Below are 41,795 nucleotides of genomic sequence, written 5' to 3' on the forward strand. Positions count from 1 at the left end.
GCGCCGCCCCGCCCGCGATCGCCACCTTCGCGCCGGCGCCGGCCGCGGCGAGGTAGCCCGCGGTGCCGGAGCCGAGCACCAGCGGAGCGATCACACGCATGGCGCCGCTGACGTCGGCCAGCTCCTTGGCCAGCGCCCGGCACCGTGCGCACTCGTCCAGATGCGCCTCGACCTGGGCCTTCTCCCGCTTGGCCAGCCCGTGCCTCGTCCACGCACCCAGCCGGTCGGTGGTGGCCCGGCACCGCCGGTCGGTGGTGTCGGCCAGGTAGACCTGCAGGTAGGCCTGCTTGAGGCCCTCGCGGGCGCGGTAGGCCAGCGCGGACACGCCGTTGGGGGTCAGGCCGAGGATCGGCGCCACCTCGGCCGGCGACTGGCCCTCGATCTCGGTGTGCCACAGCACGGCCTGCCACCGCTCCGGCAGCCGGGCGAACGCCCTGGCGGCCAGCGAGCGCTCCAGCCCGGCCACCGCCGGGTCGACGAACGGCACGCTGATCTCCTCGGCGCCGACCCCGCTGCCGGTGCTGATCTCGCCGACGTCGCCGTGCAGCTCGATCCTGCGGTCCCGGCGGGTCTTGTCGTATGCGGTGTGCCGCAGCGCGGTCAGCAGGTAGGCGCGGAACGCCGAGTCCGGCCCCCGCCCGGCGCGCAGCGTCGCCAGCACCTTCTCGAACGCCTCGGAGACCAGGTCGTCCTGCTCGGCCTGGGACCGGGCCAGCTGGCGGGCGAGGTTGTAGGCGGAGGCGGAGTGCCGCTCGTACAGCTGGCCGTACGCGGACACGTCGCCGTTACGCACCGCATTGATCAGTTCGGCGTCGCTGGGCCCCTGCACCTCAGCCGGAACTGCAGCCACGGTCCTCCTCAAACTCGCAGCGCCTGCCCGGTAGCCGGCCCCCCGGACCACCGGATCGGCGCCCTCCCGGGGCACAGTCTGGCCGATGCGTAGCGTGACCGCACCACTCGTCACCGGAACGGCCCAGCGGTGCCGCGCGCGACCGGCGAGCCGTATCGTTTGCACCTGCCCAACGAGTTGGACCGAGTTGCGTCACGCACCGGCGCTCGGGACGTTCCAACCGCGGGAGTGGCCTGGGCGGAGGGATGATCGGTAGTGGCAGTACGTGACGCTGGGCCGCTTTCGCCCCGTGGCGACGCCGATGCCGAGGGCGCCCTGCGGATCCTGCGGGCCCGGTGGCGCACGGCGAGCCTGGCCAGCGGCTGGCGGTTCCCGAGCGACTGGCCGCTCCCCGAGGTCGATCTCGTGTGCGCGTCCGTGCTCGGCCGCGTCGACGTCTGCGACGCCCTGGCCAGCCTCGCCAGGGCCCGCGCCCAGGCCGGCGCCGGCCTCGAGGAGACCCTCGTCGACCTCGCCGCCCTGCACGCCGTGCTCACCAACCCGGACAGCCACGACGGCCTGCTGTGCGCCGATCCCGACGCCACGCCGAGCCGGCTCCTCCGCATCATGGCGACGGCCTGGGCGGACGAGTCCTGCGCGGAGCTGATCCAGGCGCGCGCCACCAACGGGCTGACCGGCCTCGGCACCGAGGCCTACCTGTGCGCCCGGCTCGGCGAGATCTACCGCAGGGCCGCCCGGCACGGCACCCGCGTCCGTGACACCCACGTGCTGCTGGTCGTCACGCTCGACCTGTCCGACGTCGTCGGCTGGTCCCGGATGATGGCCATGCTCGTGGTGGGCGACATGCTCCGGGAGGTGTTCAACGGCGGGGAAAGCACGGCGGTGCTCGGCCCCTCGGTCGCCGCCGTGCTGGCCGAGCGGGAGCCCGCCTTCAACGAGCGCGCCCTCACCGCCGCCTGGGTGATGAACGAACGCCTGCACGTCGACCCGGACCTGCGCTCGGCGCCCCGCCCCGAGCTGCGGGTCATCAGCCTGCCCGACTCCGCGGACGTCGCGGTCAAGGTCGTCAGGCACCTCGGCCGGGCCTGACCGCCGCTCACACTTCGGCGGTCAATGCCCCGATGGCGTGCCTCATGGCACATGGTTTCCTGTTCCCGTGACCCTTCCGGCCCTGCGCACCCGCGTCGACCCGTGGCTGTTCGCCGTGCCGGCGGGAGTGCTGCTGGCCGGGATCGTGAGCTGGCTGATCGACTGGCGGCTGGGCGTGGACAGCGCGGTGTACCGGTCCGGCGCGTTGGCGCTGCTGCACGGCGAGCCGCTCTACGACGCCATGTCGCTGTCCGCGGAGCCGCCGTGGGCCCGGCTGCCGTTCACCTACCCGCCGACCGCGGCGCTGCTGTTCGTGCCGCTGACGCTGTTCCCCACCCAGGTGTCCTGGGGGCTGCTCGGCGCGGCCTCGGTGCTGGGGATGGCTCTGGTGATCTGGATCTGCGTCCGGGCGCTGCCGCGGCGCCCGTCGTGGTTGACGCCTGGCAAGGCCACGCTGGTGCTCTCCGTGCTGCTGCTGGGGATCGAGCCGGTGTGGCGCACGCTGTTCCTCGGGCAGATCAACCTGATCCTGCTGGCGCTGGTCGTGGTCGACGTGCTGATGCTGCGGGGTTCCCGGTACTCCGGCGTGCTGACCGGGGTCGCGGCCGCCGTGAAGCTCACCCCGTTGATCTTCATCCCGCACCTGTGGCTGACCGGCCGGCGCGCCGACGCGGTCCGGGCGCTCGGCACCTTCCTCGTCCTGCAGGGCCTGGTCTTTCTCCTGATCCCACACGACTTCACCCGCTTCTGGGGCCATGCGGTGACCGACCCGGCGCGCACCGGGCCGATCTACTGGGCCGGCAACCAGTCGCTGAACGGGCTGGTGCTGCGGCTGACCGACCTGGCGCCGTGGTCGCTGACCGTGGCGCTGGCGATCGGCGCGCTGCTGGCGGTTCCGGTCGCGCTGGTGGTGCGGCGGTTCCACCTGCGTGGCGACGCGGTGGCCGCGCTGCTGGTCACGGCGTTCTACGGGCTGCTGATCAGCCCGGTGTCCTGGTCGCACCACTGGGTGTGGGTGGTGCCGCTGATCGTCTACCTGCTTTCCCGGCTGCCGGAGCCACTGCCCGAGGGCGCCGCCAGGCTGCGCGCCCTGGCCGGGCTCGGCGCCGTGGTCGCGGTGTTCGCCAGCTGCATCCTGTTGATCATGCGCAACGGCAAGGGGCTCGAGCTGCGCTGGACGCCGGTGGAGTTCGTCATCGGGAGCGCCTACCTGCTCGTGCCCGCCGTGGCGGCGGGGTTTGTCCTGGTACGTATGGGTAAGCTGCGCTGATCGTGGACTCGAGGACCGGTTTTCCCGTGGTGGGCATGGTCGGCGGCGGGCAGCTGGCCCGGATGACGCACCAGGCCGCCATCGCGCTCGGCCAGTCGCTGCACGTCCTTGCGGTGTCGCCGGCCGATCCGGCGGCGCTGGTCGCCCCGTCGGTGACCATCGGGCACCACACGGATCTCGCCGCGCTGCGCGACTTCGCGGCGCGGTGCGACGTGCTGACGTTCGACCACGAGCACGTGCCGACCGAGCACCTGCGCACCCTGGTCGCCGAGGGCGTGACCGTCCACCCCGGACCGGACGCGCTGGTGCATGCCCAGGACAAGCTGGTGATGCGCACCAGGCTGGCCGCGCTCGGCGTGCCGGTGCCGGAGTTCGCCGCGGTGTCCGATGTGGCCGATGCGGTGAAGTTCGGCGACGAGCACGGCTGGCCGTGCGTGCTCAAGGCCTGCCGGGGCGGCTACGACGGGCGTGGCGTGTGGATGCTGGCGGACGCGGACGCGGCCCGGCAGCGCGTGCCGGCGCTGCTCGAGGCCGGCACCCCGCTGCTGGTCGAGCGCCGGGTGGCGATGCGCCGCGAGCTGGCCGCGCTGGTGGCCCGGTCGCCGTGGGGACAGGGGGCGAGCTGGCCGCTGGTGGAAACCGTGCAGGACAACGGGATCTGCGTCGAGGTGCTCGCGCCGGCGCCGGACCTGCCGCCCGAGGTCGCCGAGGCGGCGCAGGAGATGGCCCTGCGGGTGGCCGCGGAGCTGGGCGTGGTCGGCGTGCTCGCCGTCGAGTTGTTCGACACGCCAACGGGTTTCCTGGTCAACGAGCTGGCCATGCGGCCGCACAACTCGGGCCACTGGACCATCGAGGGCGCCCGCACCTCGCAGTTCGAGCAGCACCTGCGGGCGGTGCTGGACTACCCGCTCGGCGCGACCGACGCGCTCGCTCCGGCGGTGGTCATGGCCAACGTGCTCGGCGGCTCTCCGACGCTCGGGGCCGACGAGCGGCTGCACCACCTGTTCGCCCGGTTCCGCGACGCGCACGTGCACTACTACGGCAAGCAGGAGCGGCCGGGTCGCAAGATCGGCCACGTGACGATGCTCGGCGCGGCCATGGCCGACGTGCGCTCCCGGGCGCGGCTGGCCGCCCACTGGCTCTCCCACGGCGAATGGCTGGACGGATATGACATCCACTGACGGGGCCCTGGTCGGCGTGATCATGGGCAGCGACTCGGACTGGCCGGTCATGCGGCTCGCGGCCGAGGCGCTGGCGGAGTTCGAGGTGCCGTACGAGGTGAGCGTGGTGTCCGCGCACCGCACCCCGGGGCGGATGCTCGACTACGCCCGGTCCGCCGCCGACCGCGGGCTGCGGGCGATCATCGCGGGCGCGGGGGGCGCCGCCCACCTGCCCGGGATGGTGGCCTCGGCGACCGTGCTGCCGGTGATCGGTGTGCCGGTGCCGCTGAAGTACCTCGACGGCCTCGACTCCCTGCTGTCGATCGTGCAGATGCCGGCCGGTGTCCCGGTGGCGACGGTCTCGGTCGGCGGCGCGCGCAACGCCGGCCTGCTGGCCGTGCGCATCCTTGCCGCGTCGGACGCCGGGCTGCGCGCCAGGATGGGCGAGTTCCAGGCCGGGCTCGAGCGGTTGGTGCTCGACAAGGACGCCGCGCTGCGAGCCGAGCTCGAGCCGTAGGTGCGCGAGAACACAGCCGGACCCGAGGATGCCGAAGTAAACGGTCGCTAACATCGGGTGCATGTACCGGCTCAGCGAGGAACACGAGGCGCTCCGCGAGACCGTGCGGGCGCTCGCCGACAAGGAGATCGCGCCGTACGCGGCCGACGTCGACGAGCGGGCCCGGTTCCCGATCGAGGCGCGGAACGCGCTGTCCCGGGCCGGGTTCAGCGCACCGCACATCCCGGAGGAGTACGACGGCCAGGGCGCCGACGCCGTGGCCGCGAACATTGTGGTCGAGGAGGTGGCAAGGGTCTGTGCGTCGTCGTCGCTGATCCCCGCGGCCAACAAGCTCGGCACGATGAACCTCATCCTGGGCGGCTCGGAGTCACTGAAGAAGGACGTGCTCCCCGGCATCGCGCGCGGCGAGCTGGCCTCGTACGCACTGTCCGAACGGGAGGCCGGCTCCGACCCGGCCGCCATGCGCACCCGTGCCCGGTTGGACGGTGACCACTGGGTGCTCGACGGCGCCAAGTGCTGGATCACCAATGCCGGAGAGTCCACGTGGTACACCGTGATGGCGGTGACCGACCCCGGGGCGGCCAAACCGGCCGACGGCATCTCGGCGTTCATGGTGCACGCCGCCGACCCGGGTTTCACCGTCGGCCCCAAGGAACGCAAGCTCGGCATCAAGGGCTCCCCGACCCGCGAGATCTACTTCGAGAACTGCGCCATCCCCGCCGACCGGATCATCGGCGAGCCCGGCCGCGGCCTGCGCCTGGCGTTCGCCACCCTCGACCACACCCGCCACACCATCGGCGCCCAGGCCCTCGGCATCGCCCAGGGCGCGCTGGACGCCGCCGTCGCCTACGTCAAGGACCGCAAGCAGTTCGGCCGCGCCATCGCGGAGTTCCAAGGCATCCAGTTCATGCTCGCCGACATGGCGATGACGATCGAGGCCGCCCGCCACCTCGTTTACACCGCCGCCTCCGCGGTCGAACGCGGCACCCCCGACGCGTCCTTCCTGTCCAGCGCCGCCAAGACCTTCGCCTCCGACACCGCCATGTCCGTCACCACCGACGCCGTCCAACTCTTCGGCGGCGCCGGCTACACCTCCGACTTCCCCGTCGAACGCATGATGCGCGACGCGAAAATCACCCAGATCTATGAGGGGACGAACCAGATTCAGCGGGTTGTGCTGGCCAGATACCTTCTCCGGTGATCATGGTTTGGGCTCCTGTTCCGTCTATGTTCCGTCGGCCACGGCGCGCGGCCGGAACATGCGTTCGTCGATGACCTTCCGGGCCCGTTCGTGCGAGTCCGGGAGCATGTGGGCGTAGATCCGCAGGGTGAACCCGGGGTCGGCGTGTCCGAGGTACTCGGACAGCTCCTTGATGTTCACCCCGCCGGCGAGCATCACGCTCGCGTAGTGGTGGCGCAGCTGGTGCGTGCCCTCGCGCCGGGTTGTGACGTACCGGCGCCGGCCGCGCTTGTCCTTGGTGGGCTCGGGGATGATCTTCGCGGCGACCAGGGCTGGCTTCCACACCGTCTCGCTGTACGCGCGCGGCTTCATGTGCCCACCATCGATCCAGCGGAACAGGACGTTGTGGGTGCGCGGCTTGCCGTCCGGCTTCTCCCACGGCAACGTCAGCGGGACCGGCTTGTACTTGGCGACGTATACCCGGATGCTCTCCGCGGTCCAGGCGGGCAGGGGCACGACCCGCTCCCGGTCGTTCTTCGGCAGCGCGTACACGGTGTGCCGGCCGAGCTTCTTCAGCTGGCGGCGGACGTGGATCACCTGCTCGTCAAAGTCGATGTCCTCCCACGCGAGCCCGAACAGCTCGCCCTCGCGCAGGCCTGCCGTCGCGCCGATCGTCGGCAGCAGCCGCAGCGACTCCGGGTGGCCGTCAATCAGCTTGAACACCCGCTCCGAGCTCCACGCCTGGATCTTCTCGCCGTCGTCCACGCTGACCGTGTCGACCACTCTCGACCGGGCCGGGTTCTTCTTGATCAGCTGGTCCTCGACCGCCAGGTCCAGGATCCCGAGCAGCACCAGCCGCGCCGCGGCGACCGTCGACGGCCCGAGTCGCTCGCCGAGCTCGGCCTGGAACATCTGCACGTCGCTCGCCCGGATCCGCTTCACCGCGCCGCCGAACACCGGCTTGACGTGCAGCCGGTACACCGACTCGTACCGGATCTTGCTGGACGGATCGACCACACGCGACTTCAGCCACCGCTGCGCGATCCCGTCGAAGTCCGCCCGTCCGGCCTTCGGGTCGTGGTACTCGCCGCGGTCCCGGTCGGTCTCCATCTTCTGCCAGTGCTTGTCCGCCGGCCTCTTGGTGGTGAAGGCCTGCGACCGCTCGCGCCCGTCCGGGTCCAACCAGCACGCCAGGTACCGCTTGCCCTTGCCCCATCGGGAGTTCGGGACGCGCTTCACCTTGCCGTCCGGCTGCTCCTCCGGCCGCGTCCAAAGATCCTTGGTATAACCCATGCCTAAATGCCAATCCGACGCAAATTGTCGAGGTCTACACGCATTTTCTCGATCTGGCTTTCAATGCTCAGAACGTCTTCTCTCCTGGCGTTTCGCAGATCGCGAAGCTCATCGCGCTTAGCTTCATCCCGCTCGTCCTTAATCATTGCGTCAAGCATGTCTATCTCGCTCACGGCGGCGTTCCGTCTCGCCGTCAAGTTCTCAGACTCAACCTCAAGGATCTCGCGCTGTGTAACAACTCTAGCCATCGACTGCAGTCTCATCAGCTCGCCGGTGATCTTGGCGATAGTGGCATCCGCCATATCGCGCATCCCCACAGCTTCCTTCAGACGACTCTCCGCCTCAGCTATCTTCTGATCCAGGCTTGGCTTATCGGCGGTCATGGCAGCGATAGAAGACCCGAGTTCTTCCGCAATTAGGAAGGCCTCGTCTAGGCGTATCGGCCGTTCGCCACTCTCGATCCGCTGGATCGTCTGCTGATGGAATCGCAGGCCATGTCGCTGCAGCGCCTTCGCCAGGTCGGTCTGCGTCATCCGACGCGCCTCGCGCAGCCGCTGCATATCGGCCACGAAATTCCGCTCCCAGACTACGGAGGGTGGCGAGTCAGTCACATCATCAGCTTCGGCGGCGCGGTGCCGAACAGCTCGCCCATGCATGTCAGGAGGCACGAAACCAGACTTTACAACGGTTTGTAGACGTTGGCCAACGTGGTGATTGCACGGCGGGGGTGTGGAATGGTAGACAACATCCTGTAGGTGGTTACATCAGGAGGTTGTATGAGCAGGCTGCTCACCCTGGCCGAGGTCGCGCACCTGACCGGCATCCCTGAGGGGACATGGCGGTACTGGAGGCACCTGGGGCAAGGACCCACGTTCCAGCGGATCGGCAGACGGCTTCGTATCCGCGAGGAGGACCTCGACGCCTGGCTGGCGGACCAGCTCGGCGTCGCCGAGAAGGCCTAGGTCGCCATGACCGCTAACTCCCCCATGAAGAAGGGGCCGACCGGCTGCTTGCACGCGATCCGGACGACCCCGGTTGAACAACGAGGTGACCCGATGTCCATGCCGAAGATACACCCGGATCCGCCCAGCGACCCCGCGCTGGCCGAGTATGTGCCGCCCAAGAGAACCGTGCCCACATCCCTGGCGTACGCCCTTGAAGGTGTTCGCCGACTGGTGCTCACGTCGCGGCTCGTCGTCGCAGCCCGGGACCGGTTGCCGGTCTCCCGGCGTTGGGCCGAGAAGCAGCTCGCCGAGCACACCCAGATGCTGATGCTGGTGCTCGACCTCCGGACGGCCCAGCGGGACGATCTGCCGGCACCCCGGCCCACGCTGCGGGTGATCCAGGGCGGTGCCTGATGAAGCTCGAGATCAGGATCATGTCGCGCTGGTGGCGAGAGCTGGAGAAGCTGCGCGCCGAGATGCAGCAGCTGCGTGTCCGGCTGATGACCATGGAGGCCGAACGGGAGATCGAGCGGGAGATCGACGCGGCGTTCCGCGACGGTGCCCATGGAGGCCGCCAATGACCAGGCTGACGAAGAACCACATCGATGCCGAGGTCACCGAGTGCGTGATGCTCACCCGGCAGGGCGAGCCGTGTGGCAAGCCCGGCGAGGCCGGCCTGCCCGCGGGGATCTGTGCCGAGCACGCCGTCGCGGTGTTCCGCGCGGTGTCCAAGCTGGTCGAGCTGCAGGGCGGCGCATCGTGACCAATCCCGACAACCCGGTGTACCTGGTCACCGACGAGCACGGCGAGCCGCTTGGCACGTTCGACCCCGACCTGATCACCACCGAGGGCACACGGTTCGCGTTCGACCTCGCGGCCGTGTGCGATGACCCCGCCGCCATGCAGCACGTCCAGCGGGAGACGCTCGCCCGGGTCGGCTCGGCCACCTTCGGCTACGTGGCCGCGAGCGCGCTGGGCGTGATGGCCGAGCACATCCTCGCGCCGACGTTCGAGGTGTGCCGGGTCTACGGAACCGACCTGCAGGTGGCCATGGCCGCCATCGCCCGAGGGGAGACTCCAGCATGACCATGCCGGAGCCGCCGCTGGGCTGGACGGTGGAGATCCTGAGTGGTCCGCATGCAGGCGAGAAGTACCTGCACCGTCCAGACGGGACGGCCGGTGACGTTGACACGTGGGCGGAGTTGCTGGAGTTGGCCGGTGGCCCGGAGTGCGTGCGGGTGATCGATCCGTTGGAGTTGGTCGACTTCACCGGTATGACCGACGAGTACGCGGCGTGGCTGGGTGAGGCTGACCAGGACGGTGTGCGGCCGATCGACCGGTTCGCCGCGCTGGCCGCGATGGATTGGGGCGACGAGGCCGGCGGGGATGCCGACGACGGCCTGTAGCGAGCGGCAGATGGCTGGCGCGGGAGCGATCTTGCTTCCGCGCCGTGCCGTGCTGGGCGGTGGCCCGTGACGTACTCATTGACACCGGACGGTTGGTGGCGGGACGCGCGCTGGATGGCGCTGGCTGAGATCCGCGGGGGCCGCACCGAGGCCGCGCGCCGGCGCGACGCGGCGCTGCTGCGCGACGCGCTGCACGGGATGATGTGCGAGACCGCAGCTGGGTTGAACGACGGCTACGTGACTCGGCAGCAGGCCCTGGACTGCTGTCTGGGCGAGGCGTGGAAGCTCGAACTGCTGACGAGGCCCGTGCTGGGTAAGCCGCCATGGCTGCACCAGCCGGGCCAGAAGTGCGCCGAGCGCAACTGCATCGACGCGTCGCCGCCCTGGGTGGATGGGTTCGGCTACCGGATCTGCGCCTACTTGAAGCGCAACCCGTCCCGGGCCGAGAAGCGGCTGCAGGACGCGAAGAAGCGCGACAGCAAGGATCCGCGGCTGCGCACCATGGTGTACAAGCGGGACGGTGGGTGCTGCCGGTACTGCCGGTCGGGGCCGTTGAAGCGGCTGGGGATGTTCAACGCGACGGACAAGCGTCGCGTCCCGCAGTGGGATCACCCGGACCCTGACCGCCACGCCGAGGACGGCGACAACTACGTGCTGGCGTGTGCTCGGTGCAACCGGGAGAAGTCGGCCAACGACATCGCCCGGACTCCGGATGAGGCGGGCATGGTGCTGCTGCCCGAGCCCACCGAGGAGTTGAAGGCGTGGTGGGCCGAGCGCGGCGAGCAGCTGTTCGACCGGCCTGAGGCGGGTGAGTTGAGCCCGGCCGATGAGCTGCCGTACTCGTGGGCCGATGCCGAGCCGGACACTGCCGCGGACACCGACCCAGACACCCCCTTGGACACTCACCCAGACACTGAATCGGACACTGAACGGGCAGTGTCGCCAACAGTGTCCGGAGCTGTGTCCGATGACGGTGTCGTGCGCCCTGAATCCCCTGGTGACGGACACGATCACCCCTCGTCGGTGCGGTCGATGAGGTCCGGCTCGGGTCGGGTCGGGCGCCCCGCTGGGAGTGAGAGTTCGGCGCCGGAAACCCTCCCCCCTCCCGGCCAGTTCGACCGGCCGCCGGCCCGGGCCCCGGACGCCCCGGACATCTACACCCATCGGTCCCGGGGTGACCCGGAGCCGGTCCCGCGGACGAGGTGGTGACCGGTGAGCAAGGCGTGGGCGAAGGGAAGCACCCGACGCTGGCGGAAGATCCGCGCCCGCGTGCTGGCCCGTGACCGCTACCGCTGCCAGCTCCGCCGGCCGGACTGCGCCGGCCGGGCCGACCAGGTCCACCACACCCTCGGCCGCGCGGTGACCGGCGATGACGAGCGCTACCTGGTCGCCGCGTGCGGTCCGTGCAACCGCGGTGTGGGCGACCCGGCACGCCGGGATCCGCAGCCTGCGCCGAGGACCCGATGGTGATCACCGGTTTTCCCATGGCCCCCCGACCCGGACACCCGCTTGCCAGTGTTCTCTCTCTCCCCGGACACTGGCGTCCGATAATCGAACGAACCGGGGCTCGGGAGGGGGTGGCCATGGCCGGGGACGAGACGTCGATGTCCGAGGCGCTGGATGTGGCGTTCGAGTCGGTGCAGACGCGGCCGGAGGACGGCGCGGCGGTGGCGCTGGCCCGGCAGTACGCCGGGCAGATTGACGCGGACGGCGAGGCGCTGCCGAAGGTGGGGCCGCTGCTGCTGGCGGTGTTGGTCGAGCTCGGGATGACGCCGCGGGCCCGGGCGGCGGTGGTCGGGAAGGGAGGTGCGCCACGTGACGGGAAGCGGTCACGGCTTGATGAGCTGCGGGACGACCACCGTGCTCGGGTCGACGGAGCCGCGGCTGTGGACACCGCCGCTTCGTGAGCTGACCCCGGCCACGTCGTACGGGTTCGCCGCGTGCGACTTCGCCTGCGACGTGGTGGAGCGGCCGTTCGACCCGTGGCAGGAGTGGCTGGTCATCCATGCTGGGGAGCTGCTGCCGGACGGGCGGCCGCGGTTCCGGATCGTGCTGGTGCTGGTGGCCCGGCAAAACGGCAAGACCGAGGTGTTGGTCGTGCTGTCGCTGTACTGGCTGTTCGTCGAGTTCCGCAAGCTCATCCTCGGCACCAGCACGAACCTGGACTACGCCAAGGAGTCGTGGGAGAAGGCGCTGGCGCTCGCCGAGGAGACCGACGACCTGGCCGACGAGATCGCCCCGCGGGGCATCCGGCGCACGAACGGCGAGCAGACGCTGACCACAGTGGACCGATGCCGATACAAGATCGCCGCGAGCAACCGGCGCGGCGGCCGGTCGCTGACCGTGCACCGGCTCATCGGTGACGAGCTGCGCGAGCATCACGACTGGTCGGCCTACAACGCCGCGGTGCCGGCGATGAACGCCGTCCCGGACGCGCAGGCCTTCCTGATCTCCAATCAGGGCGACGAACGGTCGGTGGTGCTCAAGTCGCTGCGCAAGGCCGCGCTGACCTACATCGAGACCGGCAAGGGCGATCCCCGGCTGGGACTGTTCGAGTGGTCGGCGCCCGACGGCTCGGACCCGACCGACCTGCGCGCGCTCGCCGCGGCCAACCCGAACCTCCGCCGGCGCATCGACCCGGACAACCTGCTCGGTGCCGCGCACCGCGCCAAGGAGGCCGGCGGCGAGGAGCTGGCCGGGTTCAAGACCGAGGTCATGTGCATGGACGTGCCCATGCTCGACCCGGCCATCGACCCCGAGGCCTGGACGGAATGCCTCGACACCGGCGACCTGACCGGGCTGCGCCCTGGGGTGGCGCTGTGCGTGGACCTGGCGCTCGACGGCCAGCACGCCACGCTGGCCGCCGCGGCGCAGTTGCCGGACGGCCGGGTGCGCATCGAGGTAGTCGCCGCCTGGTCGGGTCCGGGCTGCACCCGGGAGCTGCGCCGGGATCTGCCCGGACACCTCGCGCGGGTTCGACCGCGCAAGCTCGGCTGGTTCCCGGCCGGGCCGGCCGCCGCGGTGGCCGCGGATCTGGCCGACCGCAAGAAGCGCGGCGCCGGGGTGGCATGGCCGCCGGCCGGGGTGGCGATCGAGGAGATCCGCCAGGAGACCACCGCGGTCTGCATGGGGTTCGCCGAGCAGGTGACCGCCAGGCAGATCGCGCACTCCGACGATCCGCTGTTCAACGCGCACGCGCTGGCCGCCGAGAAGCTGCACCAGGGCGACGCGTGGCGTTTCACCCGGCGCGGCGCGGGACACGTCGATGCCACGTACGCCGCGGCCGGCGCGACGCACTTGGCGCGCACCCTGCCGCCGCCCCCGCCGAAGCCGAGGCTGATCACCTCGAAACGTCACAGGTCCGATTAGCGGGCGCATCCGTCCGATTATCGGACACTCGTGTCATACTGCGGGGCGTGTGGCAGTGGTGGCGGGATGTGCGGAACTGGCGCGCCGCGCCGGTGCCCCCTGCCGTCCCCGCCCGGGAGCGGGCGCCGAAGTGGACGCGGCCGGTGGCGTCGTCGCTGACGTTCTCCTCGATCAACGTGCCGCCGGAAATGCTCGGTCTGGTCGGCGAGGGCGCGCCGGTCCCGCGGGTGTCCCGCGATCAGGCGGTGAGCGTGCCGGCGGTGAAGCGGGTGCGGGACCTGATCGCCGGGACGTTGGGCACGTTGCCCATCCGCGAGTACGACATGCGCCGGCGCACCGTCCCGAACGAGCTGCTCGACCAGCCTGAGGAGGACGTCGCCCGGTCGGTGACGATGACCCGCACGGTCGAGGACATGCTGTTCGAGGGCCGCAGCTGGTGGCGCATCACCGAGTTCAACGGCAACGGCTTCCCGTCCAAGGTGGTCCGGTTGGAGCCGCGGTCGGTGACCGTCCGCGAGGAAGGCCGCGTCTACACGTCCTCGACCCACGGCGCAGCGCAGGGCCAGGTGTGGCGGTTCGTGCCCGACGCCGAGCTGATCCGCATCGACTCGCCGAACGACCCGTTACTGGTGGCCGGGGCCCGCGCGATCCGCGATTGCATGGCGCTGGCCCGCGCGGTGACCCGCAATGTGGACAACCCGGTGCCGCTGGGCTACTTCTCCCCAGCCACCGATGTGGACCCCGGCGACGACAAGGAGATCGAGGAGATCCTCGACGACTGGGAGGACGCGGTTGCTCGCCGGGCGTGGCCCTACCTGAACGGCTCGCTGAAGGCCAACACCCTGGCGTGGAACCCCGAGCAACTGCAGCTGGGCCAGGCCCGCGACGCGGCCATCCTGGAGATCGCCCGACTCGGCGGCGTTGACCCCGAGGAACTCGGCGTCTCCACAACCTCGCGCACCTACGCCAACGCCGAGCAACGGCGCCTGGACCTGCTGGACTTCACCCTGCTGGCCTATGTGACCGCGATCGAGACCCGACTGTCCATGTCGGACGTCACGATGCCCGGTCACTACTGCCGCTACCAGTACGCCGGATTCCTGCGCTCGGACACGACCACGCGGCTGCAGAACTACAAGATCGGCCGCGAGGTCGGGGTCTACAACGACGAGCGCATCGCCGAGCTGGAGGACATCCCCAGCGCCAAGCCGGCCACTTCGGACGGTGCCGGCATGAGCGATGGCATGGACCCGCGGGCGCTGGTCGAAATGGTGCAGAAGGTCTACCTGGGCGTCGGGAAGGTGCTCACGGTCGACGAGGCCCGACAGCTGCTCAACCGCGCCGGTGCCGGCTTGACGATCCCCGGCCCGCCCATGACTCCCGCCCCGCCGTCGACCCCGACCCCGGCCGGGCGGACGACCCAACCGGAGGAGAGCCCCGTGACCCAGTCCACCGCGCATTCGCCGGCTCTCACGTTCTCGGCATCCGGCGAGCCGCTGACGATCGGGTTCGCCCTGACCGATATGGATGCGGAGTTCCGGGTGAACCCGGAGAAGCGCACCATCTCGGGCTTGGCCGTGCCATGGAACGTTGTGGCCCGATCACAGGGCTCCAAGTGGATGTTCGCGCCGGGCAGCCTGCACTGGGCCGACGCCGGCCGGGTGAAGATGGACCGCGACCACGAGTACGGCACCGAGATCGGCCGGGCGGTGCGGCTGCAGAACAACAGCCGCGGCCTGGACTCCAGGTTCAAGATCGCCCGGGGTGCGGAGGGGGACCGGATCCTCGAGCTGGCCGAGGATGGCGTCTACGACGGACTGTCCATTCAGGCCGACTTCACCGCCGAGGGCGACGGGTGGACCGCGCACCCCGACGACGACTCGATCCGCCTGGTCCACTCGGCCACTTTGCGCAAGGTGGCGATCACCGCGATGCCCGCCTTCGACGACGCGAGAGTCGCGTCTGTCGCCGCTACGAGGGAAGGAAACCCCGCCATGACCGCACCGGCCGCTACGCCGCCTGCTGCGCCCGCTCCGGCCGCTCCCGCGGCCTCGCCGGTGCCCCCGTTCGACGTTGCCACGTTCACCGCCGGCCTGTCCGATGCCATCGTCAAGGGTCTCGGCGAGGTGCTCGACAAGCTGCCCATGCCGCAGGAGCGCAAGGTGATCCCGGCCGGCCGGGTGCAGGTGACCCGCGAGGCGCCGGTGTACACGATGAATGGCAACGGTCCGTCGATGGTCCGCGACGCCTGGCGGGTGCGCACCGAGGGCGACGTCGAGGCGCGCGAGCGGCTGGCGAAGTTCAAGGCGCAGACCGAGGAGACCGCCCGGGAGGCCGAGCTGCAGTTCGCCCAGTTCGCGGTGAACACCGGCAACGCCTCGGCCGTCGTGCCGCCCGGCTACCGGCCCGAGCTGTACGTCACCCAGCTGATGCGTGGCCGGCCGCTGGTCAACTCCGTGTCGCGGGGCACGCTGACCGACGCCACCCCGTTCACCCTGCCCAGCTTCACCAGCTCGAGCAACGCGGCGGCGGACCACGTCGAGGGTGTCAACCCCACGGCGGGGTCGCTGGACATCGACCCGATCACCGTGACGCCGCAGGGCGTGTCCGGTCTGTTCGAGCTGACCCGCGAGATCGTCGACTCGGCCAACCCGGCGATCGACGCCATCGCCATGCAGGCCATGCAGGAGGCCTACTCGCAGCAGACCGAGGCCAAGGTCTACGCCGAGCTCAACGGTACCAACGGGCAGGGCGGGACGATCACCTCCGGGTTCGTTCCCTCCGGGGCGCAGGCGGCGACCACCACCGGGCAGGGTGACGAGCTGGTGCTCGGGATCCGCTCGGCGCTGGCGCTGTACCCGTTCCGCCGGTTCGCCGCGCCGAACCGGGGCCACCTGTCCCAGGAGGCCACCTCGGCGCTGGCCACCGCGGTGGGCACCGACGGCCGGCCGCTGCTGCCGAGCGTGGGCGCCCAGAACGCCGCCGGGCTGGGCAACGCCGTCGAGCAGGGCTGGTTCGTCGACGGGCTGGCGCTGCAGCCGACCTGGTCCCTGACCGGCAACGCCGCCGGCGACGGCGACGTGCTCATCTTCAACAGCAACGACATCTGGGCGTGGGAGTCCGGACTGCTGACGTTCCGGTTCGAGGAGCGCGGCGGGCCGGCCCGGATCGACCTGGCGCTGTTCGGCTACTTCGCCACCCGGCTGCTGCGCCCGGTCGGCCTGTCCTCGATCCGGCACACGGCGGCCTGATCATGCCCGGCCAGAGGAAGGCACGCACGGACGGCGGGGATGCGGCCACCGCGCAGCCCTCGCCGCCGGCGGTGCCGCTGCGCCGGGTCCGCATCCGCCACGAGCCGGCCGAGCGGGCCGGCGGCTACGTGCTCACCCAGCGCGGCTGGGTTTCCCAGACCCCACAACGAGAGGGATAGATCATGGCTGCGATCACTGTTCAGGACGTGCCCGAGGGTGGGCTGGCCACCGTCACGTTCGCCGCGTGCAACGGTGGCGGGGACACCGTGGCCGGCAAGGTCAAGCGCGCCGGCGGGTGGGACATCGAGGGCGTGTACCTGATCTTCCGCAACACCAACGCGGCCACCCGGGACATCACCGTCGGCAGCCTGGCGCCGGTCACCATCGCGGCCACCACGGGCGTGTCGGTGATCCCGGTGCCCGACGAGGGAATCGGCGACGCGTCGGTGGCGATCAGCTACTCGGCGGTGACCAACCTCGACGTCGCCGCCGTCCGGCTCGGCCGCGGGTACTGATCATGCCGCCCCGCAAGAAGACGACCCTGGTGGTGGATCCGGACGTGCTGGCCGGCGAGGCCGACGAGCAGGCCGCTCTGGCGCGCCAGGAGCCGCTGCCTGAGCCGATCGCCTACCCGCGCACCTACGCCGAGGCGGTCGAGGCCGAGCGCGCCAAGCAGCAGCAGACCACGGACGAGTGAGCCATGCCCTGGGCACCGGACTACGTCAACCTCGACGACTATCTCGAGTACCTGCGGGTGCAGGAGATCGCCGTCGAGGACGACACCGTGCTGCCCGGAAACATCACTGCCGCAGCGCGCGCCATCGACCGACACTGCAACCGCCAGTTCGGCAAGGTCGCCGCACCCGAAGCCCGGTACTACACGGCCCGGTGGTCGAAGTCCAAGTGCGGGTGGCGGATCTGGGTCGACGATTTCCAGACTGTCGCCGGCCTGGCGGTGGCGCTGGACCTGGCCGGCGACGGCAGCTACGCGACCACGGTGGACTTGGCCGATGTGGTCAAGCTGCCGCACAACGCCGCGCAGGAAGACAAGCCGTGGGAGTCGCTGCTGCTGCGCGGCACCTCGGCGACCCGGCCCACCGGGGCCACGGGTGAGGTGCGGGTCACCGTCCAATGGGGCTGGTCGGCGATCCCGGTGACGGCGACGGAGGCCAACAAGCTGCAGGCGAGCCGGCTCACCGCCCGGCGCACGGCGCCGTTCGGCATCGCCGGCTCGCCGGAGTCGGGAACTGAACTGCGGCTGCTGGCCAAAGTGGACCCCGACGTCGCCGTGATGCTGGAGGGCTACCGCCGTCGGAGGTGGGCCGGATGAACCTGGTCGACGTGGCGCAGCAGTTGGCCGACCGAGCCAAGACGCTGGGCCAGCTGAACACCTTCCCGCACCCGGCCGACGCGATCGTGCCCGACGCGTTGGAGATCGAGCTGCCCGAAGAGATCGACTTCGACGGCACCTATGGCCGCGGGATGGACTCGGTCGAACTGACCGTCAACGTGCTCGTCGGGAAGATCGGTGACGCCGCGTCGGCCCGCCGACTGATGGCCTACCTGAGCGGCTCAGGGCCGCGCTCGATCAAGCAGGTGTTGGAGACCGGCAACTACACCGCCATGGATGAGGTGCACGTCTCCCGGGCCAGGACGGCCGGGATCAGCGTGGCCGGACAGACCTACTTGGGCGGTCAGTTCACCGTTCAAGTTGTGGGACAGGGAGAGTGAGCGATGGCACGGACCAATGTCGCGGCCGAGGTGACCAACAGCCAGACCACGCGCACGCCGACGTTCACCGCGGCGTTCGCGGATGGACACATGACCCCGTGGGCGCCGGACATCTACTTGCGGGTGAAGAACACCGACGCGGCGTCCAAGACCGTCACCGTGCTGGTCCCCACTGACGCGGCAATCGGTCTGGGATACGCCAACGGTGGCCGGCAGCACACCGTGCCGGCGAACACGGGCGACGTGACGATCGGCCCGTTCCCCCGCGAGTACGTCCAGCCCAGCGACGGCCGGGTCTGGTGGGACTACAGCGCGACCACCGGCGTGACTGTCGCGGTGCTGCAGGCAGAGCGGAACAAGTGAGGTAGCGACATGGCTTTCACCCACGGCCGGCACACGTTCGTGAGCCTTGCTGGCAACAACATCTCCCCGTACTCCAAGACCACCGACTACGAGGAGACCGCCGACGAGCACGACGTCACCACCTACGGCAAGACCTCCCACGTGTTCGAGGGCGGCCTCAAGGGCGGCAAGACCTCCATCGGCGGGGTGTATGACGACACCGCCACCGGCCCGCGCGACGTGATCAAGCCCTTGCTCGGGTCGGTGGTCCAGCTGATCCACCGCCCCGAGGGCACCGGCACCGGCAAGCCGCAGGACACCGTCAACGTTGTCGTCAAGTCCTACAAGGAAACCGCGCCGGTCGACGACATGCGCATGTGGACGGTCGAGCTGACGTTCAGCGACGACGTGGTCAGCACCAACCAGGCGTAGCGCAGAAGGGAGCCAACGGTGAGCGAGGTAGGGGTCGGGTACCTCACAGCAGACGTCCTGGTCAAGCCCAGCCTGACCGAGGACGACCACACCATCGACGGCAAGGGCACCATCCGGATCCGGGCCATGAGCCGCGAGGAGATGTACGAACTGCGCAAGAAGGCGCGGATCAAGAAGGACAGCGACGAGATCGACAACGCCCGCTACGAACGGCTCGTTGTCGTGGCCTGCGTGGTCCAGCCCGAGCTCGACGTCAACCAGGCCCTGGAGTGGCAGCGCGGCTCCGACGCCGGAGAGCTGTCGGGGGTGGTCGACGCCATCCTCGACCTGTCCAAGCTCAAGGACGGCGCGTCCAAAAGCGACCTACTTGGAGATGGAGACGACGCCTGAGCTGGAGTTCGAGTTCTTCCTGGCGCAGAAGCTGGGTATGACCAGAGCGGAGATGCTCCGCCGGGTGGGCCAGGACGAGTTCATCGGCTGGAAGGTCTTCTACAACCGCAAGGCCCAACGGGAGCAGCTAGCCGCGATGAGGAGGTGAGCGCGTGGCGATCGCCAATGACCCGATCAAGGTCGACGGGCTGACCGAGTTCGTCCGCGCGCTCAAGCGCATCGAGGGCACCCACCCCAAGGCGATGCGGCTGGCGTTCAACGAAACCGGGAAGATCATCGTCAGTTGGGCGCAACCGCGGGTGGCGCGCAAGTCCGGCCGGGCGGCACGGTCGATCCGGGCGACGAGCACCCCGCAGCACGGCAAGGTCAGCGGCTACGGCGCCCGGGTTCCGTACGGACCGTGGCTTGATTTCGGTGGCCGGGTGGGCAAGAAGCGGTCGGTGCGCCGCGAGTTCATCCCGAGTGGACGCTACATCTACCCAGGCTACGCGGCCAACGTCGACCAGATCGAGGACGAGCTGCTCGGCCAGCTCGTCGCGGTGGTCGAACAGGCCGGGCTGGCGGTGGAGAATGGCTAGCAAGCCCACGGTCACCCTGACCTACGCCGGCGACGCCGACAAGCTCGACCGGGCCACCAAGCGCGCCCAGCAGTCGGTGACCGAGATGGGCGACAAGGTCAAGCGCGAGTCGGAGGACGTGGCCAGCCGCACCGAGCGCGCGTCCGGCCGGCTCAGCACCGCCGTGGCCGCTGGCGGCACGGCCATGGCGGCTGGTGCCGCGGCCGGCGTGGCGCACCTGTTCAACTTGTCAAAGAGCATGGAAGCCCTGGACATCAAGGCGCAGACCGTGTTCCAGGGCGAACTGCCGGCCATCCAGCAGTGGGCCGAGGCCAACCGCAAGGCGTTCGGCGAGTCCACCCGCAACGTCGTCGCGATGGCCGCGAACCTGGCCGACCTGCTGAAGCCGATGGGGTTCACCACGGCGCAGGCCGCGGACATGTCCAAGAAGATCCTCGACCTGTCCGGGGCCCTGTCCCGCTGGACCGGCGGGACCAAGACCGCGGCCGAGGTGTCGGAGATCCTCGCCGACGCCATGCTCGGCGAGACCGACGGGCTCAAGGCCCTGGGCATCTCCATCTCCGCGGCCGAGGTGGACGCCAAGGCCCTGTCCATGGGGCTCGGTCAGACCACTGTGGACATGCTCAAGGTCCAGGACGCCACGCTCAAGGTGGAGAAGGCGCAGCGGGCGCTGTCCGACGCGACCGCCAAGCATGGCTCCGGGTCGCTGGAGGCCCGCAACGCCGCGCTGGCGCTGGAGAAGGCGCAGCGCAGTGTTGAGGAGGCCATGGCCGGCGGCACGTCGGAGATCTCCGACCAGGCCCGCGCGTTGGCCACCCAGCAGCTGATCCTGGAGAAGTCCACCGACGCCCAGACCGCATGGGCCAACGGCGGCCGCGCGGCGGCGGAGGCGCAGAACGCGGCCAGTTCCACCTTCGCCGAGCAGGCCGAGCGACTCGCCACGGTCGTGACACCGGTGTTCGAGAAGCTCGTCTCCGTCCTGGCGGCGGTGGCCGACTGGGTGTCCCGCAACCAGGAAGCGGCGATCGCGATCGGCGTGGTCACCGCGGCGGTGTGGCTGCTCAACGCCGCGCTCAAGGCCAACCCCATCATCCTGATTGTCAGCCTGATCGCCGGGCTGGTGGCCGCGCTGGTGGTGCTGTGGACCCAGAGTGAGACCTTCCGCAACATCGTGACCGGAGTGTTCCGCACGGTCGGTGACGTGATCTCCGGCGTGGTCGGCTTCGTCAAGGGATTGTGGAGCGGGCTGGTCGACTACTTCGCCACGCTTCCCGAGCGGATCGGGCAGGCGCTCGGCCGGCTCGGCGACATCATCTCCGGCGTCTTCAAGGGCGCGCTCAACATGGGGATTGATGCGATCAACTGGGGTATCCGCCGGGTCAACGACCTGATCCACGGCATCAACTTCATCAGCGGCGCGGTCGGGATCCCGGCCATACCGGACATTCCCCAGATCGCCCGACTCCACAGTGGAATCAGCGAGGTACCCGGGTTACCGGGCCAGGAGAAGATCGCCATCCTCGAGGCCGGCGAGACGGTGCACAAGCGTGGCAGCGGAGGCGGCGGCCGAGTCGAGCTGGTGGCCACGGGATCCGGCTGGTTCGCCGACATGCTCAACGCGGCCATCGCCGACGGCGCGATCGAGGCGAGGTTCCGGTGAGCCTGACGTTCCCGCGGGACCTCGTCCTGGAGATGTACCTGGGCCGCTGGGTGGACGTCGCCACCCTGCCGGAGTCCCGTCGACTGCGCCAGGTCGAGCCGGTGACGGTGAGCTGGGGCAGCTCGTCCGAGCAGTCCAAGGCCCTGGCCCCGCCCAGCACGGCCGAGGGCGTGCTGCACAACACCGGGGGGCACTGGACGCCCGGCAACCCGATGAGCGACTACTACGACTACCTGCAGGGGCGCAACGTGCCCACGCGGCTGGGCCTGCGGGTGAGCCGAGACGCGTTCGGCCGGACGGTGGCCAGCGGCTGGGACTTCAGCGACACCGGCGACGGGTGGAACGTGTCCACCAGCGGCACGGGCAGCACGGCGGTCGGGTCCGGCGTGGGCACGCACACCCAGCCCAACGCCAACGCCTACGTGATCACCTTCCTGGGGGATAGCTACGGGGACTGCGAGGCGCGGTGCTCGTGCAACGTCCAGATCGCCAACATCACCGGGGGCTCCATCGAGCCGCTGAACCTGGTGCAGCGCTACCAGCCGTCCGGCGCGTTCGCCGGGGAGCACTACCTGCTCCGAGTGGAGATGACCACGGCCGAAGCCATCAATCTGTCGATCCACCACAGCACGCTGGGAAACATCAGCGGCGGGACGATCAGCACGGGGCTGGTTCAGGCTTCCGACCGATGGTTCCGGGCCGCGTTCTACGCCGAGGGGCAGACCCTCCGAGGGAAGATCTGGGACGCGGCCAACCCCGAGCCCCTGGGGTGGCAGATCAGCGCGCACCACGATCGGCTGTCCGGCGGGTTCCCTGGGATCCGCACCGGGATCGCCGCGGGTAACACCAACCTCCCTGTGACGGCCCGCTACGACGACTGGGAGCTGATCCTGCGCCGCCACTCCGGCGAGTTGACCAAGCTGCAGCCGTCCTGGGACGTGTCGCACAAAGTCAAGACGGCCGCAGTGAAGATGGCCGACGTGACCCAGCGGCTCGGCCGCTCTCAGCGGGCGAGTCTGTCCTCGGCTCCGCGTCGATACCTCACGACGTCGCACTCTGAGATGACCGCGTCGGACTTCTGGGCGCTGGACGAGGCACCGACCGCGCCGGCCCGGGGAGTGAGCGCGCTCGGCAAGGCCCCGGCGACGTTCCAGCAGGAGACCGGCGTGTCGCCGAACCGCGGGGCCGTCACCTGGGGCGCGACGGACGCGGTGCACACGGCGGTGCCCGGGTTCGTCGGCCTCAACAACGGCGGCCGGCTGATCTTCCCCGTCGACTCGTCCGGGCTGGGCTCGGCCTTCTCGGCTATGTGGTCCATGCGGCTGTCCCCCGACGCCGGGGCCCAGATCTTCCTGTCCACGACCACGGTCACCAATCGCCATGTGTTCTTCCTCTACACCGACGGCACCTACGAGCTGTTCAGCAACCCCAGCGCCGGCGTGGTGTCCTCAGGGACGATCACCGGCGACGTCGGCTGGGCCGACCAATGGGTGACGCTGGGTGTGTGCGCGTTCCCGACCGGCGCGGAGATGGACATCCGGGTCTTCATCAACGGCGTCAACGTGGGCGGCGGGTTCGTGGCCGCGGACGCCGGCTACGCCGGGCTCCGGGAGATCCTGGTGCACGTCCCCCAGCCGACCACGGGCGGCCAGGGCGACTCCTACTTTTCCACCCTGTTCGTCACGCCGCAGCGGTTCGATACCTTCCTGGGCTCGGAGTTCCTCGGCGAGAAGGTCTCCAACATCATCATGGGCTGGCCCGGGGAGAAGTCGGGGCTGCGCGCGTTCCGGCTGACGGCCGAGGAAGGCGTGCCATTTGACTACTGGGGCGACCTCGGCCAGACCAGGGCCATGGGGCCACAGCGTCCCTTGCCGCTGCTGGACCAGCTCGTCGAGTGCGCCGAAGTGGACGGTGCGCTGCTCTACGCGCCGCGCTACACCACGGGCGTCGCGTTCCGCGGCCGGCGCGCCATGGCGGCTCGGGCGGCCGACTGCACGCTGTCCTACTCGGCCAACATGGTCGCGCCCACGTTCGCCCCGAGCGCCGATGATCGGCCCACGGCCAACCTGGTCAAGGCCGAGCGGACCAATGGCGGACACGTGTTCGTCGAGCAAGCCACCGGACCCATGAACACCGACGACCCGGGCACCGGACCGGACGCGGCCGGCACATCCCCGGCCCAAACCACGGTCAACGCGCAGTCCGACGCCCAACTCGGCGACGTGGGCGGCTGGGTGCGGGCCCTGGGGACCGTCCCCGAGGTCCGGTTCCCGCGGGTGTCGGTGAACCTGCGGGCCCCCGCGCTCAACGACGTCGCCGGCCTGACGGCCCAGCGAGCCCTACTGGCCCTGCGCCCGGGGGACCGGCTGCTCGTCACCGGCATGCAGGCCGCGGACGTGTATCGCGACCTGGACCAGCTCGTCCGCGGGGGCAAGGAGACCTACCGCGACGCGTTCGGCCACAAGGTGGAGCTCAACGCCGGGCCCTATGAGAAGTACCGGGCTGCCGTCTACGGCGACTCGGCCAGCCGCTACGACGGCGCGGTGACCACATTGGACGCCCAGCTCACCGCCGGGACCACCGGTGCCCGCAACGTCACCACGACATCGGGTCCGGTTTGGACCACGGCGGCCGGGGCGTTCCCGCTCGCCGTGGTGATTGGCGGGGAGCGCTGCACCGTCTCAGGAATCACCGGAACGGGCGCCGCCCAGGTGATGACGATCTCGGCCCGCGCCCAGAACGGCGTCAGCAAGACGCACCCCGCCGGTACCCGGGTGTACCTGGCTGACCCCGTCTACTACTGCTGAGGAGGTGCGCCCGGTGGCGCTGACTGGCGACAAGGTGGTGGCCACGGCCACCGTCTCGGACACCCAGACGACCGTGGGGACCACCACGTCAACCTCGTTCACTGCGACGCTGACCGGCGGAACCACGTGCGGCGTGGCGTTCGTCGCCCCGCCCAGCGGTCAGGTGATCGTATTCAACACCGCCGGCATGGCCAACTCTGAGGCCACGTACACGTTCACCGGGTTCGAGGTGCGCACCGGGGGCGTCGTCGGCAGCGGCACGGTATTCCTGGCCGCGGACGACACGCGCTCGCTGCGGGTGGCCGAAGACAACTTCATCCGCTACACCGTGGCCCACCTGGTGACCGGCCTGACCGCGGGCAGCACGTACAACGTGCGGCAGATGTTCCGCACCAACGCGGGAACCCTGAACGTCTCGGAGAAGCACCTGATCGTGCAGCCCCAGCCCTAATCCCCCGCTCGTTTGCCACAGGAGGTGAAACCTAGATGGTCGAAGTCCCGCCCGGCTCGGTCGTGATCACACCAACCGAGCTGTACAAGGAGATGCAGGGCATCGACTCCAAAGTGGACGACATCCGGGCCGACCTCAAGGCCGTGCTGCCAATGGTGCCCGATCACGAAACCCGGATCCGCGCGCTGGAGAAGCGCATGTGGGTCATGGCCGGCGCGGCGACGGTGCTCGGCGGCGGGCTCGGCAAGTTGATCAGCGTGTGGACCGGAGGCTGACGTGACGATCTTCGGCTTGGACATCTCCCACCACCAGGACGAGCGGCTGGACCTGGCCCGCGCGAAGCGGGAAGGCATCGAATTCGTGTTCATCAAGGCGACCGAGGGCGTCGGGTTCAACGACGCGGAGTTCGCCGGCAACCTCGCCGAGGCGCGCGCCGCCGGGTTGCTCGTCGCCGCGTACCACTATCAGCTGTCCGGACCGGCCGCGCCGCAGGTGGCCAACGTCCGCGACTCGGTGCCTCTGGACGTGCCGGTGATCCTGGACGTCGAGGCGCGCAGTGGATCCGTGGCGCTGACTCGCGAGCTGGTCGACCGGTTGCGCGCCGCCGGCTACCGGGTGCCGCTGCTGTATCTGCCGCGCTGGTACTGGCAGCAGATCGGCTCGCCCGGCCTGGCCGGGCTGCCGCCGCTGTGGAGCTCCCGCTACCCGGACACCGTTGTCGGGTCCATTCAGGACGAATGGGCCGACGTGCCCGCGCACTACTGGAACGGCTACGGCGGCCTCGACGTGGCCGTCCTGCAGTTCACGTCGTCGGCCGCGATCGCCGGCCACCAACCCATCGACGCCAACGCCTACCGAGGCACCAGGGAACAACTCGCCGCGCTGCTCGGCGGCGGACAGGAGGTTGACATGACCGGCGAAGAGCACGAGTGGCTGCGGCAGATCTACGAGGCACTGTCCCAGCCGTACGTGCAGAACGATCACCAGTGGCTCGGCAATCTGCTCGCGACGCTCGGCCGGTACCTGCCGGCCGAGACCGACTCGGTGACCGAGGCCGGCGGCGTGGCCAAGGTGCTCGAGGCCCTCGTCGCCGACGTGGCCGAGCTCAAGGCTCGACCGCCGGTTCAGCTCACCGCCCAGCAGATCGCGCTGCTGGCCGACGAGCTGGCCGCCCGTGGCATCACCGGGATCACCGCGGCCGAGCTGATCGACATCCTGTCCGGCGTCCGGCTGGCGCCGGCGCAGCCTGAAGGGAGCACCGCATGATGGACAACGACCGGCCGCAGCCACTCCGCGATGCGGCCTCACAGCTGACCCGAGTGGTCGGCGTGCTCGGCTCGCTGGTCGCCGCGCTGGCCGGGTTCGGCATCCTCACCGTGGCGCAGCAGGACGCCATCGTCGGGCTGCTCGGCGCGATCCCCGGCCTGGTCACGCTCGTCACATCGGTGCTGGTCGCATTCGGCATCGTGCGCCAAGCCGAGCCGGTGGTCACGCCACTGGCGGACCCGCGCGACGCCCAGATGCGCCCGCTGATCTACGGACCGAGCGTCTCCTACCGCTCTGACGGCTGAGTCGCTACGCGAGGAAGGTGCCCCGGCCGGGCGCGACGACCACCACTCCGCGCTCGGCCAGGTCCCGGATCGCCCGCGCCACGGTGCCCAAGCTGACCCCGTACTGTGCGGCGAGCACCTCCCGCCGCGGCAGGCGCCGGCCGAACTCGCCGGCCGCGGCCCGCTCGGCGACGTGATCAGCGACCTGGTGCCATAGGTACTCCGCGCCCCCCATGTCCAGCACGTACATCGGCCCGCGCCGGCCTCGGGATGTGTTCACGCCCCGTCGAGTTTCCCGGATGGCTCTTCGGTTTCGATCACAACATCCTGCTGCCGGCACTGCTCAGCCACCGCTTCGAGCATCTCGGCCATGTGCGTCCACTGGCCCGGCCGGATGTGGCCGGGCACGATCCGCGCAACGAACGGTGGGATGAAGCCGTGCAGCGCCATCAGCGCACGACCAAGTACCACCTGCTCCTGCGGCACCGCGGTAGACGGCGGCGCCGATGGAGTGGACGGGTCAGGCATGGACGGGTCAGGCATGGCAACGCCGTCGGTGCGCGGCCACGTGCTCGGCGAGATCCTCCTGCGTGGCACCGCAGATCAGCGACCGGCACCCCGGCTCACCGCACCCCTGGCCGAGCAACCGCGTCGGTGCCGGCTCGGGCGACAGCAGGCACTCCCCAGCGGCCAGCCGCACACCGTCCAGCCACGGGCCGAACAGCCGCAACAGATCGGCACCGACAGGCTTCTGCCGCCAGCTCACGACGACCACCCGCGCATCTCCCGGGCAACCCGCCGGGCCTCCCGCACCGCCTCAAGCAGCTGCGCGTCCGAATCCTCGGGCAGCATGCACCGTCCGCTCGGCGGAGGCACCAGCACGACCTCGCCCCCGGCGATGGTCACCACGAGTTCCCGCTGCTGTCCTGCACCCACCGACACGGGCACGGTCCACTGCATCGGCTCGGGCCGCGGCGCCGGGGGCGGTCCTGGCGTGTGCGCCACCTGTTCGTCACCTCCCGTCATGGGAAGGGTCGGCAGTAACCTGGGGTAGATACAGACGTTGACCGTTGATCAGCGAGCAGGGTCAACGGCGGAGACAGGGCAACGGGCAGCATGACCACGTTCGGTGACCGTGCGCGCGAGCTGATGGCTGCGCGGGACATCAGCTTGCGCGAGTTGGCCCGGCGCACGTTCTACGACAAGGCGCACCTGTCGCGCGTGCTCAACGGCCACAAGGCGGCCGGCGCCGAGCTGGCTGCGCGGCTCGACGCCGAGCTTGGCGCGGATGGCTCTCTGGTCGCCCTGGCCGATGAGCGGCTGGCCCTGGCCGAGGAGTGCCCGCACCGTGTGGACGGGGCCGTGCTGGACAGCGTGGCCGCGCTGCTGGGTGCCACGCGCCGGTTGGAGGACGTCACCTCGGCCGCCACGGTGCTGCCAACGGTGCGCGAGTACCTGACCATGGTGGAGCGGTTCGCCGCCGAGGCTGGTTCGTCGGTGCGCCCGGCCGCGGTGGGGCTGGCGTCGGAGTTGCACCAGTACGCCGGGTGGCTGCATGTGCCGCTGCGCCGCTGGCAGGTCGCCGAGCGGCTCATGGACCGGGCGACCGTGCTGGGCATGGAGGCCGACGACCCGCAGCGGACCGCCACCGCGCTGTCGTTTGCCGGCTACACCGCGATGCGCCGCGGTGACTTCCGCCGAGCCGACGCGCTCAGCGAGGCGGCCGCGCGGGACACCCGAGTGGACGTCGGCCTGCGCACGTACGTGACCTACCAGCGGGCCGAGGTGCTCGCACTCAACGGCGAACCGACCGACGCCTACCGGCTGCTCGGCCAGGCCGATGCGATGGTCGACCACCTGCCGGACCCGGCCGAACTGCCGGACGCCGGCTACTGGTACACCCCGGCGTTCTTCCTGGGCAACCGCGCGTTCGTGCTGGACAAGCTCGGCGAGCACGCCGTGGCGAAACGGATCATGGCCGAGTCGCTGGCCGAACTACCCGAGCAGTGGCGCACTTCCGAGTGGGCCGAACGGCGCCGCGCATTCGTTGCTGCATAAGGAAAACCAGCCACTTACGGGATCCCCGCTAAAAGTGGCTAGTCAGGGGCAGATGAACCTGATCGCGTTGCGCACCCGCTGCAGCCCGAGCTCGTACGCCTTTGTGCCCGGCGGGCTCACCATGCTCGGCCCGCCCACCATCTCCTGGTACACCTCAAAATCGGACAGGCCGCGTGCGTGGAATTCGCAGATGGTGAATCCGATGTTCGTCAGTTGCCGGTCGGTGGCCGGGCCGCCCCAGAACTCGTCGAACGGGTGCTCGGCCTCGAGGAATCCAGCCATCCCTGTCTTAGTCGACGCCGAGTCGGCCGGGGCTGCCGATAGCACGATCGCCAAGCATGCCAACGCTGCGACAACCCGCATAGTCCTGCGCATGCCTCCTGCATCGCACGTAGCCATGTGCACGTTGCGCCTCACCGGGCACGCTCCCGGTAGGCGCGCCTGGTCGGTCGGTTGTTCCGTCTCTGTTCCGTCAGACGTCCAGTCACGGCCGTCATCGGCCAACGCTGACAAACGGGAAAGTGCCAGTTCAGATAGGTGATCGGCAGGGTTCGCGCTGGTAGGAGATTCGTGGCTCTGAGAACACCCAGATCTACGAAGGCACCAACCAAATCCAGCGCCTCGTCATGGCCCGCCATCTCCTGCGCTGACGCCCGCGTCCGGTTGCTCAGAAGTCGGCGCAGCTCGCCGTGGCCAGCGGGCCCGATGCGGTGCTGGTCTTGGCCTCGTTCCCGTCGATCACGACCTTGCAGGTGACCGTGCCGCCGCCGGTCCCGGCCGTGACGACGAGCGAGCCACCCTTGCCGAGCCCGGTCGTCTCGACCCGCTTGGTCCACGGGAGCGTCGCGGCCGTTTCCTGGCTGGAGTTCACCCCGTCGCCGAAGGTGGTGTAGGTGATCGTGACCTCCTCGGCGTCGCCGGTAACCTCGTACACCACGGTGGCGACCCGGTTCGATTCCTCGCGGACGTCGTCGACGGCCTTGGTGAAGACCGCGGCCCACAGAATGCAGATCGCCAGGCCGAGCGCGGACAGCACGACGCCGGCGACCGCGAGGCCCTTGTTGGTCGCCCGACCCTTGTTTGCCCGGCCGAGCCCGACCAGGGAGAGGATCAAACCGAGGATCACCAGCGGCCACGCGACGACGCCGATGAGCGGCACCGGCGAGAAGACCAACCCGACCAGCCCGAGCACGAACCCCGCCGTGCCGAGCCCATTCTCCGCCCTGAACACAGGCCTTTGAGTGTCGTGTTGCCCGAGGTGCGGCTGTGACATTTTGTACTCCTCCAGCTCATCGTCGAGCCCCGCGGGCCTCATTGGCCCGCAGGGGCCACTCGCTCCATCTGGTCGCGATGATGGACAGTTAGCAGGGCTCGCCGAAGACGGTTCCAAAGTCCTCGAAGGAGGGGGCTTTGGGCCCCATTCATAGGGTCTTTCGGCCCTAAGGTCGATCCTGTCCACTGTGGAGTGTGGAGGCACCATCGGTTTCGACGATGATTCCCGGTTTCCGACCCGGGCGGGGATTGTGCGATATCCCCACCCGGGCTCGCATGCCGGGATGTGCGTTGTCAGCGCACAATACAGTCGCTCGGTATCACCCCCAGGTGTTCGCAACAGATGCGAATCGAGACTCGATGAGGGTACTGCGGCGGCAATGGGGGCGCAAGGCGGAGATTATGTCAACTCGATTGTGGTGCGTTCGGTCGAGCGATGGGTGGGTAGCTTGGCCGGGTCGGGATTGGTGACCAGGACGAGGGAGGCGGCGCCGGCGAGGACGGCCAGGAAGGAGTCGGTGAGACCGTCGGGAAGTGTCCAGTCGCGTGTGGACAGTACGCGGGAACCCGGGGTGAGGCCGAGTGCGGCGGCGCGGATCCGGGCGGTGGCGACGACGTCGTCGACCGGCGTGCCGCACAGGGCCGGCGTGGTGCCGGGAACCGGTGTGAGGGCGAGGAAATCGTCGGCGTGCAGGCGGGACTCGGCGATGTAGTCGAGGGTGTCGGTGGCCGGGCCGAGGTCGCGGCCCATCGGGTCGAGCGAGGCGACCGCGACGGCGTGCGCGCCGGGGGCCGAGCCGGACGGGGGCACGACGGCGAGCGTGGCGCCGGCGGGATCGGACGTGACGTGGGCGCCGCACCACCAGGCGCCGAGCAGGACGGCGGCGGTCTGCCAGTGGGCCGGGAGCAGGACGGCGACCGGGGAGCCGGGCTGGACGTCGAGGTCGTCGGCCAGCCAGTTGGCCGTCTTGGCGGCCCAGTTTGCCATCGTGGCAACGGAAAGCTCGACCCGGGTGCCCGCCGCGTCGTCGTAGTGGGTGATCAGCGGCCGGCCCGCCGCCATGGTCAGCAGTGGGCGCAGCAGTGCCTCGGTGATGCTCAACACGCGCTCCGGTTAGTCGACGCAGGGAACGGAGTATCTCGCGGCGCCGTTGAGGTCGAGCAGGCGAGGTCCGGCGAGGCCGGGCTGCTCCTCGACCGGGGGCGTGGGCGGGGGTGGGGGTGTGGCGGTGATGAGCTGGGCGACGTAGCCGTGCACGGCGGGAATGTCGACGGTGACGATGCTCTGGCCGCGGTCGTTGCGGGCGCCGACGCCGGTGACGGGGATGGTGACGAACTCGACCGTGCCGGAGGCCAGGGCCTGCGCCTGGTTGACCAGGTCGAGGAAGTGCAGGCCGGGATCCATGACGACGGTCTTGGACACGGCGTCGGCGAGCGCGTTGAGCTTGTCGGTGTCGGTGAGCATGCCGCCGGAGAGCACCTTGTTCATGGCCGAGGACAGGAAGGTCTGCTGGCGGACGATCCGGTCGAGGTCGCCGCGCGGGAGGTTCTTTCGTTGGCGCACGAAGGAAACCGCGTCGGCGCCGCGGACCACCTGTCGGCCGCGGCGGAAGTTGGCGCCGGAGTCCGGGTCGCTCGTCGAGCGGTTGAGGCAGACCTCGACACCGTCGATGACCTGGGTGAGCAGGTAGAAGCCGTACAGGGTGACCTCGGCGTAGTGGTCGACGCGCACGCCGGTCAGGCCCTGCACGGTCTGGATCAGCGCGCTGCGCCCGGCGCCGTCCGACTCGCGCTCGATCTTGGCCCGGTCCTTCTCGCCCGCGTTGACCATGTCCTGCGCCACCCGCGCCTTGGTCACGCCGAACGCACCGTTGATCTTCTCCTCGCGCCAGTTCGGCACCGGCACGTAGGTGTCGCGCGGGATCGAGATCGCGTAGCTCTTCCCGCCGTTGCGGGGAAAGCGCAGCAGGATCAGCGTGTCGGTGTTGAGCGTGTCGGTGGCCTCGGTGCGCAGCTCCCTGAGCAGGCGGGCCGAAAGCGGGTTGCCCTTGAGGTCGGTGCGGGTGTCGCTGCCCACGAGCAGGATGTCGTTGGCCCCGTCGTCGGCGGCCGGCGCCTGCGCCCCCGCCTGCTCCTGCGCGACGGCCAGCGCGTCGGTGGTGTTGACGCTGTCCTGCAGCATGTCCACCCGGGTCCGGAGCACGGTCATGGCCACCAGCGCGGCCACCGACAGCAGGGCGAGCAGGATCCGGCCGGCAACAAGGAAGGCGGACGGCCGGCGGTCACCCGGCAACTCGTCGTCGACCACCGACCCGACGGCGGGGGTGAACTCGGTCGGCTCGTCGTCCGGCGACCGTGCGGCCGGGTTGTCCTCCACGCTGCTCCCTCCCCCGTTCCCGTAAGCCAGGCTAACCAAAATTGCCGCACAGGTCTTGCGCCGACCAGCGGAGACGCGTTAGTTCACGCAGGTGAGGTGTCCGGCAACGAGTGGCTGCGGGAGGGCGGCGCCGGACCCGGGCGGCGTACCCGGTGTGCTCGGCGAGGTCGGTGTGCTCGGCGAGGTCGGCGCCAGCTCGACGGCCCGGCCGCGGGCGAGGCCCTGGTTCGCCCCGGCCGGATAGTCGGTGCCGAGCACCACGCGTACCTGGCCGGGACGCAGGGTCAGGTCGGGCTCGAGCGCGAACTCGAAGCCGAGCGCGCTCGCGACCACCTGCGCGTTGAGCTGCTCGCCTGCGGCGTACCGGACCACCGACACCGCCTGCACCGGCGCGTCACCGGTGTCGCCGCGGCGGAATCCCTGCTGCGCCAACCGGTCCAGCACCGACGCGGCCAGGCCCGTGGTCTCCGACCCGTTGCGCACGCTGACCGTGATCGCGCTCGGGGCCTGCGGGGTGGGCACCCCGGCGTCGCGGTTGGTGGTCGGGACCGGCCGGGTGGTGGTCGTGGTCGTGGTGGGCGCCGGAGTGTCGAGCCGCGGCTCTTCCTCGGTGTCGTCCCGCGCGGTGCGGGCCGAGCCGTCGCTGGTCAGCGCCGCCACGAACCGGTGCACCTCGGCCGGATCCACCTTGATCACGTCCGCGCCGCCGATCTTGGCGCCGCCCTGCGTCGGGATCGTGTAGAAGTCGATGTTCCCGCTGGTCAGGCCCTGCATCTGGGCGGCGAAGCGGGACAGCTCCCAGCCCTTGCTGAGCACGACCGACCGCTGCACCGCGCCGATCAGCTCGCGCACCTTCGTCGGGCTGGTCAGCATCTCCGCGGACAGCACCTTGTCGGCCAGCGCGCCGAGGAACGCCTGCTGCCGCACGATCCGATCCAGGTCGCCGTTGGGCAGCTCGTAGCGCTGGCGCACGAACGCCAGCGCGCCGGCGCCCTCGATGATCTGGCGGCCCTTGGGGAAGCTGGCCCCGGACTTCGGCTCGTCGACCGCCTCGTTCAGGCACACCTCGACGCCGCCGATGGCCTTGGTGATCTCGTAGAAGCTGGCCAGGTTGACCTCGGCGTACCGGTCGATGGTGACCGCCCTGCCGATGAGCTGCTCGATCGTGGCGATCAGGTTCTTGCGCCCGATCGCCGACGCCTGCGCCTCGAGCTCCGGGTCCCGCAGCGTCCTGGACAGCTCCTTGCGGGCGTCGTTCCAGGCGTAGGCGAACGCCGAGTTCAGCTTGTGCTTGCCGAACCCGCCGGCGAGCTCCACCCAGGTGTCGCGCGGAAACGAGATGGCCACCGCCCGGGTGCCGTCCACCGGGATGTGCACCAGGATCATGGTGTCGGTGTTGCGCTCGCCCTCGTACCGCCCGGCGTGCAGCATGTCGAGCACCTCGCGGGGCAGCGGCTTGCCGGTGGCGTCGGTGCGGCTGTCCACTCCGACCAGCAGGATGTCCACGGCGCCGTCGAGCGGGACCCGGGTGTCGGTCACCCCGGGCTCGATCACGTCGGTGGTGACGGTGTGGTCGTCGATGTCACCGAACGCCCAGTAGCCGTAGCCCATCGTGCCGAGCACCCCGATCGACACCAGGGCGGCAACCGTGCGGCCGAGCCCGAGGCCGACCCCGCGCAGCCGGGTGCGCCGATCGGATGGATCCCCCAGGTCGGAGCCGGTCTCAGGGTGTGAGGGCGCGGTCGGCTCGAGGCCGTTCGCATCCTCGTGCGCACGCTCGTCCACGCGCTCTCCCCGTCCCCGGCCGCACCCCGGACCGTCAGGATACTGTTTGCCCGCTGCGGCGTCCTGTCTCGTTATACGTCACAGCGGCCGCCGAGGTTTGCCGCGCATGAAACACTCGGCGTGCGGACCGCGATGATCGGCAGGACTCAGCGACGCGAGGACGGGTGTAGCCCATGCGGGTGTTGGTGACCGGCGGGGCCGGGTTCATCGGATCGAACTACGTGCGGCGGGCGCTGTCCGGCGCCTACCCCACGCTGGCCGACGCCGAGGTGGTGGTGCTGGACAAGCTGACCTACGCGGGCAACCTGGCCAACCTGGCGCCGGTCGCGGACAGCCCCCGGCTGCGGTTCGTGCGCGGCGACATCTGCGACGCCGCGGTGGTCCGCGAGCTCACCGCCGGTGTCAACCTCGTGGTGCACTTCGCCGCCGAGTCGCATGTGGACCGATCGATCCTTGGGGCGGCCGACTTCGTGCTCACCAACGTGGTCGGCACGCACACGCTGCTGCAGGCGGCCGTGGACGCGGGCGTGCGCAAGTTCGTCCATGTGTCGACCGACGAGGTGTACGGCTCCATCGAGCACGGCTCGTGGCCGGAGACCCACGTGCTGGAGCCGAACTCCCCGTACTCGGCGTCGAAGGCGTCGTCGGACCTGCTGGCCCGCTCGTTCTACCGCACGCACGGCCTTCCGGTGTGCGTCACCCGGTGCTCCAACAACTATGGGCCGTACCAGTTCCCGGAGAAGGTCATCCCGCTGTTCGTGACGAACCTGATGGACGGGCTGAAGGTTCCGCTCTACGGCGACGGGCTCAACGTGCGCGACTGGTTGCATGTGGACGATCACTGCCGGGCCATCCAGCTGGTCGCCGACCTCGGCCGGCCCGGTGAGATCTACAACATCGGCGGCGGCACCGAGCTGACCAACCGGGAGCTGACCAACCGGCTGCTGGCCGCGCTGGGCGCCGACGAGTCGATGGTCCAACCGGTGATCGACCGCAAGGCGCACGACCGGCGGTACTCCGTGGACATCACCAAGATCAGCGAGGAGCTCGGCTACCGGCCGGAGGTCCCGTTCGACGAGGGGCTGGCGAACACCGTGGCGTGGTACCGGGAGAACCGGTCATGGTGGGAGCCGCTGAAGGAGTCCGCGGCGCTGCCCGGGAGCTGACATGGGTTTGGCGCTTCTGGTCACGGGCGGAACGGGCCAGGTCGGCCGCGAGCTGGTGGCGCGAGCCCCGGAGGATGCGGTCGTCCGGGCGCCCGGCTCGGCCGAGCTCGACCTGACCCACGCCGGCACGGTGATCGAGGCGGTGACCGCGCTTGCCGAGTCGGCCGCGGCCGACGGGCTGGACCCGGTCGTGATCAACGCGGCCGCGTACACCGCGGTGGACGAGGCCGAGTCGAACCGGGCAAGGGCGTTCGCGGTGAACGCGGACGGCCCGCGGGTGCTGGCGGCCGCCTGCTCGTCGCGCCGGGTGCCGCTGCTGCACATCTCCACCGACTACGTGTTCCCCGGCGACGGCGATCGTCCTTATGCGACGGACGATCCGGTCGGGCCGCGCTCGGTGTACGGGCTGACCAAGCTGGCCGGCGAGGACGCGGTGCTCGGCTCCGGGGCGCGGGCCTGGGTGGTGCGCACCGCGTGGGTGTACGGCGCGCACGGCGTCAACTTCGTGCGGACCATGATCCGGCTTGCCGGCGAGCGGGACACGGTGTCCGTTGTGGACGATCAGCGTGGATCGCCGACCTGGACCGGGGACCTGGCCGCCGGGCTGCTCGAGCTGGCCGCCAGGGCGGCCGGCGACGCGCCGCCGGCCGCCAGGGTGTTGCACTGCACCGGTGCCGGCGAGACCACCTGGTGCGGCCTGGCAAGGGCGGTGTTCGAGGAGCTGGGCGCCGACCCGGATCGGATCCGGCCGTGCACCACCGAGGAGTTTCCTCGCCCCGCACCGCGGCCGGCGTACTCGGTGCTGTCCAACGACTCCTGGACGGCTGCCGGACTTACCCCGTTGCGGGACTGGCGAAGCGCGCTGAGTGCGGCCTTTCCCGAGCTAGTCGAACACAAGTAGCGAGCGGGCGCCGACGCCGGCTTCCATGCGGCGGAACGCCTCCGGGATCCCGTCCAGCCCGATCCGGTGGGAGACGAGGGGCTCCAGGTCGAGGTGGCCGAGCGTGATCTGCTCGGCCAGCCACGGCAGGTCGCGGTCGGCGTCGCCGGAGCCGTAGACCGACACGGCGATCGTGCGGGCGAAGTGGTAGATCTCCAGCGCGTTCAGGCTCACCTGGTCGTCCTGGCGGCCGACGCCGACCACGGTCACCTGGCCGCCGCGGCGGGTGCAGCCCCAGGCCGCCCTGATCGTCGCCGACCGGCCGACGCACTCGAAGGCGTGGTCGGCGCCCCGCCCGCCGGTCAGCGCGCGGATCTGCTTGGCCTGCTTGTCGTGCGCGGCAACGAAATGGGTGGCGCCCGCGGCAATGGCGATCTTCTCCTTCTCCGCGGACACGTCCACCGCGATGATCGGCCCCGCCCCGGACAGCCGCGCCCCGGCGATCGCGGACAACCCGACGCCGCCCAGCCCGATCACCACGACCGACTCGCCCGGCCGGACCCGCGCCGTGTTGCGCACCGCGCCGACCCCGGTGAGCACCGCGCAGCCGAGCAGCGCGGCCAGGTCCAGCGGCACCCCGTCGGCCAGCGGCACCACCCCCGCGGCGGGCAGCACCACCTCGCCGGCGAACGCGCCGACGCCCATCGCGAGGTGCAGTGGCGTGCCGTCGTCCAGGATCCCGCCGGGCAGGCTGGCCACCCCTTCCACCGCCCTGCACAGGTACGGCTGGCCGTTGAGGCAGAACCAGCAGTGCCGGCACGGCGGCGCCCAGTTGACCACCACCCGGTCGCCCGGCGAGACCCGGGTGACCCCGGGGCCGACCGCGGCGACCACACCGGACGCCTCGTGCCCGAGCACGAGCGGGAACGACGGTCGCAGCGTGCCGTTGACCATCGACAGGTCGGAGTGGCAGATCCCGGCCGCTGCGACCCGCACCCGCACCCGGTCGGCGGCCAGCTCGGGCAGCACGATGTCCCTGATCTCGATCTCGGCGTCCCGCCCGGCAACCACGGCCGCGTTGACCACGGCACCCTCCCGTCGTCTCGTCGAGCCTTCAGGATGCCGCAGCGGCGCGCCGGTAGGAACTCACGGTCAGCTCGGCGCAGCGGCGCCAGGTGTACTCGGCGGCGTAGGCGCGGCGGGCGGCGAGGGTGCCGAGGGACAGGTGCTCGTCGAGGGCGGCGGTGAGCGCGGCGCCCATGGCTTCGCTGTCGCCGAACGGGACCAGCGTGGCGTGCCCGCCGGAGACCTCGCGCAGCGCCGGGACGTCCGAGCAGACCACCGGCACGTCGCAGGCCATCGCCTCCAGCACGGGCAGGCCGAAGCCCTCGTCGCGGGACGGCAGCACCAGCGCGGACGCGCCGGCGACCACGCTCCGAAGGTCTACATCGGACAGATAGCCGACGGCCTTGACCCGGTCCGGGACCCCGACGTGCCCGGGCCCGGCGAGCACCAGCGGCGGCAGGTCCGGGGTGATCTCGTGCGCCTTGAGCAGCCAGTCCAGCGCCTTGCGCGGGCCGGCGGCGCCCACGAACAGCAGGTACGCGGCGGGCAGCCCGATCCGCCTTGCCAGCGCCTCGCTCGGCGGCCGGGCGGTGAACCAGGCCGGGTCCACGCCGAGCGGGGTCACGACGATCTTGTCGGCCGGGATGTCCAGCCGGTCCGCCACGGTGTCGGCCACCGCCCGGGTGGGGGTCAGCACCACGGCGGCGCGCCGGGCGGACAGCCGGACCAGCTCCGGCAGCCGCGCGTCGCTCGGCGGCAGATCCTCCGGCGCGTCGACGAAGGCGAGGTCGTGGATGGTCAGCACGCCGGCCGCGCGGGCCGCGGCGGGCAACACGAAGTTGGTGCCGTGCACCACGTCGGTGAACCCGGCGAACAGCTCGACCGGCGGGAACGGCACCCGCAGCCAGCTGCGCCGCAGCAACCGGGCCGGCACCGGCATGCCCCTTGCCCGGGAACCGTGCGGCAGCACCTTGCGCAGCTGCCGCCAGCCGCGCAGCGTGAACGCCACCGCCCGCATGTCCACATCGGACATGGAGGCGAGCTCCTCGGCGAGCGCCGCGGTATAGCGGCCGATGCCGGTGCGGGCGCCGAGCAGCGGCGTGCCGTCGAGGAGCACGCGCAGCGGAGGTCTACTCATCCGGTCTACCCCGCCCCCGCAACCTGTTGCGCGCCAGGCGGCGCACCCGCCCCGCTGCCCGCCTTGCCAGCTCGCCGGGACCGCCGGCGTCGAGATATTCCTTGACCAGCGCGACATCCCGGCGCAGCACCTCGGCGGTCCGCAGCGGCTTGTTGCGCACCAGCGGCTCGTGCCCCGGCAGCCGGTCGGCGGCCGGCCGGGGGTCGCGGCAGAACGCGGTCAGCGGCGCGAGCACCGTCTCCCAGGTGAACCGCTCGCGCACGGCCGCGATCCGCTCCCGGGCCGCGTGCGCGAAGTCCTCGTCGTAGAGGACCCGCTCAAGCGCGTCGGCCAGCGCGGCCGGATCCTCCGCCGGGACGACGACGCCGAGCCCCTCGGCCCGCACCAGCTCGGCGAACGAGTCGCCGTCCGTGGTCACGATCGGCAGCCCGGCCCACAGGTAGTCCAGCACCCTGGTGCGGAACGCGAACGTGGTCTCCACGTGCTCGTAGTGCGTCGTCACCCCGCAGTCCGCGTCGAGCAGCCAGTTCTGCCGCTCGGCGTAGGGAACCCAGCTCTCGTTGAAGAACACGTGCCGCCCGGTGAGGCCGAGCCGCTCGGCGAGGAGTCGCGTTTGGACACCGATGTCCATGTCCGGCACCTCCGGGTTGGGGTGCCGCATGCCCAGAAACACCAGCCGCACGTCACCACGCCGCCGGATGAGCCGGTCCATCGCGTGCAGCAGCGTGAGCGGGTCAAACCAGCTGTACACCCCGCCGGCCCAGAGCACCACCTTGTCGGTGTCGGCCACGAGGTTTCCCTTGATGGGCGAGGCGGTGCGCTGCGGAGGCTTGCCCGGCAACCCGAACGGCGCCACGGCCAGCAGCGAGCGCACCGTGGGGTCGTTGTCGTACAGGGCCGGGGTGAGCCGGCCGATCGCGGCCAGGTGGCCGAGCCAGAGGTGCCGTTGCCGCTCCGACGCGCACAGGAAGAAGTCGCCGCGCTCGAGCTGGGCGGTGAGCACCCTGGTGACCCCGATCAGGTCCAGCTCACGCTGCTCGTCGCTGTCGGACCTGGCCAGGTCGCGGCCCTGCTCGAGCAGCTCGAGGTGCATCGGGTCGTACATGTCGCAGACCACGATCGTGCCCGAGTCACGCCTCTTGAGGCCCGGCACCAGCTCAAGCACGTGACCCTGCAGCACCACGACGTCCGCCCAGTCCACATGGGAGCGCAGCTCGGATCGCCGGGCGGGCAGCACCGGGAAGGGCGCATCGGGCGGCTCGCAGGTCGGGTTCACCGTGACCAGCCGGACGTCGTGCTCGGCGGACAGCACGTCGGCCATGTTCCACGCCCGGATCGCCGGCCCGGCCATCCGCTCGGCGATGGCGTCCCCGGTGAGCACCAGGATCCGGCGGCGCGTGCCGAACGCCTCCTCGATGCCGAACACCTCGGTCAGCACGTCGTGCGCGGCGAGGTACCGGGGCAGCGGGTACGCGGGCTCCATCGCCTTGCGCATCAAGGGAACCAGGTCCGCATCGGAGCGCACCCGCGCCGCCTGCTCGGTCTTGCGGGACGCGGCGAGCGACGGCAGCAGCTCGACGAACTGGTCGATGGCAAGCACCCCGGCCAGCGTGGTGCGCGGGATCGGCACCGTGTCCGGCTCGGCGGCGCCCCGGTCCGCCGGCCGGTTGACGATCTCCAGCTGGGTCGGGTCCACCTCGCCGCGCGCGGTGGCCCTGCGCACGGCCAGCGCCAGCGCCGCGGGCAGCACGGCGGCCAGCGTCCGGTCCGAGAAGTTCTTGTACAGCGTGGCCAACGCGTTGCGCTCGAGCAGGTACAGCTCGCGGGCGCCGTCCGGAGAGTCGACTGTGGACACCGAAGCGTGGTGCCGGTGGTAGGCAACCGATCCCGGCTCGTAGCGCACCCGCCAGCCGCGCAGGTTCAGCCGCCAGCCGAGGTCGACGTCCTCGTAGAACATGAAGAACCGCTCGTCGAAGCCGCCGAGCGCGTGGAACACCCCGGCCCGGACGAACATCGCCGAGCCGGTGGCGAACAGCACGTCCCGCGGTTCGTCGTCGGTCAGCGTGCCGGCCGGCCGCCCGGCGTGTCGCTTGTAGCCCATGCCGAACCAGGTCAGCCCGGCGTCGGCGAAGTCGATCGTCCGACCGTCCCAGTCGAGCACCTTGCTGGCCACCGCCGCCACGGTCGGCTCGGCCCGCAGCACGGCGACCGCCGCCGCCGCCCAGCCCGGATGCGGCCGCGCGTCGTTGTTGAGGAAGGCCAGCACGCTGCCGGTGGCATGCCGCGCGCCGAGGTTGCACCCACCGGCGAAGCCCAGGTTCGCCTGGGCCTCGACCAGCTCCACCCCGTCGACGCCGCGGATCCGCTCCGCGCTGCCGTCCCCGGAGGCGTTGTCCACGCAGACGATCTGCAGCCGGTCGGCCGGATACTCCAGGTCGGCACGCAGCGCGCGCAGGCAGGTCAGGGTGTCGTCGGCGCCGCGGTAGTTCACCACGATCACCGACAGGGTCGGCAGCAGCGCCGGGTCGGGCACGGGCACTCCTTCGGCAACTCGGATGGTGCATAGATTGCCGTATGGCCACCGGGGCCGTGCGCTCAACCGGCCAATTGAGCGGTCGCCGTACGCCACACGGTGGTGCGGTCGACCGTGGCGCGGCGGCCGATCCGGCGTCGTTGCAGGACTGTGGGGACGAGGCGGAGCGCGACCTCGGCGAGGACACGCACGCGTAAGCGCAGCCGGAAGTTCAGCGTATCGGGTACTCGCCTGCGCACCGGGAGCAGCGCGGTGATCGCGGCGAACCGGGCCAGCTCACGCAGCGCAACGGCGGCCGGGGCGCAGCGGATCAGCATCAGCAGGCGGTTGCGCTCGTTCCACAGGTGGAACCGGCGGGAGCCCGGCCGGGTGCTGGCGCCGTGCACGTGCACCACACGGGCGGCCGGGGCGGTCCGGATCGTCCAGCCGGACAGCCGCAGCCGCCAGGACGTGTCGGTGTCCTCGTAGTAGCAGAAGAACCCGGCCGGGACGCCGCCGACCGCGGCCAGCGCGTCGACCCGGAGCAGGGCCGCGCCGCCGCAGAAGCCGAAGACGTCGCCGTCCGGCACGTCGGCGCCGTAGCCCAGCGGGGTGAGCCGGACCCCGACCGAGGCGGGCGCGCCGTCCGGCGACTCGAGGCGGGCGCTCACCGCGGCGGCCCGCGGGTCGGCGTCCATGGCGTCCTCGAGGGCGGCCAACCAGCCGGAATCCGGGGCGGCGTCGTCGTTGAGCCAGGCCACCAGCTCGGTGCGCACGGCCGGCAGGGCGGCGGCCAACCCGCCCGCGTAGCCGACGTTGGCCGGCAGCCGGAGCACTTCCGGACGGCTGGGATGCGCCGCGATCAGCCCGGCCGTGCCGTCGTCCGACGCGTTGTCCACAACGACCGTCCGATGTGGACGGCTCTGGGCGGCGAGGGCGTCAAGGCACCGGGTGATGTGCGCCCGCCCGCGCCAGGTCACCACCACGACGGTGGTCCGGATGTGCACGGGAGCAGACCGTACCCTGAGCCGATGCCGGAGCTCGTCGTGCTCGCCGAGCAGCTGCTTGCGCCCGTGCCCGGCGGGACCGGGCGCTACACCAGGGAGCTGCTCACCGCGCTGGCCGCGGCCGCGCCCGGCGGGTGGACCGTCACCGGTGTCACGGCCTGGCACTCCGACGTCGCGCCCGCGGCGGTGGCCGGGGTGCGCGGCCCACGCCGGCTCGCCCTGCCGCGGCGGGCGCTCGCCGGCGCGTGGGAGCGCGGGGTGCCGC

Annotated in this window: 51 protein-coding genes and 1 pseudogene; 36 read left to right on the plus strand and 16 right to left on the minus strand. The window is 70.8% G+C overall.

Features of this window, described 5'->3' with window-relative positions; all coding sequences use genetic code 11:
- The coding region (locus VGX25_RS35245; RefSeq protein ID WP_326922326.1) for a sigma-70 family RNA polymerase sigma factor at positions 1 to 850 on the minus strand (850 nt) is incomplete at its 3' end.
- A 255-nt stretch (positions 851 to 1,105) separates the two neighbouring features.
- On the opposite strand from VGX25_RS35245, the gene VGX25_RS35250 reads away from it, so the two are divergent.
- The 5 genes from VGX25_RS35250 (at position 1,106) to VGX25_RS35270 (ending at position 6,087) form a co-directional block, all read left to right on the plus strand.
- Complete coding sequence (locus tag VGX25_RS35250; protein ID WP_326922327.1) at positions 1,106 to 1,939, plus strand: GGDEF domain-containing protein; 834 nt, start codon at positions 1,106 to 1,108, stop codon at positions 1,937 to 1,939.
- Positions 1,940 to 2,006: 67 nt separating this feature from the next.
- Positions 2,007 to 3,209, plus strand: a complete 1,203-nt coding sequence (locus VGX25_RS35255; RefSeq protein ID WP_326922328.1) for a glycosyltransferase 87 family protein — start codon at positions 2,007 to 2,009, stop codon at positions 3,207 to 3,209.
- Between the two features lie 2 nt (positions 3,210 to 3,211).
- Positions 3,212 to 4,390, plus strand: coding sequence for a 5-(carboxyamino)imidazole ribonucleotide synthase (locus VGX25_RS35260; RefSeq protein WP_326922329.1), 1,179 nt, complete (start codon positions 3,212 to 3,214; stop codon positions 4,388 to 4,390).
- The gene (purE, locus tag VGX25_RS35265; RefSeq protein WP_326922330.1) at positions 4,377 to 4,886 is read left to right on the plus strand and encodes a 5-(carboxyamino)imidazole ribonucleotide mutase; all 510 of its coding nucleotides are present in this window, start codon (positions 4,377 to 4,379) and stop codon (positions 4,884 to 4,886) included. The genes VGX25_RS35260 and purE overlap by 14 nt, the downstream gene beginning before the upstream one ends.
- 61 nt (positions 4,887 to 4,947) lie before the next feature.
- Positions 4,948 to 6,087: an acyl-CoA dehydrogenase family protein gene (locus VGX25_RS35270; RefSeq protein ID WP_326922331.1), complete on the plus strand. Its 1,140-nt coding sequence runs from the start codon at positions 4,948 to 4,950 to the stop codon at positions 6,085 to 6,087.
- Positions 6,088 to 6,111: 24 nt separating this feature from the next.
- Here VGX25_RS35270 and VGX25_RS35275 read toward each other — a convergent pair whose 3' ends face one another.
- Positions 6,112 to 7,359: a tyrosine-type recombinase/integrase gene (locus tag VGX25_RS35275; protein WP_326922332.1), complete on the minus strand. Its 1,248-nt coding sequence runs from the start codon at positions 7,357 to 7,359 to the stop codon at positions 6,112 to 6,114.
- Positions 7,360 to 7,361: 2 nt separating this feature from the next.
- Positions 7,362 to 7,919, minus strand: a complete 558-nt coding sequence (locus VGX25_RS35280) for a helix-turn-helix transcriptional regulator (RefSeq protein ID WP_326922376.1) — start codon at positions 7,917 to 7,919, stop codon at positions 7,362 to 7,364.
- A gap of 216 nt (positions 7,920 to 8,135) precedes the next feature.
- Here VGX25_RS35280 and VGX25_RS35285 point away from each other — a divergent pair, with 216 nt between their 5' ends.
- From VGX25_RS35285 to VGX25_RS35415, 27 genes are all read left to right on the plus strand, one after another.
- Positions 8,136 to 8,321 carry a helix-turn-helix domain-containing protein gene (locus VGX25_RS35285; RefSeq protein WP_326922333.1) on the plus strand — a complete coding sequence of 62 codons (186 nt, stop codon included), beginning with the start codon at positions 8,136 to 8,138 and terminating at the stop codon, positions 8,319 to 8,321.
- Positions 8,322 to 8,414: 93 nt separating this feature from the next.
- Complete coding sequence (locus VGX25_RS35290; RefSeq protein ID WP_326922334.1) at positions 8,415 to 8,717, plus strand: hypothetical protein; 303 nt, start codon at positions 8,415 to 8,417, stop codon at positions 8,715 to 8,717.
- Positions 8,717 to 8,884, plus strand: a complete 168-nt coding sequence (locus tag VGX25_RS35295) for a hypothetical protein (RefSeq protein WP_326922335.1) — start codon at positions 8,717 to 8,719, stop codon at positions 8,882 to 8,884. Before VGX25_RS35290 ends, VGX25_RS35295 begins: the two co-directional genes overlap by 1 nt.
- A complete protein-coding gene (locus VGX25_RS35300) occupies positions 8,881 to 9,066 on the plus strand; it encodes a hypothetical protein (RefSeq protein ID WP_326922336.1) in 186 nt (61 codons plus the stop codon). The genes VGX25_RS35295 and VGX25_RS35300 overlap by 4 nt, the downstream gene beginning before the upstream one ends.
- On the plus strand, positions 9,063 to 9,389 hold the full coding sequence (locus VGX25_RS35305; RefSeq protein WP_326922337.1) for a hypothetical protein: 327 nt from the start codon (positions 9,063 to 9,065) through the stop codon (positions 9,387 to 9,389). Before VGX25_RS35300 ends, VGX25_RS35305 begins: the two co-directional genes overlap by 4 nt.
- A complete protein-coding gene (locus VGX25_RS35310) occupies positions 9,386 to 9,709 on the plus strand; it encodes a hypothetical protein (protein ID WP_326922338.1) in 324 nt (107 codons plus the stop codon). The genes VGX25_RS35305 and VGX25_RS35310 overlap by 4 nt, the downstream gene beginning before the upstream one ends.
- Positions 9,710 to 9,775: 66 nt before the next feature.
- Positions 9,776 to 10,918, plus strand: coding sequence for an HNH endonuclease signature motif containing protein (locus tag VGX25_RS35315; protein ID WP_326922339.1), 1,143 nt, complete (start codon positions 9,776 to 9,778; stop codon positions 10,916 to 10,918).
- A gap of 3 nt (positions 10,919 to 10,921) precedes the next feature.
- Entirely contained in the window at positions 10,922 to 11,179 is a 258-nt protein-coding gene (locus VGX25_RS35320) for a hypothetical protein (protein WP_326922340.1), read from the plus strand.
- Positions 11,180 to 11,292: 113 nt separating this feature from the next.
- The gene (locus VGX25_RS35325) at positions 11,293 to 11,616 is read left to right on the plus strand and encodes a terminase small subunit (RefSeq protein WP_326922341.1); all 324 of its coding nucleotides are present in this window, start codon (positions 11,293 to 11,295) and stop codon (positions 11,614 to 11,616) included.
- Positions 11,570 to 13,078: a terminase gene (locus tag VGX25_RS35330; RefSeq protein WP_326922342.1), complete on the plus strand. Its 1,509-nt coding sequence runs from the start codon at positions 11,570 to 11,572 to the stop codon at positions 13,076 to 13,078. Before VGX25_RS35325 ends, VGX25_RS35330 begins: the two co-directional genes overlap by 47 nt.
- Positions 13,079 to 13,146: 68 nt before the next feature.
- Positions 13,147 to 16,329 (plus strand): phage portal protein, encoded by a 3,183-nt coding sequence (locus VGX25_RS35335; protein WP_326922343.1) that lies wholly within the window; start codon positions 13,147 to 13,149, stop codon positions 16,327 to 16,329.
- A gap of 2 nt (positions 16,330 to 16,331) precedes the next feature.
- A complete protein-coding gene (locus VGX25_RS35340; RefSeq protein ID WP_326922344.1) occupies positions 16,332 to 16,508 on the plus strand; it encodes a hypothetical protein in 177 nt (58 codons plus the stop codon).
- 3 nt (positions 16,509 to 16,511) lie between these two features.
- The gene (locus VGX25_RS35345) at positions 16,512 to 16,844 is read left to right on the plus strand and encodes a hypothetical protein (RefSeq protein ID WP_326922345.1); all 333 of its coding nucleotides are present in this window, start codon (positions 16,512 to 16,514) and stop codon (positions 16,842 to 16,844) included.
- Between the two features lie 2 nt (positions 16,845 to 16,846).
- Positions 16,847 to 17,026, plus strand: a complete 180-nt coding sequence (locus VGX25_RS35350) for a hypothetical protein (RefSeq protein ID WP_326922346.1) — start codon at positions 16,847 to 16,849, stop codon at positions 17,024 to 17,026.
- A 3-nt stretch (positions 17,027 to 17,029) separates the two neighbouring features.
- Entirely contained in the window at positions 17,030 to 17,659 is a 630-nt protein-coding gene (locus VGX25_RS35355) for a hypothetical protein (protein ID WP_326922347.1), read from the plus strand.
- Complete coding sequence (locus VGX25_RS35360; protein WP_326922348.1) at positions 17,656 to 18,060, plus strand: hypothetical protein; 405 nt, start codon at positions 17,656 to 17,658, stop codon at positions 18,058 to 18,060. The genes VGX25_RS35355 and VGX25_RS35360 overlap by 4 nt, the downstream gene beginning before the upstream one ends.
- Positions 18,061 to 18,063: 3 nt before the next feature.
- Positions 18,064 to 18,423 carry a hypothetical protein gene (locus VGX25_RS35365; RefSeq protein WP_326922349.1) on the plus strand — a complete coding sequence of 120 codons (360 nt, stop codon included), beginning with the start codon at positions 18,064 to 18,066 and terminating at the stop codon, positions 18,421 to 18,423.
- Between the two features lie 9 nt (positions 18,424 to 18,432).
- Entirely contained in the window at positions 18,433 to 18,834 is a 402-nt protein-coding gene (locus VGX25_RS35370) for a hypothetical protein (RefSeq protein WP_326922350.1), read from the plus strand.
- Between the two features lie 18 nt (positions 18,835 to 18,852).
- A complete protein-coding gene (locus tag VGX25_RS35375) occupies positions 18,853 to 19,224 on the plus strand; it encodes a hypothetical protein (protein ID WP_326922351.1) in 372 nt (123 codons plus the stop codon).
- Positions 19,208 to 19,372, plus strand: coding sequence for a hypothetical protein (locus VGX25_RS35380; RefSeq protein WP_326922352.1), 165 nt, complete (start codon positions 19,208 to 19,210; stop codon positions 19,370 to 19,372). Before VGX25_RS35375 ends, VGX25_RS35380 begins: the two co-directional genes overlap by 17 nt.
- Before the next feature lie 4 nt (positions 19,373 to 19,376).
- Positions 19,377 to 19,802: a hypothetical protein gene (locus tag VGX25_RS35385; protein WP_326922353.1), complete on the plus strand. Its 426-nt coding sequence runs from the start codon at positions 19,377 to 19,379 to the stop codon at positions 19,800 to 19,802.
- Positions 19,795 to 21,462 carry a hypothetical protein gene (locus VGX25_RS35390; RefSeq protein ID WP_326922354.1) on the plus strand — a complete coding sequence of 556 codons (1,668 nt, stop codon included), beginning with the start codon at positions 19,795 to 19,797 and terminating at the stop codon, positions 21,460 to 21,462. Before VGX25_RS35385 ends, VGX25_RS35390 begins: the two co-directional genes overlap by 8 nt.
- A complete protein-coding gene (locus tag VGX25_RS35395) occupies positions 21,459 to 24,269 on the plus strand; it encodes a hypothetical protein (protein ID WP_326922355.1) in 2,811 nt (936 codons plus the stop codon). The genes VGX25_RS35390 and VGX25_RS35395 overlap by 4 nt, the downstream gene beginning before the upstream one ends.
- Positions 24,270 to 24,282: 13 nt before the next feature.
- Positions 24,283 to 24,720, plus strand: a complete 438-nt coding sequence (locus VGX25_RS35400; protein ID WP_326922356.1) for a hypothetical protein — start codon at positions 24,283 to 24,285, stop codon at positions 24,718 to 24,720.
- A 35-nt stretch (positions 24,721 to 24,755) separates the two neighbouring features.
- Entirely contained in the window at positions 24,756 to 24,995 is a 240-nt protein-coding gene (locus VGX25_RS35405) for a hypothetical protein (RefSeq protein WP_326922357.1), read from the plus strand.
- A gap of 1 nt (position 24,996) precedes the next feature.
- The gene (locus VGX25_RS35410) at positions 24,997 to 25,986 is read left to right on the plus strand and encodes a glycoside hydrolase family 25 protein (protein WP_326922358.1); all 990 of its coding nucleotides are present in this window, start codon (positions 24,997 to 24,999) and stop codon (positions 25,984 to 25,986) included.
- Positions 25,983 to 26,291 (plus strand): hypothetical protein, encoded by a 309-nt coding sequence (locus VGX25_RS35415; RefSeq protein ID WP_326922359.1) that lies wholly within the window; start codon positions 25,983 to 25,985, stop codon positions 26,289 to 26,291. Before VGX25_RS35410 ends, VGX25_RS35415 begins: the two co-directional genes overlap by 4 nt.
- 4 nt (positions 26,292 to 26,295) lie before the next feature.
- On the opposite strand, the gene VGX25_RS35420 is transcribed toward VGX25_RS35415, so the two are convergent.
- Genes VGX25_RS35420 through VGX25_RS35435 form a run of 4 tightly spaced genes read right to left on the minus strand, consistent with a single transcriptional unit; the run spans position 26,296 to position 27,275 of the window.
- Complete coding sequence (locus VGX25_RS35420; protein WP_326922360.1) at positions 26,296 to 26,550, minus strand: winged helix-turn-helix domain-containing protein; 255 nt, start codon at positions 26,548 to 26,550, stop codon at positions 26,296 to 26,298.
- A complete protein-coding gene (locus tag VGX25_RS35425; RefSeq protein ID WP_326922361.1) occupies positions 26,547 to 26,756 on the minus strand; it encodes a hypothetical protein in 210 nt (69 codons plus the stop codon). Before VGX25_RS35425 ends, VGX25_RS35420 begins: the two co-directional genes overlap by 4 nt.
- Positions 26,757 to 26,805: 49 nt before the next feature.
- On the minus strand, positions 26,806 to 27,036 hold the full coding sequence (locus VGX25_RS35430) for a hypothetical protein (protein WP_326922362.1): 231 nt from the start codon (positions 27,034 to 27,036) through the stop codon (positions 26,806 to 26,808).
- Positions 27,033 to 27,275 (minus strand): hypothetical protein, encoded by a 243-nt coding sequence (locus VGX25_RS35435; RefSeq protein ID WP_326922363.1) that lies wholly within the window; start codon positions 27,273 to 27,275, stop codon positions 27,033 to 27,035. The genes VGX25_RS35430 and VGX25_RS35435 overlap by 4 nt, the downstream gene beginning before the upstream one ends.
- Before the next feature lie 111 nt (positions 27,276 to 27,386).
- Here VGX25_RS35435 and VGX25_RS35440 point away from each other — a divergent pair, with 111 nt between their 5' ends.
- Positions 27,387 to 28,328: a helix-turn-helix transcriptional regulator gene (locus tag VGX25_RS35440; RefSeq protein WP_326922364.1), complete on the plus strand. Its 942-nt coding sequence runs from the start codon at positions 27,387 to 27,389 to the stop codon at positions 28,326 to 28,328.
- Positions 28,329 to 28,370: 42 nt separating this feature from the next.
- Here the strand turns inward: VGX25_RS35440 and VGX25_RS35445 are convergent, their stop codons facing one another.
- The 5 genes from VGX25_RS35445 to VGX25_RS35465 form a co-directional block, all read right to left on the minus strand.
- Positions 28,371 to 28,610, minus strand: a complete 240-nt coding sequence (locus VGX25_RS35445) for a hypothetical protein (RefSeq protein WP_326922365.1) — start codon at positions 28,608 to 28,610, stop codon at positions 28,371 to 28,373.
- 385 nt (positions 28,611 to 28,995) lie between these two features.
- A complete protein-coding gene (locus VGX25_RS35450) occupies positions 28,996 to 29,559 on the minus strand; it encodes a DUF4190 domain-containing protein (RefSeq protein WP_326922366.1) in 564 nt (187 codons plus the stop codon).
- 441 nt (positions 29,560 to 30,000) lie between these two features.
- The gene (locus tag VGX25_RS35455) at positions 30,001 to 30,702 is read right to left on the minus strand and encodes a TIGR03089 family protein (RefSeq protein ID WP_326922367.1); all 702 of its coding nucleotides are present in this window, start codon (positions 30,700 to 30,702) and stop codon (positions 30,001 to 30,003) included.
- 12 nt (positions 30,703 to 30,714) lie between these two features.
- Positions 30,715 to 31,977 carry an LCP family protein gene (locus VGX25_RS35460; protein WP_326922368.1) on the minus strand — a complete coding sequence of 421 codons (1,263 nt, stop codon included), beginning with the start codon at positions 31,975 to 31,977 and terminating at the stop codon, positions 30,715 to 30,717.
- 78 nt (positions 31,978 to 32,055) lie between these two features.
- On the minus strand, positions 32,056 to 33,762 hold the full coding sequence (locus VGX25_RS35465) for an LCP family protein (RefSeq protein WP_326922369.1): 1,707 nt from the start codon (positions 33,760 to 33,762) through the stop codon (positions 32,056 to 32,058).
- 173 nt (positions 33,763 to 33,935) lie between these two features.
- On the opposite strand from VGX25_RS35465, the gene rfbB reads away from it, so the two are divergent.
- Both rfbB and rfbD read left to right on the plus strand, forming a co-directional pair.
- The gene (gene rfbB / locus VGX25_RS35470; RefSeq protein WP_326922370.1) at positions 33,936 to 34,928 is read left to right on the plus strand and encodes a dTDP-glucose 4,6-dehydratase; all 993 of its coding nucleotides are present in this window, start codon (positions 33,936 to 33,938) and stop codon (positions 34,926 to 34,928) included.
- Between the two features lies 1 nt (position 34,929).
- The gene (gene rfbD / locus VGX25_RS35475) at positions 34,930 to 35,829 is read left to right on the plus strand and encodes a dTDP-4-dehydrorhamnose reductase (RefSeq protein WP_326922371.1); all 900 of its coding nucleotides are present in this window, start codon (positions 34,930 to 34,932) and stop codon (positions 35,827 to 35,829) included.
- Here the strand turns inward: rfbD and VGX25_RS35480 are convergent.
- From VGX25_RS35480 to VGX25_RS35495, 4 genes are read right to left on the minus strand one after another with little or no spacing between them, the layout of a single operon-like run.
- A complete protein-coding gene (locus VGX25_RS35480; protein WP_326922372.1) occupies positions 35,812 to 36,894 on the minus strand; it encodes an alcohol dehydrogenase catalytic domain-containing protein in 1,083 nt (360 codons plus the stop codon). The genes rfbD and VGX25_RS35480 overlap by 18 nt on opposite strands.
- A 28-nt stretch (positions 36,895 to 36,922) precedes the next feature.
- Positions 36,923 to 38,011: a glycosyltransferase family 1 protein gene (locus VGX25_RS35485; RefSeq protein ID WP_326922373.1), complete on the minus strand. Its 1,089-nt coding sequence runs from the start codon at positions 38,009 to 38,011 to the stop codon at positions 36,923 to 36,925.
- Positions 38,004 to 40,550, minus strand: coding sequence for a glycosyltransferase (locus VGX25_RS35490; RefSeq protein WP_414636088.1), 2,547 nt, complete (start codon positions 40,548 to 40,550; stop codon positions 38,004 to 38,006). The genes VGX25_RS35485 and VGX25_RS35490 overlap by 8 nt, the downstream gene beginning before the upstream one ends.
- 56 nt (positions 40,551 to 40,606) lie before the next feature.
- Positions 40,607 to 41,530 carry a glycosyltransferase family 2 protein gene (locus VGX25_RS35495; RefSeq protein ID WP_326922375.1) on the minus strand — a complete coding sequence of 308 codons (924 nt, stop codon included), beginning with the start codon at positions 41,528 to 41,530 and terminating at the stop codon, positions 40,607 to 40,609.
- Positions 41,531 to 41,554: 24 nt separating this feature from the next.
- Between VGX25_RS35495 and VGX25_RS35500 the strand changes: the two are divergent.
- Positions 41,555 to 41,795: pseudogene (locus VGX25_RS35500) on the plus strand (glycosyltransferase family 1 protein); the annotation flags it as partial.

The organism is Actinophytocola sp. (assembly GCF_035942955.1).
Classification (GTDB): domain Bacteria; phylum Actinomycetota; class Actinomycetes; order Mycobacteriales; family Pseudonocardiaceae; genus DASYTH01.

What these genes read in the sequence shown, in the direction of transcription:
- purE (WP_326922330.1), top strand. Translation starts at nt 4,377, where the DNA reads ATGACATCCACTGACGGGGCCCTGGTCGGCGTGATCATGGGCAGCGAC.
- VGX25_RS35270 (WP_326922331.1), top strand. Translation starts at nt 4,948, where the DNA reads ATGTACCGGCTCAGCGAGGAACACGAGGCGCTCCGCGAGACCGTGCGG.
- VGX25_RS35275 (WP_326922332.1), bottom strand. Translation starts at nt 7,359, where the DNA reads ATGGGTTATACCAAGGATCTTTGGACGCGGCCGGAGGAGCAGCCGGAC.
- VGX25_RS35280 (WP_326922376.1), bottom strand. Translation starts at nt 7,919, where the DNA reads ATGCAGCGGCTGCGCGAGGCGCGTCGGATGACGCAGACCGACCTGGCG.
- VGX25_RS35285 (WP_326922333.1), top strand. Translation starts at nt 8,136, where the DNA reads ATGAGCAGGCTGCTCACCCTGGCCGAGGTCGCGCACCTGACCGGCATC.
- VGX25_RS35290 (WP_326922334.1), top strand. Translation starts at nt 8,415, where the DNA reads ATGTCCATGCCGAAGATACACCCGGATCCGCCCAGCGACCCCGCGCTG.
- VGX25_RS35295 (WP_326922335.1), top strand. Translation starts at nt 8,717, where the DNA reads ATGAAGCTCGAGATCAGGATCATGTCGCGCTGGTGGCGAGAGCTGGAG.
- VGX25_RS35300 (WP_326922336.1), top strand. Translation starts at nt 8,881, where the DNA reads ATGACCAGGCTGACGAAGAACCACATCGATGCCGAGGTCACCGAGTGC.
- VGX25_RS35310 (WP_326922338.1), top strand. Translation starts at nt 9,386, where the DNA reads ATGACCATGCCGGAGCCGCCGCTGGGCTGGACGGTGGAGATCCTGAGT.
- VGX25_RS35325 (WP_326922341.1), top strand. Translation starts at nt 11,293, where the DNA reads ATGGCCGGGGACGAGACGTCGATGTCCGAGGCGCTGGATGTGGCGTTC.
- VGX25_RS35340 (WP_326922344.1), top strand. Translation starts at nt 16,332, where the DNA reads ATGCCCGGCCAGAGGAAGGCACGCACGGACGGCGGGGATGCGGCCACC.
- VGX25_RS35345 (WP_326922345.1), top strand. Translation starts at nt 16,512, where the DNA reads ATGGCTGCGATCACTGTTCAGGACGTGCCCGAGGGTGGGCTGGCCACC.
- VGX25_RS35350 (WP_326922346.1), top strand. Translation starts at nt 16,847, where the DNA reads ATGCCGCCCCGCAAGAAGACGACCCTGGTGGTGGATCCGGACGTGCTG.
- VGX25_RS35355 (WP_326922347.1), top strand. Translation starts at nt 17,030, where the DNA reads ATGCCCTGGGCACCGGACTACGTCAACCTCGACGACTATCTCGAGTAC.
- VGX25_RS35360 (WP_326922348.1), top strand. Translation starts at nt 17,656, where the DNA reads ATGAACCTGGTCGACGTGGCGCAGCAGTTGGCCGACCGAGCCAAGACG.
- VGX25_RS35365 (WP_326922349.1), top strand. Translation starts at nt 18,064, where the DNA reads ATGGCACGGACCAATGTCGCGGCCGAGGTGACCAACAGCCAGACCACG.
- VGX25_RS35370 (WP_326922350.1), top strand. Translation starts at nt 18,433, where the DNA reads ATGGCTTTCACCCACGGCCGGCACACGTTCGTGAGCCTTGCTGGCAAC.
- VGX25_RS35380 (WP_326922352.1), top strand. Translation starts at nt 19,208, where the DNA reads ATGGAGACGACGCCTGAGCTGGAGTTCGAGTTCTTCCTGGCGCAGAAG.
- VGX25_RS35390 (WP_326922354.1), top strand. Translation starts at nt 19,795, where the DNA reads ATGGCTAGCAAGCCCACGGTCACCCTGACCTACGCCGGCGACGCCGAC.
- VGX25_RS35405 (WP_326922357.1), top strand. Translation starts at nt 24,756, where the DNA reads ATGGTCGAAGTCCCGCCCGGCTCGGTCGTGATCACACCAACCGAGCTG.
- VGX25_RS35415 (WP_326922359.1), top strand. Translation starts at nt 25,983, where the DNA reads ATGATGGACAACGACCGGCCGCAGCCACTCCGCGATGCGGCCTCACAG.
- VGX25_RS35440 (WP_326922364.1), top strand. Translation starts at nt 27,387, where the DNA reads ATGACCACGTTCGGTGACCGTGCGCGCGAGCTGATGGCTGCGCGGGAC.
- VGX25_RS35445 (WP_326922365.1), bottom strand. Translation starts at nt 28,610, where the DNA reads ATGGCTGGATTCCTCGAGGCCGAGCACCCGTTCGACGAGTTCTGGGGC.
- rfbB (WP_326922370.1), top strand. Translation starts at nt 33,936, where the DNA reads ATGCGGGTGTTGGTGACCGGCGGGGCCGGGTTCATCGGATCGAACTAC.
- rfbD (WP_326922371.1), top strand. Translation starts at nt 34,930, where the DNA reads ATGGGTTTGGCGCTTCTGGTCACGGGCGGAACGGGCCAGGTCGGCCGC.
- VGX25_RS35485 (WP_326922373.1), bottom strand. Translation starts at nt 38,011, where the DNA reads ATGAGTAGACCTCCGCTGCGCGTGCTCCTCGACGGCACGCCGCTGCTC.